Below are 55879 nucleotides of genomic sequence, written 5' to 3' on the forward strand. Positions count from 1 at the left end.
AGCGGTCTTCATACACGGTGATTTCAACCGGGATGATGTTGCCGCGCATGGACTCGGTTGCAGCGTTGTATGCCTTGGTGAACTCAACGATGTTCACGCCGTGTGCACCCAGCGCAGGACCAACCGGCGGAGCCGGGTTTGCCATGCCAGCCTCGATCTGCAGTTTGATCAGGCCAGTGACCTTCTTCTTAGCCATCGAATTACCTCAATTCCTTGGTACAGTGCCGCCTGCCACGATGACGGCAGGAGCACTTCCGGATGCCCCGCTTGACGGAGCCACCGGGGAGAACGAAAAAACGTCGCGGGCCTTACGGCACACGCGACGTTCAACCTTACGCCCCCACTAGGCTCAAACGCAAACGGTTACATGATGCGTTCGATCTGGTCAGCGGTGAGCTCGACTGGTGTTTCGCGGCCGAAGATGGACACGAGCGCCTGGATCTTGCCGGTCTCCTCGTCGATCTCGGAAATGGTGGCGGACACGGACGCCAGGGCACCGGACAGGATGGTGACGGCTTCGCCGACCTTGTAGTCGTGGTCGATCTTCTTCGGCGCTGCTTCCTCCGGCATCGCGACGACAGTCTCGCCTTCGGCGTTCGGCTTGGTGTCCTCGCCGGTAGCTGGCTCAGCCTTCGGCATCAGGAACTTCGCCACGTCGCGGTGCTTGACCGGGGTAGCGTTGCCCTCGTTGCCCACGAAGCTGGTTACGCCCGGGGTTTCACGCACGACGGACCACGCGGCGTCGTTCATGTCCATACGGACCAGGACGTAGCCCGGCAGCAGCTTGCGCTTGACGAGCTTCTTCTTGCCGTCCTTGTTCTCGATAGCCTGCTCGATCGGCACGACCACGTCGTAAATGGAGTCCTCCACCTCGAGCGTCTGGATACGCATGTCGAGGTTGGTCTTCACTTTGTTTTCGTAGCCGGAGTAGGACTGGATGATGTACCACTGGCCCGGCAGCTTCTTCAGCTCACGGACGTACTTGCGCAGGCGCGCGCGGTACTCGGAGTCATCGTCAGCCTCCGAAGCCTCAGTGCCTTCAGCGCCCTCAGTGCCCTCAGCGAGCGGCGACTCGGCCGCGGTGAGGTCGCCCTCCTGCACCGGCTCCTCGACAGCCTCAACGGCCTCGTCTGCCTCTGCAGCGGCCTCTTCTATCTCCGGATCGGTGGCCTCGGTGACGGCGCCGCCTTCGGCGACCATTTCCTCTTCGGCTTGCAGTTCGGTTTCCTGCTCAGTTGCTTCGATGTCGGCGTTTTCCAGGTTTTCCAGCTCGGTGGTCATGGTGTTTCTCCTTGGTGTGGCAAAAACTAATCCCGCCTTACCTCGAGGTTGAGGTGGCGGGACAATCACTTGTTGTTCATGTTAGCGGATGAATACCCATTGCATCAACATGGTGCCGAGGCGGTCGGTCCCCCACACGAGTGCGGTGAGCACGATGAGGAACGCGAATACCACGAGGGTGTAGTTGAGCATCTGGTTTCCGGTTGGCCAGATGACTTTGCGCATTTCCTGGACGACTTCGCCCGGGAACGCGCCTGGGCCGCCGCCGAGGGACTCTTCGCGGTCCTCTTCAGGCTTTGCGGGGGTGTGCTTCGCTTCGTAGGAAGCGGATGAAACAGAGGAGACCCCGCGCAGCTGGCGCTTGCCAGTGGGCTGTGCTGGGTTGTGTTCTTGCGGATTAGTCAAAAGAACTCCTCTAACTACAAGTTTTGGCAGGGGCGACAGGACTCGAACCTGCAACCTACGGTTTTGGAGACCGTTGCGCTACCAATTGCGCCACGCCCCTAGGACACTGTGAACAGTGCTCCTAACCCTACCACGGGAAACGCGTTTCCCGTTTTGAGGTGAGTAGCGATGGCGAGAATTGAACTCGCGACACAGCGATTATGAGTCGCTTGCTCTACCACTGAGCTACACCGCCATGTGCTTGCCGCCACAAGGACTGTACAAACAACAGAGCCCCCTGTCAGAATCGAACTGACGACCTTTTCCTTACCATGGAAACGCTCTGCCGACTGAGCTAAGGGGGCACAGCCTCTATGTTGTGAACTCACCGTTTTGGTGTGTCCGCTCCGTTGAAGCCTTTGAAAGACTAACCCGGTTCTATCATTGAACGCAAATCGCCAGTTAGCAATAGCTTTTCGACGCCTTCTTCGTGCACGCTATAACGCAACACCTGAAGATGAAAAAGGCCCGCCCCTCACTGAACGTGAGGGGCGGGCCTTCGGTGCCAGGTAGAAGATTCGAACTTCTGAAGGCGTACGCCGGCGGATTTACAGTCCGCTTCCTTTGGCCACTCGGACAACCTGGCATGCACCGTAAGTGCGTGGACTACTTTACATCAACGTACCATCAAGAACGCAAATCGCGTGGGTAACAGCACTATCCGACGCGTTCGATGGCGTAGGCGGAGACTTGGCGCAGTGCTTGGTTTGCGGGGCCGTCCGGAAGGAAGTCGAGTTCGCGCTCGACGATGTCGAGATACTCGTGCACGGTGTCGAGTGAGCGCTGGCGTCCCTGCGTTTGGCGGAGTAGCGCGATGGCGCGCTCGACGTCGGCGTCGTTATCGAGTGGGCCGGTGAGCAGGCCGCGGAGTGCTTCTCCGGCGGGCGAGTCTTCTTCGAGGGCGTAGAGTACGGGAAGGGTGAAAACGCCTTCACGGAGGTCGGTGCCTGGGGTTTTCCCGGACTGGGCGCTGTCGGAGAAGATGTCGATGATGTCGTCGACGATCTGGAAGATCATGCCGATGGCGTTGCCCATCCGAGAGCAGCTTTCGACGATGTCGCGCGACGCCCCGGCGTGCAGCGAGCCGAGGTGGGCCGCGGAGGCGATGAGGACGGCGGTTTTGCCGTCGATAACTTTGAGGTAGTGCTCGACTGGGTCTTCGCCCTGGGCGCCGACGGTTTCGCGCATTTGGCCGGTGACGAGGCCTTGGAAGGTGTCGGCGAAGTGTGCGACGGTGGCGGTGTCGATTTCGCTCATCAGCCGGGAGGCGTGGGCGAAGAGGATGTCGCCGGCCAGGATGGCGACGGTGTTGCTCCACCGCATGTTCGCGGAGTCGACGCCGCGTCGTTTCTCTGCTTCGTCCATGACGTCGTCGTGGTAGAGGGTGGCCAGGTGCACCATTTCGGTGATGGTGGCCCCTTTGATGACGTTGGTTGCGCCCGGGTTGGGCCCGAATTCGCTGCAGAGCAGCGCCACGAGCGGGCGGAAGCGTTTGCCGCCGGCGGCTGCTAGGTGCATCACTTTGTCGGTGATGAACGCTTCGCCTTGCTGAAGGCGCTCCCTGAGCAGAGTTTCGACCTCGCCCATGCCTTGGGTCACACGCTCGGTGAGGGCGTCGTCGCCGAGGTCCATGCGAAATCCATGGCGTGGTGACGGTGTTATGCCGTTGGTCATCGATGATGTCCTTGCAGGTTAAAGTACTCATTGCGCCATGCTCGGGGCATGTGCTGCGCGCGGTTAACATCACTAACCGTAGTCCACACCCTCCATTTTTCGCAGTAATGGGGTGTGCCTGCGCTATCTGGCACAATGTGGACTCGTGACTGAGTTTGTTGATTGCGTAGTTGTGGGTGCGGGCCCGTCGGGGGCTACGGCGGCCATCGCCGCCCAGCGAGCTGGGTTTTCTACCTTGCTTCTCGACGCCGCTTCGCCCGGCCGCGACAAAACCTGCGGCGACGGCCTGACCCCGCGGGCGGTGCATACGCTGCGCCGCCTGGGCTTGGAGCACGTACTGCCCGCCTACCGCAACAAGGGCCTGCGGCTGCACGGGTACGGGGGTGACGTGACTGCCCCGTGGCCGGATGGGATGTATGGCACGGAGGGTTCCGCGAGCCCTCGTGCGACGTTTGATGCGGCGTTGGTCGCGGAGGCCGAGGCGGCGGGGGCCACGGTGTGGCAGGACTGCCCCGCCACGGACGTCACGTTCGGCGCGGACGGATTGATCGAGGCGGTGCACACCACGCGAGGTGAGGTGCGCACCCGCTGGGTGATTGTGGCCGATGGAGTGCGTTCGACCTTCGGAAAGCTGTTGGGTCGCACGTGGCACAAAGGGGAGGTGTTCGGGATCGCGGCGCGCTCCTACTGCACCTCCCCGATGTCCGGGGAGCCGTGGATGCACTCCCACGTTGAGCTTCGCGACGACACCGGCACCATCCAACCCGGCTACGGCTGGATCTTCCCGCTTGGCGACGGCACCGTGAACCTCGGCTGCGGCGCCCTGTCCACGGATGCCCGCCCGGCGCGGGTGAACACGAAGAAGCTGCTGCACCAGTACGCGGACCAGCAGCGTGACACATGGGCTCTGGGGGAACCGCAGCAGGTCACCAGTGCGCTGCTGCCGATGGGCGGGGCCGTCTCGAACGTGGCGGGGCCGAACTGGGTACTCATCGGAGATGCGGCGGCGTGCGTGAACCCGCTGAACGGCGAGGGCATCGATTACGGCATGGAGACCGCCGTCATGGCGGTGGAGCTGCTGCAGGATGGCAAGGATTGCACGCTGGCATGGCCGCTGATCCTCCGGGAGGCGTACGGCCGGGCGTTCGCGCTGGCGCGCACCGCGGCCCGCCTGCTGACCTACCCGCAGTTCTTGCCGGTGGCGGGCCCGCTGGCGCTGCGTGGCGTGGCGGGGCGGCACCTGATGCCGGCTGCTGCGCGACTGATGGGCAACCTGGTCACCGAGGAGGACACGGACCTGATTTCGCGTGCGTGGCGCGCCGCTGGGCGCGTGGTGCCGGTCAACGCGCCGCTATGGGACGCTACTCTGTAGGTTTGACGGCGCTGTGCAGCGCCACGATGCCCAGCGAGAGGTCCTGCCAGCCGGCGCCTGCCCACCCGTTGTGGTTGATGGCGGCGGCCAGCTCTTCTTGGTGCGGCCACGCCCGGATGGATTCGGCGAGGTACTCGTAGGCTTCTGCGTTGGAGGAGAACACCTTCGCCAGCAGCGGCAGCGCGACCGGGAGGTATTGCTTGTAGAAGGTGCGGAAGCCGGGGACGATGGGCGTCGAAAATTCGTTGACGAGTAGGCGACCGCCGGGTTTGGTCACGCGCGCCATTTCGCGCAGGCCGGCCTCGAAATCGTAGACGTTGCGTAGGCCGTAAGAGATGGTGACGGCGTCGAAGGTGTTGTCGGCAAACGGCAGGTGCATCGCGTCACCGACGACCTTGGGGACGTCGCGGTCGCGGCCGGCTGCGAGCATGCCCTGGGAGAAGTCGCAGGCGACGACCCACGCGCCGGACTTCGCCAGCTCCACGGTAGACACGGCGGTGCCTGCCGCGAGGTCGAGCACTTTCTCCCCCGGCTTCAGATTGAGGCGCTCGCGGGCGCGCCTACGCCAATACTTGTCCAGCCCGAAGGACAACACGGTGTTGGTGATGTCGTACTTCTCGCCGACGCCGTCAAACATGCCCGCTACGTCGAAGGGCTTCTTCTCCAGATCTGCCTTGGCCATAACGCTCTACTGTAGCGCGCGCTGTGCCTGTTCGTAATACTCGACAAGTTGTCGGCACAGCGCCTCCCACGTTCTGCCGGAAACCGACTCACGCGCCGCGACCCGCAGGTCCGGCCACCGGGCCTCGTCGAGGCACCACGCGACGGCGTGGGGGAGTTCGGTGGTGAACGTGGGGACGTCGAGAAGGAGGCCGTTGGTGCTATCGGTGATGAGGTCGATGGGGCCGCCGGCGCGGGGCGCGATGGTGGGCACCCCGCTGGCCTGGGCTTCTTGGATGGTTTGGCAGAAGGTTTCAAACTCGCCGGGGTGCACGAAGACGTCGAAGCTGGCGTAGGCGCGGGCGAGCTCCTCGCCGGTGAGCGGGCCACAAAACACCGCGCCCGGCAATACGGCGCGCAGCTCGTCGGCCTCGGGACCACCGCCGACGATCACCACCTGCAGGTCCGCGCGGCCGCAGAGTGGGGCGAGGCGGTGCACGCTCTTCTCGGCGGCGAGGCGGCCGACGAACCCGACGATGCGTTTGCGCCCGCTCGGGTCCCAAGTGCGGCGCAGCTCCTCGCTGCGGTGGCGGGGGTGGTAGAGGGTGGCGTCGACACCTCGGCCCCACGTGTGGACGCGCTCGATGCCGTGCCTGCGCAGCTGCTCCACCGCTGCCGACGACGGCGCGAGCGTGAGCTGGCAGGCGTTGTGGAGGCGCCGCGTCCAGTCCCACGAAAGCTTCGCCAGCGCCGGGAGGTGGTACTTCGTGGCGAACCCGGCCACATCGGTTTGGTAGAGCGCTACCGCGGGTACCTTCAGCTGGCGCGCGGCGAACGCGCCGGCCGCCCCGAGCACGAACGGGCTGGCCAGGTGCACCACATCCGGCTGAAAGGAAGTGAGCGCGGCACGCACGGCACTGGTGGGAACCCCGATGGGCAGCGAGTTGACCATCGGCACGCGCACGGTAGGCACGCGCACCACGCGGAAGCCCCGGTAGTCGGGGATTTCCTCCTGGTGTTCGCGCGCCCCGGGGGCGATCACGAGGGCGTCGTGGCCGTACTCGCGAAGGTGGTCGAGCACGCGCAGCACGGAATTGGTCACCCCGTTGACGTTCGGCAGGAAGGACTCGGCAACGATGGCCACGCGCATCCGCTACGCCACCCCCTCGCTGTCCTCGCGCACGAAGCGCCCCACGCCCTTCCACGCAGCGGCGGCCACCAGCGTCGCCACTACGGCGACGGACAGCGCAGGGATCAGCGACAGCGTCCAACCGCGGCCCTCAACCTTGACCAGGTCGGGGTCGGTGCGCGAGTACGTCACCCACACCTGCTGACCCTCGCTGAGCCCGGTTGGGTACAGCAGACCGGTCGCCGGCGAGTGGGTGCGCCCGCGGTCGTCCTGATATTCCACGGCGGTGCGGATCTTGCTCACGCCGGTCACGGTGGCGAGGCCTCGTCCGGGGTCGCGGGCGATGCGCCAGTCGTTGATGGCTGGCCCTGCGACCATCGCGAGCACGCCGATCATCGCGCAGGTGTACAGCGCCAGCACGAGCTGCTGGGCGCGGCGTTTCCAGCGGATCACTTCTGCAGCCGCTGCGCGAGTGCTCGCCGGGTGGACCGTGTGGTGCACGCTTCCACCACGGTGATGGGGTTGGGCTGCGTCTCCAGTTCAAGCAGCACCTCGTGCAGTTCGGCGAGGGTTTCGGCGCGGCGGTAGTCGACACCGTAGGCTTCCGCCAGCTTTTCGACGTCCACTCCGTGCCTCGTACCAAACGCCCTCTCGAAGTCGTCCCGGACGGACTGCGCCCCGACCTCCAACGTTTCGAAGATGCCGCCGCCGTCGTCGTTGGCCACCACGATGGTCAGGTTGCCTGGGTGCGGCTCCCCCGGCCCGATGAGGAGCCCGCCGGCGTCGTGGAGGAACGTCAAGTCTCCCATGAGTGCGACGGTGCGCGGGGCGCGGATCTCGTCCGGGTGCAGACGCTGCGTCGCAAGCGCGACGCCGACTGCCTGGGACACCGTGCCGTCGATGCCCGCGGCGCCGCGCGGGGAGAAGGTCGGCACGCCGTCAAAAGGCATACCGACGAAGGAGGCGTCGCGAACCGGGTTGGAGGCCCCCAACACCAGCGTGTCCCCGACCCCGAGGGTGTCGCACACGGCGGCGGCGACGTGCATGCCGGTGAACCCGTAGTCGGCGTCGGCGAGAGCGTCGCGCACCGTGTTCGCGCCGACACCGCCCGCAGCCTCGCAGATAGTGATCCACTGCTGGCGCGGCTGGCCGGTCGCGTTGACTCGCGAACCGCGCAGCTGCGGGTTGCCCGTGAACGTTTCCGTGCGCGAAATGCCGATCACGGTGATGTCCGGGTCGGCGAGCAACGCCATCACGTCGCGGTGCAGGGTCGGGTGTCCCACCACGATGACCTGCTCCGGCTTCGTCGACGCTGCGAAATCGCCGCCGTCGTGGCTAATCGAGACCTCGCTCTGCGCGAAGAATCGCGCGGCCAGCGGGTGCACCTGGTGGAACGGCGTCGGCGCGGTGGGCTCGGCGATGGTGGGCACGTGCTCCAGTCCGGGAACGTCCCAGGCCTCGTCGCCTGCGATGACCAGCGTGTCCTTCGTCAAGTCGACGTCGACGGCGCCGTGGTCGCACCACGCGGGCTTCGTGGCCAGGCGACCCGGACCAACCCGGCGCGACTTCCCCACCGGCTCTGGCAGGGCGTCGGGCACCAGCGGGGTGTCCAGGGCCACGTTGACGTGCACCTGGGCTGCGCCGAAGTCCAGCGCGCGCGCCTCCTCGACGCTAGTGACCTGCTGGGTCTTGGCGTAGTGGCCGAAGATGCCCTGCTGCCAAATCGTCTGGGAGGCCCCAGTGCCGACCATCCACTCGGGCCGGTCGGCGCTGATAACGGCCAACGGCACGTGCGCCATGTGCGCCTCCACCATGGCCGGAAGCGTGTTGGCAACCGCGGTGCCGGACGTCATCACTACGCCAACGTGGCGGCGCTGCACGCGCGCCAGGCCGAGGGCGGTGAAGGAGGCGGAGCGTTCGTCGATACGCATGTGGACGGTGATGTCCCTGCGTGCGAGCAGCGCGTACGCCAGCGGCGAGTTGCGCGAACCTGGGCACATCACCACGTCCGTGACGTGCTGCGACAGCGTCTCGGCGACCTGGTGGGCAATATCCATCGAGTTCATGGCCACCTACCTTACTGTCCTTGCAGGGCGCTCTCTGCACCGGAGACGATGTCGTCGAAAAGGCCGCGCAGCTCGGTCGGCACCTCGACGGCTGGCTCGGTCGGTGCCACGGTCTCCCCGCTCTCCCCGCGCCCCCGGTCCGGCAGCAACTTCGGCCGCTTCGTCGTGGTCTCCGTGACCGTCTCCGTGGACACGGCAGTCTCGGTCACCGTGGAGGTCACCGGCGGCTTGTCCGCCTCGGCTGCGGCGCTGCGCCACAGGAAGAACAGCACCGTGCCGGCGCACAGTGCGATAGCAAGGGCAATCCCCAGCCCGATTGCGAGCCCGTTGGAGCGCTGCGGCTCCGGCTCGTAATAGGGCTGGGGGTCGTCGTAATAGGCTTCCGGCTCGTAGTACTGCGTTTGGTGCTCCGGGTCCGGGAAGTATTGCTTTGGACGTTGCTGGTTATCCATGCTGCTAGCGTACCGCTAGAGCACCAAACCAAACACCGGCACCGCCAGGAAGTAGGTCACCACGGTGATCAGGCCGAGGGAGATGATGTTCAGCCACAGGCCACCCTTGAGCATCTCGCCCATGGTGACGTAGCCCGAGGAGTACGCGATCGCGTTCGGCGGCGTTGCCACCGGGAGCATGAACGCACAGGTTGCGGACAGCGCCACCGGGATGGCCAGCAGCAGGATATTCATCTCGGTCGCCTCGGTCAGGCCGATACCAACCGCGACACCGCCCATGATCGGGAGGAAGGTGGCGGCGGTCGCCGTGTTCGAGGTCAGCTCGGTCAGGCCCAGCACCAGTGCAGCGACAGCCATGATGAGCAGGATCGTCGGCAGCACGGCGAGGCCCTTTGCGGCTTCACCGATCCAGAGGGACAGGCCGGTGGAGGTGAACATCGCGGACAGGGACAGGCCACCACCGAACAGCAGCAGGACGTCCCACGGCATCTCGTTCGCGGTCTCCCAGTCCATCAGGCGCTTGCCCTGCTTCGTGCCCGGCACGATGAACATCAGCAGGCCGGCAATGATGCCGACGATGGCGTCGTTGTACGGGAACTCCCAACCGAACTGCTTGATGCCAAGCGGAATGAAGATCCAGGCGAGTGCTGCGACCAGGAAGATGATGCCGACGGCCACCTGCGGGAAGGTCCATGCGCCCAGCTTGCGGTACTCGGCGTCGATAAGCTCCTTGCCACCAGGGATCCGGTCGATCTCAGGCTTGAACACGTTAATCAGGACAAACCAGGCGATCACGGTCAGCAGGATCGCCATCGGCATACCGACGAGCATCCACTGACCGAACCCGATCGTGATGTCGTGTGCTTCCTTCATGTAGCCGGCCAGCAGCGCGTTCGGTGGTGTACCAATCAGGGTGCCGAGCGAACCGGTGGAGGCGGAGTACGCGATTGCCAGCATGAGCGAGGTAGCGAACTTCTTCTGGTTCTGCATGCCACCCACGGAGTCAGCGGTCAGGGTCAGCACGGAAACACCAATCGGGAGCATGACCACCGCGGTCGCGGTGTTGGACACCCACATGGACATAAAGCCGGTTGCCAGCATGAAGCCCAAGATGATGCGCTTCGGGCTGGTACCCACAATGCGCACGACCACCAGCGCGAGCCTGCGGTGCAGGTTCCAGCGCTGCAGGCCAAGGGCCATCAGGAAGCCGCCCATAAAGAGGAAAATCGTGGACGACGCGTACGGCCCGGAGACCGCGCTGAACTTTGCCACGCCCATCACCGGGAAGATCGCTATCGGTAGCAAGGCGGTTGCCGCCAGCGGGATCGCCTCCGTCATCCACCACGCCGCCATGAGCACGGTGGTAGCGGCGACGACGCGCATTACGTCAGCGTCGTAGGTCGTTTCAGGGTCGGCGCCCGAGGACTGCTGCACTGTTTCGGCAGCGCTGCCCGGGAAGATGTAGTACACCAGCAGCGCAAGCAGCACACCTGCGATCAAACCGATGAGTTGGCGACGCCACTCACCCGGTTCGGGCGACTTGGCAAGCTCGCCGTCGGAGAGCGCGGACGATTCGTGCATCACGGGAGTCGACATTTTCGATCCTTTCGAACAGGATTCACACAACAGCTAAAAAGGTGATCTTTCACACCCTCGCGTGGGAGACGTTACGCCCTCACACATCAAATGTCGCAAGAATGCACAGATTAATCAAACATTTCCACCCCCGCCCGGGCACGTTTTTACCCCCGCATGGTGTCCATGCAGTCCCGAACGCGCTGAAACCACCAGTCGCGACGTTCCGCGGGAGCCCGCAACTCGTGCAGACGCGCCGGATCGGGGGTAACAGGGGTGGCTTCGAGGCAGCCATCGATAAGTGGGCGGGGCTTCGCGACGTCCTCTACGAACAGCCGCTGCGTAGCCAATCCCGCCGCGCGCGAGTCCGCGCACCGCGCCGCCACCAGCCCCGCGTACATCCCCACCGCGGTGTCCAGGGCGCTCGCCACCGTCACATCCATCCCCAAGTTCTGCTTCAGCGCCAGCAGGCGGCGCACTCCCCCGAGCGGCGCAACCTTCAACACGGCAACATCCGCCGCACCCAGCTCGGCGACACGCAGCGGGTCAGCGGCCCGGCGTATCGATTCGTCCGCCGCGATCGGCGTACGCACCCTCGCCCGCACCTCCGCGAGCTCCTCCGCGCTCCCGCAGGGCTGCTCGATGTACTCCAGCTCCCCCAGCGCCTCGGCGGCGCGCACCGCCTCTTCGACGCTCCACCCCCGGTTCGCGTCCACGCGCAGGGTGGCGTCGGGGCGCAGCTCGCGCACCCGCTCGACGCGCGCAACATCGTCGGCGAGCGTTTGACCAGCCTCGGCCACCTTAATCTTGAACGTCCCGATCCCCGGGAAACGCTCCAACACCTCCTCCACCTGGGCGGCGTCCACCGCGGGCACCGTGCCGTTCACCGGCACCGGGCCGGAGGCCTCGGGCAGGCCCTCGAACGCGGCCTCCAGGCCGGAGCGCAGCCACTGCGCGGACTCCGCAGGGCCGTACTCCACAAAGGGAGAAAACTCGCCCCAGCCGGAGGGGCCGTCGATAAGCAGGGCCTCGCGGGTGGTGATCCCACGGAACTTCACTGCCATGGGCAGGGCTACAACGTTGGAGCGCTCAAGGATCTCGTCAACGGAAGGCAATAAAGAAGGCATATGGCCAGGCTAGCGCCGACCGAGCACCAACGCGACAGGGCCCGACGTGCACGCCCCGCGAGACGGGCAGCCGCCGCAGCCGCCCGCGCATGAATCGTTGAGGGCGCGGCGCTGCACTTCGCCGGTGGCCTCGAGGTGGGCCATGACGGCGTCGATAGTCATGGGTGACAGGTTGGTGCGGCGCGCGATTTCCTCGCGGCTCACGCAGCCCTCGCGCAGTGCGCCGAGCACCGCCGACATCGGTCCGCCGCTCATCAGAAGAACACCTTCAACAGCTGGAACGCGCCGACGGCCAGGCCCCACGCCATCACCATCTGCAGTGCGACGCCGAACAGCGTCCACTTCAGGCCGATCTCCCGACGCTGCGCAGCAAGCGTGGCCACGCACGGGGTGTACGCCAGCAGGAAGAGCATGTACGCCCACACTGCTGCCACGGCATGCCCGCCCGAGGCCTGGTTGAAGTCTTCACGGATCGCCTGGCTCAGTGGCGAGTTGCCATCGCCCTCCTCAGGCTCCTCCAGTGCGTAGGTCTGCGCCCAGCTCGAAATGACGGCCTCCTTGGCCACGAAGCCGGTGATGAGCGGGCCAGCCAGGGACCAGGAGTTGAAGCCAGCCGGCGCGAAGACCGGCGCGATCGCGTCAGAGACGGTGCCGTACACCGACTCCTGCGGGGCCACCTCGCCGAACTCTGCTTCGGAAGTCACCGGGGTGGACTGCAGCGCCCACACCACGACGACAGTTGCGACGATGATCTTGCCGGCAGTCTCCAGGAAGCCGCGCAGGCGAGCCCACATCACCGACAGCGCCAGGCGCGCGCCCGGCAGCTGGTACACCGGCAGGTCAATGACCAGCGGCTCGGTGCCCATCATGGACCACAGCGCCTTACGAAGCGCCAAGCCCGTCAGCACGACAAGCAGGATAGAAATGACATACATCGCGAAGACGACGGTGCCCGCGTGGTCCGGGAAGAACGTCGCAGCCAGCATGACGTACACCGTCAACCGCGCACTGCAGGACGTGAACGGCACCAAGAGGGCCGTCATCAGGCGGTGGCGCGGATCCCCCATCACGCGCGTCGCCGAAATCGCCGGCACGTTACAGCCGAAGCCAACAATGAGCGGGATGAACGCCTTGCCCGGCAGGCCCATCGCGCGCATCACACGGTCCGCGACGACGGCCGCGCGCGCCATATAACCAGAGTCCTCCAGCACGGCAAGGCACAGGAACATCAGCGCCATCAGCGGAGCGAACGTGAGCACCATGCCCACGCCGTTAATCAGACCATCGACGACCAGGCCGCGCAACCAGCCGATATCCGGCAGCACCGCAAGCGCCGCATCAGAAACCGGGCCGCCAAAGAAGCCCTCCAGCCCATCCTGCAGCGGCTTGGCCACAGTGGTGGTGATCTCAAAGACCATCCACATCGCCACCAGGAACATCAGCGGGCCGATCACCGGGTGCAACGCGAAGCGATCCAGGCGCTCGGTGAAGGTTTGCTGGTGGCCGGTGTCGGTCGCAGCAACTTCGACGGCGGCGTCGACCCAGGCGAAGCGGGCGTCGGCAAGCTCGAAGTCGTCAGTGGTAGCCACTGGGCGCAGGGTGACCGCTGGTTCGGCGAGCTGGGCGTCGATAACTTCGCGCAGACCGCGCACATCCCTCTTACGCGGATCGACCGCGACCACGGGCAACCCAAGCGCGTTCTGCAGCGCCGCCGCATCCACCGCAATGCCCTCCGCGCGGGCCACATCCATCTTGGTCAACGCAACCACGATGCGGTACGGCGTCTCCGCGAGCTGCGCCACCATATACAAACCACGCGCAAGGTTCGCCGCATCAACGACGACCACCACCGCATCCGGACGCTCCGCCGGGCAACGCTCCAGCAGCAGCTCGCGAGTGAGCTCCTCGTCAGGGCTCTGCGGATCCAGCGAGTAGGCGCCAGGAAAATCAATCACGTTATAGGAACCCGCCCACACGCCGCGAGAAATCTCCACGGAGGTGCCAGGCCAGTTGCCCATCTTCACGTTCGCGCCAGTCAGCGCATTAAACAAGGTGGACTTGCCGGCGTTCGGAGCTCCGATCAGCGCGATGGTGGGCTCGCCCTTGACGGCGGTATCTGCGTGCGGCCCGCAACACGACGGAACCTGGGTGAAATCGGCCATGGCTATGCCACGCTCACCTTGATGCCACGCAGCGCGTCAGCGCTGAGGGCGTAGCGGGAGGTTGCCACCTTGATCACGCGGCCACCACCAGCCGTGGACTGCATAATGCTGACGCGCTGGCCTGGGCGAAGACCAAGCTCCTGCAGGCGACGCGCGACGGTAGGGGTAGTGTCAAGCGCCGCGATAACGGCGCTGTCGCCGACGGGGATGCGGGCAAGGGTGCCCTCGGCAGTTTTCGTTATCAGACTCATACGTTTGATTTAACTCCGAGCCCATTAGGTAAGCAATGCCTTATACAGCGGTTGCCTCCCTGTGGGGGTGCCCCGAGCTGCCGTCGGCACCGTAGACTACGAAGCCATGAGCTATTCCACTGCGCAACCATTCGACCCAACCCAGTGGCGCGAGGTCGAAGGTTTTGACTTTACCGACATCACCTACCACCGACACGTAGGGACCACACGCGCCGACGGCATCGTCCGCATCGCATTCGACCGCCCCGAAGTACGCAACGCGTTCCGCCCCCACACCGTCGACGAACTCTACCGGGCACTCGACCACGCCAGGCGCGACCCTTCTGTCGGCGTGGTGCTGCTAACCGGCAACGGGCCTTCTGAGAAGGACGGCGGCTGGGCGTTCTGCTCCGGCGGCGACCAGCGCATCCGTGGTCGCTCCGGCTACCAGTACGCGGGCGGCGACACCGCCGACACCGTCGACGAGGCACGCGTCAAGGCCGAGGGCGGCCGCCTGCACATCCTGGAGGTCCAGCGCCTCATCCGCACCATGCCCAAGGTGGTCATCGCGGTGGTGAGCGGCTGGGCAGCCGGCGGCGGCCACTCACTCCACGTCGTGTGCGACCTGACCATCGCCTCGAAGGAGGAGGCCAGGTTCAAACAAACCGACGCCGACGTCGGATCTTTCGACGCCGGCTACGGCTCCGCCTACCTGGCCAAGATGGTGGGTCAAAAGTTCGCCCGCGAGATCTTCTTCCTCGGCCGCACCTACTCTGCCGAGGAGATGCAGCGCATGGGCGCCGTCAACATCGTCGCCCCGCACGCTTCCTTGGAAGAGGAGGCCATCCAGGTCGCCCGCGAAATCAACGGCAAGTCCCCCACCGCACAGCGCATGCTCAAATTCGCCTTCAACCTTGTCGACGACGGCCTCATGGGCCAACAAGTCTTCGCCGGTGAAGCCACCCGCCTCGCCTACATGACGGACGAGGCCGTCGAAGGCCGCGACTCCTTCCTGGAAAAACGCGAGCCCCGCTGGGACGAGTTCCCGTTCTACTACTAGGCGTTGTGGGGCGTTCGCGCCCTGCGCGCCCTTTTGAAATAGTTCCCGCCGCCGGGACTATTTTGGGTTTGGGGCCGGTTCCGGTCGACCACCGGCTACATTTCCCCAGTTCACGACGGGTGTTCACGAAAATAGTTCCGGCGATCACGAATAGGTTGGGAACTTTCTTCGGGTTTCTAGTTTTCTGTAGCGTGGTGCCATGAAGCGCTATCTGCCTCTCATCACCGCCACTCTCCTGCTGGCTTCCTGCGGCACGGCGCCTGTGCCGGAAGCGCCCGTGCCGGAAACAACACTGGGCACGCCCGCGACTGAAGCACCGGCGCCCTCCACCCGTGATCTGTACGCCGACGCCATCGCGGACCCGGCGCGATTCTTCGCAGATCTCGAAGGCTTGGACGGCACGTTCACCTACGACGTCTTAGATATCAACGGCGATCTTGAGCCGGAACTGCTGCTGCGCGCTGATGCTGACGGCCCCTCCCCCGTTCGTGTGTTGCGGGCCCAGGACGGCACGCTGAACTGGACGAAGGACTACCTCATCGACTCGGACGACCCTTACCCGACGGTGTTCACCAACGGCACCCAGCCGGGCTTGGACCAGTACGAAACCGAAGGCCCTCTCCTGCACGTGACGCACTTCGAGCTGCGGGGTCAGCGTTTGGAGAAGGTGTGGGGTCCGGAGGAGACGGTCGTCGGCAATCCGCTCAGCGAGTTCACCCGTATCACCTGGCACCCGACGACGGCCGCGGCGGCGCTGGGCACAATCAAACCTCCAGAACTCAAAGGTCCAATGGAGGGCACGATGGGTCAGGTATCCGAGGTCGAGCACCTACAGGGGCAGCAGTTCCGTGTCTGGTTCGCGCCAACCGCGGACGGTATCGCGGTGACCTACCCTGAGCTCGGCTGTGCAGGGCAGCTCACGAGAACCGAGGATGGCTTCCGGGAGACGATCACCGAGGGCACCTGCGATAACGGCGGCACGTGGCACTTACTTATCGACGACAACCACGCCCACGCCTTCTACAACTCCCCCGATGGTCGCTACACGGCGGACGGACGCCTCACCCCGGCGGGTTAGCGTCGTACTGGGCGCATCCCGCGCAGCGTCCGCATCAGCAGCACTACAACCACCGCCAGCAGCACCAGCCCCACCGCAGCCGCAACCCACACTCGTGCACCGGTGGCCGTAGCTGGCCATGCGGGGACGGCGAGGATCCATAACGCAGATTGCGCGAGGACATCCCCGCCGATCGTGGCGGAGACGATTGTGACCAGGATCGTCGTGGCCAGCGTCCACGCCACGCCGAAGCGGACGGTGATGGCAAGTGCGGTGAGCGTCAATACGCTGCCTGCGAGGAACGCGAGGAGTCCGAAGCGTGCGTCGCCAACCACGGCCGCTCCGAACGCGCACACGAGGGCGACGACTCCAACGCACCACGTGGCCAATGCGGCGCGGACGTGTGGGTGTTCGACCTGCATGAGCGCCCAGGCGGGACGCAGTTTCGGCCACACCAGTGTGGGAAGCACGCCCGCCCCTATCGGCAGGATGATGTAGGTGAACATCGCCTCACGCACATCCACCGGATATGCCAGCGAGAACAGCAGCACCAGGGCGGTGAGCAGGAGCAAGACGCGTATCGGCGACACCCTCGCCGCCATCGCAACCCCCTTCACCGCAGCCACGTATCCGGTGGCTTCGGTGCGTGGCGTCGCCGGAGAAGTGGCCAGCGGTGCGGTGACGTGGTGGACTCGGCGGCGGCGCAATATAGGTCGGGTGCGCGGTGGTACGAGGGCGGCCACTACAAAGCCAATTGCTGCGAGCACCAGCGTGAGGATGAGGGCAAGCACAGGAGACTCCCCCGCCATCGGATCCGTGGCGTCGAGGGGCAGCAGGTTGAAGTGCAGGCCCATGGTCGGCAGCACCAACCGAATTGGCCAGGCGCCGGGGTTGGCCCACCACCAGTCGCGTTCGGCGAAGTAGCCAAGCTCGATGGTGAAGAAAAAGCCGAGGATGATGGTCGGCAGCATCCCGATGCGTCGCGTAGACGCGGCGGCGAGGCCTGCCGGACCGAGCATGCCCAGCCACACAAACAAGCCGACGAGTGCGATCGCGGCTGTGTTGTCTAGGTTGAACATGAGGCCGGCGGCAACCGGTACGACAAAGTCAAGGGCAACGAACACGGCCAGCGCCAGCCACACCACGGCGATGCGGGCGGCTCGCGTTCGCACCCGTGAGACCGGCCGCCACCAAGTGCCACCGCCTCGGGCGTCACGCTCGCGGGTCTCGGCCAAGCCTGCGAACAGTGCGGCGGCAGGCGCAGCCATGCCGGTGACCAACAGGCCTTGCGGGTAGAGCAGGTTCGTGGCGGTTTCCACATTTCCGGCCAGGGCGAACAACGTCAGCAGCACACCGACCAGCAAACCTGCCCCAGCGAGCCACCACAGTATGGAGCCGCGAGCACGGATCCATTCGGCGTGTAGGAGGTTCATCGTTCACCACCGGAGGTGAGCCGAAAGAACGACTCTTCTAGGTTTGGACCCAGTTCCGCGAGCTCGCCTGCGAAGCGGACGCCGCCGCCTGCGATCACGGTGGCGTCGTCGGCCATGTGGAGTACTTCGCCGAGTTGGTGGGAACTGACCAGGACGGTGCGCCCAGCTCGCGCGTATTCGCGAAGGTAGTCGCGTAGGTGGGCGATGCCTTCGGGGTCGAGGCCGTTTTGTGGTTCGTCGAGAATAAGCACCTCTGGCTCGCCGAGCAGCGCCTGAGCGAGAGCGAGGCGGCCTTTCATGCCGGTGGAGAAACTGCCGGCTTTCTTCTTGCCCGCGGTTTGGAGGCCAACCAGTTCGAGGACCCGGTCGGCTTCGCTGTCCGGCAGGCCCAGCAGCGTGGTGTGGACGCGGAGGTTGTTGCGGGCGCTGAGGTGGCTGTAAAAGGCGGGGTCGTTGATGGAGGCGCCGACATGGCGCAGTGCCGAGCGGTCAAACGGCTGCCCCATCAGTGTTACCTCGCCGACATCGGGTTCGATCAGGCCGAGCAGCACCGACATCAGCGTCGATTTACCCGCGCCGTTGGGGCCGAGCAGTGCGTGGACTCGGCCCGGGGTGGTGGTCAACGACACGTCGCGAAGTACGTGGTGGTCCCCGAAGGACACGGCCACGCCGCGGCAAGCAAGTTGCGTATCAGTCATGGCATTCATGGTCGTCGCCGAACAAGGCGACCACATCGGCCGGCGGAACCACACTGCCTCCTCCTCTAGGAGGAGATCCCGGCGCGCTGGGCGATCAAGGCAAGCGCCACCCTGTCGCGCGCGCCGAGTTTGGCAAGCAGGTTGGAGACGTGCGTTTTCACCGTGGTCTCTGCAATAAACAGTGTGGCGGCGATTTCAGCGTTCGTGGCGCCGCGGCCAATTTCTGCGAGCACGTCGTGTTCGCGTTGCGTCAGCGCCTCCAGCGCGGCGGCGGATTCTTGGGTGCCCGCACCGTCGCGGACCCATTCCATCACGCGGCCTGTGACCCCGGGGGCCAGAACCGATTCGCCGCGGGCGACAGCGCGCACGGCGTTGGCCAGGACGTCGGGTTCGGCGTCTTTGAGAAGAAAGCCGTGCACGCCGGCGTCGATAGCCGCATGGATCAAGGTGTCGTCGTCGAAGGTGGTCAGCATGATCACGCGTGGGCCCATTTCCATGATGGTGCGGGCGGCGGTGATGCCGTCGAGTACTGGCATGCGGATGTCCAGCACCGCCACGTCGATGCGGTGGGCGCGGGTTTGCTCCACGGCCTCGGCGCCGTCGGCGGCGGTGGCGACGACGGTGATGTCGTCCTGGGCGTCCAAGATGGTGCGGAGGGCGCTGAGGAGGAGCGGTTGGTCGTCGGCAAGGAGCAGGCGGATCATGCTGCCAACTCCGCCCACACGGTAAATGTCTCCCCTGACTGCCATGTCTTCAGCGTGCCACCGGCGCTCGCCGCGCGTTCGCGCAGCCCCTCCAGCCCAACACCAGTGCCTGGTTGGGGTCGAATCTGGCCGGTAGAAACGACTTCTACCACTACGGTCTCGCCCGGTGCGATCCGAACCATCACAGCGGGATCGACTTGGTGGCGTGCCGCGTTCGCCAGCGCCTCCGCCACGATGCGATAAATAGCAAGCGAGGTCACCGGGGAGACATCCACTGCTGGTGCTTCCAGCGACACTTCCAGACCGGCGTCGCGGTAGCGCTGCACCAACGACGGCAGGTCAGGGATCCCCGCCGCCGGCGAAAACGCATGATCGCTCTCACGCAGGCCGCGCACAAGCAGGCGAATCTCCGACAACGACTGCCCGGCGGCCTCGTTGATCTGCTGCAGCGCCTCCCGCTCCTGTCCGGCCGCCAACCCTGCATTGGCCTGCGCTTTGATCAGGGTCAGCGAGTGGCCGAGAAGGTCGTGAATATCGCGGGCAATGGCGCGGCGTTCCTCCTCGCGCGCCGCTGCGAGACGTTGCTCTTTCGCGTGTGCTTCTCGACGACGCACCTCATCCTCAGCTGCCACATTCGCCCCAAGGAGATACCCCACCGCACTCGCACCCCAGTGCAGCGCAAGCGTGATCCCGAGATCGACCCCGTGCCGGTAGAACAACACAAAGTTGTCGTCCCACGTCCACATGAACGGCGACAGCAGTGCCCACCCGCACGCGGCAGCGAGAACAACTAGCGCGAAGCGCTTCCCTGTAAACAGCCCGGCAATAAAGGTCGCCACCGGGACCGCCAACACCCACGGCGAAAAGCCAAGGTTGACCGGCGCGGCCAGCCACATCACAGACCAGGCAACATTCAGCGCGATAAGCGCAATCGAGGAGAACTTGGGTTTGCTCGTGAGCACCACGCACACCGCGACGAAGCCCCACGACAGCACGGCCTGGCCCCAACTGGCCGCATGCGTGGGTTGGGTAAACGCACTCGCGGTGTACACCGCCGCCAAGATGGCAACAGCGACCGCGAGCACAAGGTCACCCGGTTTGTAGCGCATGGCCGTAAGCCTATCGGCAACACCGAACACGCGCCTCCTCCCAGGGGAGGAGATCTACTTGTTCAGCCCGGGAATCTTCGGAAGCTCCGGCACATTGATGCCGGCGTTCTTGAGCAGCGCGAACAACCCGCCCAGCGCTGCCAGTACCGCAGCGATGATGCCGATGATCTGGCCGAGCTTGGCGTCAAAGTTCTGCGGCTGCTCCGGCTTCGGCGTGGGCTGCTCCGGGGTCGGCGCTTCGGGTGTGGAAGGATCCGCTGGTTGGCCCGGCAGGGTGTTCTTCAGTACCGGCGGTGCTGGCAGGTCCGCGTTTTGGGTGCTGAAGATAAGCGGTGGGTTGTCGCTGCACTGTTGCGCCTGCTTAAGCAGGTAGTAGTACCGGGATTCGAGCGAGTCGGCAGCCTTGGCAAAGTAAGTGTCGGACATGTTCGAGGCAAACGCGGCGCGCTTCCAGTCCTGGACGTGGTTCAGGAACCGAGCAGTGTTGTCGCCGGTACGGCCAAACACGTAGTTCGCCCCGAGGCTGGTCACCTCCGGCACGGAGCCGTCGATACCGATGTACCAGCGCGCCGATCCCTGCAGCGCCTTGCCCGCTGGTGAAAGCGGAATCTGGGCGCCCTGCTTCATGTCCAGGTAGAAGTCGGCGTCGGTGGAAACCAGGCCTAGCTTGGCCAGTTTTTCCTTAGTGGCGGCGCGGGCGGCGTCGTAGTCGGGACGCTCGCCGGGCTCCTGCCCTTCCAGGCGGAGTTGCTGGTAGGAGATGATGGCTGGTTGGTCGAGGTGGGCGTCGCCAAGTGGTTTGAGCCCCTCGAAGGTTGCCTCGAATGCTTCAGCGACGGCCGTGGCGTACATGCCGTGCGTGAGCGTTTTTGCGATGCGTTCGGCCTGCCAGGCAGGGCCGCGCTCGGCGTCGTTGAGGACGACGCGGCACTGGCCGCTGTCAGTGCGGGCGAGGTGGGCGGCGTGGGCCGGGGTCGTGGCGAGGGCGGTGAAGGCGGTCGCCGCAGCGACGGCCGATGCGATGATCTTCTTCATGCCCATGTAATCGGCACAGACGGTGGCGGGCGTTACGCGCGTAGCTCGTATCTAGGGCACACTTCTGCTCTCTTAACCGACTAAGTCTGCCGCTCGCTGGTGGGAGACCCCAAGCACCTCTCCCATCTCGCGAAGAGTGAAGCCTTCCGCCTTCATCTTCTGGGCGAGTTCAGTCTTGGCAGCCGCAGCTCTTTCGGTTGCTTCTCGCGCCTTGCTACCAAGCTCTTCTGCGCGCTTCCGAAGCGCCTCAACCTCGCCCGGCAGAATCGGGACCACCTCAACTTCAAAATCGGATGGAGCGAGTCCCGACTGGAACGCAAGAGCCTCAATCACCTCGCCTTTTGCCCTATCGAGACGACGAGTCTGAGAAACAACTCCGAGCTCTTCACACTCTAAGACCCATGCTCCGCTCGCACCGCGCTCCGCAGTGACAGTAAACGACCTCATCTCCACCACCCTTTTCCTAACTCTGCCTGAAACTGGTCAAAAAACTTACGTGCCGCCAAATCATCGATTTCCCGATGCCTACCAAGCGTTCTCGTCGTATTTCCGACTCGATATGCATCGTGTTTAGTAAGCGCGATCGCTTCAAATTCAAGCCCCTGACGCCGCGCTTCATTACGCAACTTCTTTATTACCGCATACCTCTTCACATTTCAATCCCCCATTGCATATTTTTGTCAAGCACCAATTGACAGACCATTGCTCTTACTTGTAGTTAGACGCCACAACTCCCCCGCCGGTTCCATCGAACATCCGTCCGACTCCGCCCCGGTGTGTCGGAAGCGTGCCTTATATTTATTGACGCCCCCAACACGGATGAACAAAGGAGCAGGAATGGGCCGGAATGGGTTTGCGGTCGTCGATTTGGAGACGACAGGGCTGAGCAACCAGGACCGCATTGTGGAGGTCGGCGTGGTGCTGCTGCGCCCCGATTTCACGGTAGAGCGCACGTGGGAGACCCTGATCCAGCCGGAGCGCGACATTCCGAATAGTTACATCCATAAGATCACGGCGACTGATGTGGTGGATGCACCATTATTTTGCGACGTCGCTCCGTACCTGGGCTCGCTGCTCAACGGCCGCACGCTGGTGGCGCACAATGCGTCGTTTGAGCACCGCTTCCTGACCAACGAGTTCGCGCGCGCCGGTGCGGAGAACGGCTTGTGCGAGTGGCTGGACACGATGCGATTGACGAAGCAGTACATGGGCGTGGGCAAGTTGAGTGAGGCGTTGGTCATCGCGAAGATCCGGAACCGGTTCGCGCACTCTGCACTGGCGGACGCCGAGGCGACCGCGGAGCTCCTCCGTTACTTGTGCGTGGGCAACAGAGTGGACGTCGAGAAGTATCCGGCGGCGACGTTCACCACCGCCGCCGCCGAGGCCCCGTGCCTGCCCCGCGGTGGCGCACCGTCCTGGGCTGGGCAACTTTCGCGCACCTTGCCCGCGGCCACCACCAAGCGCGAAGCCGACTACCGCACCGAGCTGACCTGCGCACTTGTAGACCGCGTCATCTCCCGCACCGAAATGCGCCGCCTCGAATCCACCGCCATCGCCGCGGGCCTCAGCGCCGACGACGTCGACGCCATCAACGAGGAGTTCACCCGCCAGCTCGCCGTCGAAGCCTGGGCCGACGGCGTCATCACCGATGAGGAACGCGCCACGCTGCTCGACATCGCCGAGGCGCTCAACGTCGATGCGCAGCTCGTGCGCTCGCTTCTCGACGAGCCCACCTCCGGCCCCACCCCCGCCACCTTCAGCCTGCGCCCGGGCGACCGCGTCGCGTTCACCGGAGCCCTCGACATCCCACGCGACGTATGGACCGACCGCGCCACCGCCGCCGGCCTCGACGTCGGCGGCGTGACCCGCACGTGCGCCGTCCTTGTCGCGGCGAACCAGGATTCGATGAGCGGGAAAGCCAAGCGAGCGCGCGAGAACAGCGTTCCGATCATCAGCGAAACCCACTTCGCCCAACTGCTGAAGGCCATGGAGGATTCGACCGAGGACGCGCCGGTTGCTGCTCCTGATGCTGCTCCGTCTGTTAGTGCTCCTCATGCTCCGGAGCAGTTCTCCTGGTTGACCCCCGGCCAGTCGCACGCTGTTGGCTCGTCAAGGTCGCGCATCGCCGCCGCGTGGATCGACCAGCACCCGGACCGCCCACTGCACGAAATCGCCGACAACCTCGAACCCCACCACATCCCCGAAGCGACCGGGCGCGGCATCGACCGCTACCTCGCCATGTGGAGCCTCGAACACCCAGAGATGCTCAACGCCAGCGCCGACGACCTACTTGATCTGCACGGCGTCGGCCCGAAACGGCGCAGCCAGCTCGTGGAGATGGTGGTGGACCTCGCCGTCGACGGCGTCGAGGAGCCGGTGGAGGCGGAGGCGGTTCCGGAGGCGGAGGTTGTGCCGGCGGTAGCCCCGGAGGCCTCCGATCCAACCCCGGACGAACTGCTCGCCGCAGCGTACTCATCTGCTTACGTACCTAGTGTTCCTCCCTTGTCGGCCCCGGCCCAACCAAGCTCACCGGGACCGCTTCCCGTACTGAAAGAAAAGACCAACGTTGGCGCGACGATTCTCAAATGGTCAGGAATCGTGGGCGGATCTTCATTCGTGCTTGTGGTGCTACTCGCCGTAATCCTTGGTATGGCAGCTGAACACCCAGTTGCCGATTTCCTCATATCGATTAGTGCGCTATCCCTGATCGTCGCAATATTCGCGTCCCCGCTCGCGCTGATCAGGTGGCTATTAAACAAGCGCCGCTAATCAGAATGCTGCGGGACTACAGCTCTTCGTCGTCTTCTGGTCGGGACTCTCCACCGTGTTTCCCCATATTGCCAACATGGAGTGGGTCATTCGCATTACCGGGTGGAGCTACGACGCATTGGCGGATCCCATCGACGTGCTCGCGCAGACTCTTTGAAATTTGGGCCCACATCGGATCTAAGAGAAAATCAATCCCCGATCGTCTGGCATGCTTGGCTGCAGGAACGAAGTCACTATCACCGGAGATCATCACAATCTGATTGACAGTTCCTCGTTCCGCGAGCGTAGCAATGTCAAGACCAATCCTCATATCGACGCCCTTTTGCGCAATATCAAGGTCAAAGTCCTTCTCACCAAGGTCGGAAACGGATACTTTGCCTGCGCAAATCTTTTTGGTCTTTTCTGCGTTCAAAGTGTATCCCCGTTGGGTCTCAAGCTCTTCCCCTCTCCTGAGAGCGACCTTGCGTTTATGAGTCAACGCTTCAAAAAACTCATTGGTCCAAGCGTACTGCTCCGACTTAGCCAGGTTGATCTGCTTCTGCGTCAAAGGATGAAACAGCACTTTAGAAGAGGGTGGGCAATCGTAATAGAAAATACGGTACAAGCTGCTTCTTGATTCCGAAATATGTCGACGCGCATATTTCGCAATTTCTTCGGCTCTATCTTCCGGTGTCTTCTCCCCGAATAATTTGCGAGCACGACGACGATAAAATCCCCCATCAACCAGAACGGCCGTAACGATTGGGCGTTGCCGGTATAACAGGTCACGAGACGAGTTTTTGACCATGAGGTGATCATAACTAAAGCCACAGTCATCGGCACTCTCCTGATTCATGGAGGGTCAACGGCTATGGCTTCTTGCCAGCATAAGTCAGTTTCCCGCCTACTTCAACCCATGGCCGCTGGATACCGCAGTGTGAGACAACGCATCCAACACCGGGACCGGCCAGAACATTCGTCCGACTAATCACCACACTATGTCGTAGCCCGGAAATTGATGAAAAGGTCGTGTTTGAACACCCGACTGACTGTACCCAGCTGAGCCCGAATATTCGGTATGCACTGAACAATGGGAGCAAGAGCTTAGGCTTCGAACCCTACACGCAGCCCAATACGGCCGCCCGTCCACAGCCCACATATCGATGTAACACGTAGCAAAGAGATGGGACTCACATTATCCGCGAATTGCAAAAGCGGGTATGAAATCGTTGCAAAAGCGGGTACAAAACCGTTGCAAAAACGGGTATAGTGCCCATATGCAGTACTTTTCACGCTTTGCAGATCAGGTGTTGGAGGACTCTCTCCAGTTCATGGGAGGCGTCCTCCTTGAGGGACCGCGCGCATGCGGGAAAACCTCTACCACCCTCCAAAAGGCTGCAAGTTCTGTACGTCTCGACCGATCCCCCGAGCTGATTACGCTGGCCGAATTGAACCCCGCAGCCTTACTCAACGGTCCAACCCCTCGTCTCATTGATGAGTGGCAACTCGCACCTTCCCTGTGGAACACTATCCGCCACGAGATCGACGACCGCCAAGGACGCGGAGAGTTCATCCTTTCGGGCTCAGCGACACCAGCCGATGACACCACACGCCACTCGGGGGCGGGGCGCTTTGCCAGGCTACGGATGCGTCCAATGTCGCTCGCGGAGAGTGGGGCGTCGACAAGCCAGGTACGCCTCGCAGAGCTACAACCGGGCGTTAGTGTGAGTGGAGCTTCCAAGCTCACATATAAGGACATGGCCGAGCAGGCCGTTCGTGGCGGATGGCCAGGACTGCTCGGCGCGAGCACTCAGCAGGCGGTCATGTTTAACCGCTCATACCTGGACAACGTTTTCGACGTGGAAGTGCCAGAAAACGTTGGTACACGTCACAACCAGCTAAACATTCGTCGGACCTTGGAATCCATCGCTCGGAATATTTCTGGCGAAGCAACGTTGAAAACACTCGCTGCAGACGTGTCTTTGGGTGCCACAACAGTCGACCCGAAAACGGTCTCCACGTACCTCCAGGCGCTTACCCGGATATTCATCCTCGACGAGTTGCAACCTTGGAGTGTCGCTCTCCGGTCGAAATCACGACTGCGCACCGCGCCGAAGCTCCATCTCGCTGACCCCAGCCTTGCCTGCGCCGCCTTGGGCATCGGCGTTAACCGCCTCGCGAATGACCCAGAGTTCTTCGGCCAGATCTTCAAGTCCATGGTCATTCGAGATCTGCGCGCAGCATCCGCCCTCCAGCACGGGCGCGTCTACCACTACCGTGACAACACGGACCTTGAAGTTGACGCCATCATCGAATACCCCGAAGACGGCAAGTGGGGTGCCTGCGAAGTCAAACTCGGGGCGTCACAAATCCCACAAGCCGAAGCGAACCTCATCAAACTCCGTGACGAACGTGTCGACACTAACAAGGTCGGGTCGCCAGCATACCTAACCATCGTCACCGCAACGGAATATGCTTACACGCTTCCTAGCGGAGTGCACGTGATTCCTTTGGGGGTCCTGACCGCTTAGCGGCAACAGAGGCTAGCCAAACCATTCTCTCGGAGTTGCAAAACGGGTAGGCCACCCGTGAACTGCAGGTTTACCGCACCACCAGGAACACATCCCCCTGCTCTCGCGCCCCATCGTGCCCTTCGAAATAGTTCCCGGCGCGCCGGGAAGTACTTTGCACCTCGGGCTCATCCCGGTCGACCAACGGTTTCGTTTCCCCAGATCGTCCAGTCTCGGTGGGGAATTTGGCACCTCGTCGCGGGGCTTGAGTGACAAAGGGCGCACGCGTTAACGCATAGCCCTTTTTCTGCCTGTACATTTGGATGGCTAGATATTTTCGGGTTGCGTCTTTTGTCACTGAAGGGGTGCGCGGGAGCGGAGTGCGCACCAAATTCCCGTTCTTGGGGAGGCGGCGGCGCGTTTCCCCAGGTCGCGACGGCCGTCTACAAAGAAAGTTCCCACGCCCGCCGCGTCTTCGCACCAAATTCCAGGTTTTTGGCGAGCGGATTTGAAAACTCCCAGGTCACGGACATGGCGCGAAGGAATTTGGTGCACCAGGCCCGCCCTCACGCCCCAAAGCGCTCAAAGCGCGGGATTCAAAGCGCGCCAGCACATCACTCGCCTAGAGCTGTGAGAACCGCTCCAGGTCGTCTGGGGCACCCGCCATCACTATAAGGTTTGATTGGGAGAGTTCCTGGCCTTGGACAAATGGGCGCCATGTTCCTCCCCCGGAGCGTACGGACACTACTTGCACGTGGTGTTTTTCCCAGAGCCGCTCGCCGTCAAGGGGCCCGTCGAGTAGTGGGCGCGGGGGGACCATTTTGATCACGCCGTAGTTTTCGGCGAGTTCGGCGAAGTCTTGGAAGCGTCCGCCGAGGAGGTGGGCGACGCGGCGACCGGTGTCGTGTTCGGGGCGTATGACGTGGTGGATGCCGAGGCGTTGCAGGATTCGGGCGTGGGATTCGGAGTCGGCTTTTGCCCAGATGTCGGGGACACCGAGGTCGACAAGGTTGGAGGCGGTCAGGATTGAGGCTTCCAGTGCGGTGCCGACGGCGATGACGGCGCGTTCGACTTCGTGTACGCCGAGTTGGCGGAGGGCTTCGGGGTCGGTGGCGTCGGCGACGACGGCGTCAGTAAGTTGTGGGGCGTATTCGCGGACGAGGCGTTCGTCGGCGTCGATGCCGAGGACTTCCACGCCGTTGCGGGTGAGCTCGTGGGCGAGCGATCCCCCGAATCGGCCAAGCCCGATGATGACGACGGGTGGGATGTCGATGCGTTGTTTGCCCCGTAGGAGGGGGCTGAGGAATTTAGCCAATGAACGGCCTTTCTACTGGGTAGTCGTATCTGCGCGCAATGTTACGGGTTGCAAGCGCCGCGACGAGGGTGAATGGGCCGATGCGCCCGAGGTACATCAGCAAGCAAAGGACAAGTTGGGAGGGGGCACTTAACGACGCAGTGATACCCGTGGACAGGCCTGTCGTTGCGAAGGCGGAGACGACTTCGAAGGCGACTTGGTCGGCGGTGAATTCGGGGTCGAATACGCGCAGCGCCACGATCCCGAGCGTGACGGAGCCGATGCCGGCGGCGGCGACTGTCATCGCTTGGCGTACTACGGATTTGGGCACGGTGCGGTGCCCGACGGTGGTGGCGTCGCGTCCGTGGAACTCTGCGGACATGGCGGCGAGCAGCACGATTGCTGTGGTGACTTTAATGCCGCCTGCGGTGCCTGCGGAGCCTCCTCCGATGAACATGTAGATGTCGGTGACCATCAGGGTGACGGGGCTGGCGTCGGCGTAGTCGATGGAGTTGAATCCGGCGGTGCGTGGGGTGACGCCGCTGAAGAAGGCGTTGAGCAGTTTCGTGCCAAGTGGCATGTCTGCAAGGAAGCCGCGCCACTCCAGTACGGCGATGAGCAGCATCGCTGTGGCGATGAGGAAAGCGGTGCCTTTCAGAGTCATGCGGGTGGTCACGGAGTACCGGCGCGTGCTGACTGGTGTGCCACGAAGTACGCCGCGTGCTCGTTCCTTGCTACGCCGGACAAGTTCGGAGAGCACCGGGTAGCCGAGTCCGCCGATGATGAGGGCACCTGCGAGTGGGAGCAGGATCCAGGCGTCGGCGTTGTAGGAGATGAGGCTGTCGGAGCGCAGCCCGAAGCCGGCGTTGTTGAACGCGGAGATGGCGTGGAAGATGCCTTCGCCGACAGCGCGCAGCGGCGGCATGCCGTAGGTGGTGACGAAACGGCATGCGAGGATGACGGCGACGATGAGTTCGAAGGCGAGCGTGAGCAGCAGCGTCATGATGAGGGTGGCGCGCACTCCACCTTCGAGGATTGGGCGGCCTTCGGCGGCCGTCGAATAGCGGGCGCGTAGTGTGACGCGCCCGGTGAGCAGCATGCCTGTCAGCGACGTGATGCTCATGATGCCTAACCCTCCGATTTGGATGAGGGCGATGACGATGATCCGGCCCCAGATGCTCCAGTGGCTGCCGGTGTCTACGGTGACCAGCCCGGTCAGGGAGGTTGCGGACGTGGCGGTGAAGAGCGCGTCCATCAGTGGCGTTGTGGTGCCGTCGGCGGAGGCGAACGGCATGCAGAGCAGGGCGGTGCCCGCAAAGATCAAGATGAGGAATCCGAGCGCTGTGAGTTGCGCTGGTCGGAACCACCTTGGAGGGGGTGTATTGCTCACCGGCAACAGCATAGTGGGCCAACGGTGATTGGAAAAGGCAATACGCTCGCCCGGCGAGCCGCAACGCTACTACCCCAGCAGCTCCCGCAGGAGGGCGCGCACGCGGGCGTCGATATCGTCGCGTACGAGGCGCATCCGTTCCATGCCTTCGATGCCACGGGTGGACGGCTCGTCGGTGTGCCAGCGTTCCAGGGTGCCGGCGGCGTCGGCTGGCATGTTGAGCTGGGCGGCGTCGCCAATTATTACCACTCGGTCGACTGTGCGCAGCAGTTCTGGGTCGATGGGTTTTGGTGTGCCGCGCGACATGTCGGCACCGAGTTCTGCAATTGCGGCGACGGATTCTTGGTTCAGCTTCGTGCCCGGTTTCGTGCCAGCGGAGAAGACGCTGACCTGGTCGCCTGCGTAGTGTCGCGCAAGCGCCGCCGCCATTTGTGATTTACCGCCGTTGCTGACGCAGACGAACAAGACACTGGGGTTCATGAACGGCTCCTTGCAGCTGGCAGGGTGGGATCGCCTGGGAAGAGTCTCTGCCCGATGCCGCGCATGAGGTAGACAAGTCCGACGAGGACGGGGATTTCGATGAGCGGGCCGATCGTACCTGCCAGCGCTTGAGCCGAGGTGGCGCCAAACGTGCCGATCGCCACCGCGATGGCCAACTCGAAGTTGTTGCCCGCGGCGGTAAAGGACACGGAGGCGGATTGGGCGTAGCCCATCCCCGACGCCTTCGACACCACCAGGGCGATCAGGAACATGCCCACGAAGTACCCCAGCAGTGGCAGGGCGACTCGAGCAACGGTCCACGGTTGGGATGTAATCTGATCGCCTTGCAGGGAGAACAGCAGCACGATCGTGTACAGCAGCCCCACGAGCGCAAGCGGGGAAACCGCTGGCAGGAAAGTCTCTTCGTACCACGCACGGCCCTTCACTCGCTCACCGATGATGCGGGAGAGCACTCCGGCAAGTAGCGGGATACCGAGAAACACCAGTACCGCGGTGACGATGGAGAAGAAGGAGAACTCCACAGAGGTGGTCTCCAGGCCCAGCCAGCTCGGCAGGATCTGCAGGTAGAACCATCCGAGCACGCCGAACATGAGCACCTGGAATACTGAGTTGATGGCGACCAGGACGGCCGTGGCTTCCCGGTCGGCGCAGGACAAGTCGGACCACACCAGCACCATGGCGATGCAGCGCGCCAGTCCGACGATGATGAGGCCTGTGCGTAGCTCTGGCTGGTCCGGCAGAAACAGCCAGGCCAGGGCGAACATGAACGCGGGGCCGACGATCCAGTTCAAGATGATGGAGACGGTCATGAGCCGTTTGTCGGTGGCGATCTCGCGGGTCTTGTCGTAGCGGACTTTGGCCAGCGGCGGGTACATCATCACCAAAAGGCCCAGCGCGATCGGCAGCGAAATACCGCCGACTTCAAAACGCTCAAGCGTGCTGCGGAGTCCTGGAACGGCGCGGCCCAGCAGCAGACCGAATGCCATCGCCAAGATGATCCACACTGGTAGGAATCTGTCGAGGAACGACATTCGAGCGGGGGTCGGCTCTGGGTTGGTCATCTAATCACCTCACATATCGATAACTATCAATATGTGAAAATAGAGGGCCGCATAGACCGCTGTCAATATGAGAAGGTAGAAGTCATGCACGAACAATCCCCCGCCCCAGACTGCTGCTCACTCGGCTCCGGCCCACTCCCCCCAGAAGACGCCGAGCGCTACGCGGCCCTGTTCAAAGTGCTGGCAGATCCCGCCCGGCTGCGCCTCCTCTCCCGCCTCGCCGCAGAAGGGTGCGAGCCGATGAGCGTGACTGCGCTTACCGAGTACTCCGGGCTCAGCCAACCGACGGTCTCCTACCACCTCAAGAAGCTTGCCGACGCCGGACTGCTCAAGAAGTCCCGAACAGGCCGAACCGTCACGCACGAAATCTGCCCGGCTCCCTTCGCGGAACTGCGCACCGTCCTCCAGATGGACTAGGCGCCAGTTTCACGGGCGCGTAGCCACTACACTCATTCGACATGCTTGACGTTCTGACTGGTTTCGCCATCATCTTCACCGTGATCGCGGCGGGCTGGTGGCTTGCCCAAAAGAAGGTGATCGGCCCCGGTGATCAGCGGTTACAGCTCAACCGCATCGCGTTTCATGTGGCAACGCCGGCGTTGATTTTTTCATCGGTGGCGGTCTCGGACACGGATGCGTTCTTCTCCCCGGTGATCCTGGTGATCGCAATCGCGACAGTGACCACGATGTTGATCTTCTGGGCGATCAGTGCGGTGTGGTTCAAGCAGGATGCTGCGGAGACGATGGCAGGGGCGGCGTCGTCGAGTTATTACAACTCGGTCAATATCGGGTTGCCCATTGCCACGTACGTGCTGGGGGATCCGACGTACGTGATTCCGCCGCTGGTGTTGCAGATGTCGGTGCTCTCCCCCATCGTGATCGCTGGCCTGGACCGTGGGGCGTCGGGGGTGCTGAAGTCAGTGATTGCGGGGTTGAAGGCGCCGGTGGTGGTTGCGGCGTTTGCGGGGTTTGCGGTGTCGGCGTCGTCGTGGACGGTGCCGGAGCCGGTGCTCGCCCCGCTGCAGATTCTGGGTGGCGCGTCCATCCCGATGATCCTCATGAGCTTCGGCGCCTCGCTCACCGGGGAGAAGGTGCTGCAGAGCCAGCGCTTAGCGACGACCACCGCTACCATCCTCAAGCTGATCGGCATGCCGACCGTGGCGTGGGTAGTGGCGTCGCTTCTGGGCCTGACCGGCTCCGATATGTACGCGGCACTCATTCTGTGTGCGCTGCCGACGGCGCAGAACGTGTACAACTACGCGGCGACGTACCGCTCGGGCGAGGTGATCTGCCGGGACACCGTCTTCCTCACCACGTTCCTTTCGTTACCTGCGATGTTATTGATCGCGGGGGTGTTCTAGCCTTGACAAACATGGTGCGGTGGATCACACTCGTACAATGGCTAAGACACGGACTACATTTTTTGCCGCAGCACTGATGGCTGCGGCGCTGCTTGTTGGGTGCTCCTCAACAGGCGGCGCACCCCGCTCCGAGAACGCTGAAGGGACCGCTGGTGGCGTCGATACGCCGAGGTACGTGGTGGCCATGGTCACCCACGGTGCGCCGGGCGATACCTACTGGGACCTCGTGCGCAAGGGCGCGGAGGACGCGGCGAAGAAGGACAACATCGAGCTGCGCTACTCCTCCGACCCGCAGGCGCCGAACCAAGCAAACCTGGTGCGCTCCGCGGTGGACGCTGGCGTCGACGGCATCGCCGTGACCATGCCGAACGCCGAGGCGATCGGCCCTGCGGCGCGCAACGCTGTCGACCGTGGCATCCCCGTCGTCGGCCTGAACGCCGGCATGGGCAAGTACCAGGACTACGGGATGACGGGCTTCTTCGGCCAGGACGAGTCGGTGGCGGGCAACGCCGCCGGCGAGCGTCTCAAGGAGGAAGGCAAGTCGAACGTCCTGTGCGTCATCCACGAGCAGGGCAACTCCTCCCAGGAAGCGCGTTGCGACGGTGTGCGCAAGGGCCTCGACGGCAACGTCGAACTGCTCTACGTCAACGGCCAGGATCTGACGTCCGTGCAGTCCACTATCACCTCGAAGCTGTCGCAGGACAAGAGCTTCGACACCGTCTTCGCCCTCCAGGCCCCGGTGGCGATGCGCGCGACGGAGTCCGTGAAGCAGTCCGGGTCCAAGGCGCAGGTCGCCACGTTTGACACCAACGCCGAGCTTGTCGACGCCATCGCCGACGGCCGCGTCGCCTTCGCCGTCGACCAGCAGCCGTACCTGCAGGGCTACCTGGCCGTCGACTCGCTGTGGATCGCGAAGCGCAACGGCGGCGCCCTCGGCGGCGGCCGCCCGGTCTACACCGGCCCGAGCTTCGTGGATAAAGACAACGTGGACAAGGTCGCCGAGGCAGCGAAGGCGGGCATGCGATGAGCGCGGCGGTGAGCGAAGGGGCGTCGGCAAGCGATGACCGGCTACGAACGCACACTGGCTTTTCCAAGCTCATCCGACGCCCCGAGTTCGCTTCGATGCTGGGCTTCATCGCGATCTTTGCGTTCTTCCTGACCGTCGCCCCCGCGTTCCGTTCCTTTGAGGCGCTCGCGACCACCCTGTACGCGTCCTCGACGCTGGGCATCGTGGCGCTCGCGGTGGGGCTGCTAATGATCGGTGGCGAGTTCGACCTTTCCTCCGGCGTCGCCGTGACCACGGCCGCGCTGGCCGCGACGATGCTGAACTACAACCTGCACCTCAACTCGTGGGTTGGCGCGTTCATGGCGCTCGGGATCTCGCTGGCGATCGGCGCGCTGAACGGCTACCTGGTCACACGCACCGGCATCGATAGCTTCCTGATTACCTTGGCCGCGTTCCTGATGCTGCAAGGTCTCAACTTGGCGGTGACCAAGCTGGTGACCGGCCAGGTAGCAACCCCGATCATCTCCGACATGGAGGGCTTCCCGTCGGCGCACGTGGTGTTCGCGGGCACGTTTGACGTCGGCAATGTGACTTTGAACGTGACGGTGCTGTGGTGGCTGCTGCTCGTCGCGATTGCCTCGTTTGTGCTGTTTCGCACGAAGTTCGGCAACTGGATCACCGCTGTTGGCGGGGATAAGGACGCCGCCCGCGCCATCGGTGTGCCTGTACGCCGGGTGAAGATTCTGCTGTTCATGGGCGTGGGCTTCGCCGCCTGGTTCGTGGGCATGCACACCCTGTTCGCCTTCGACTCCATCCAGGCAGGCCAGGGCGTGGGCAACGAGTTCCTCTACATCATTGCCGCCGTCATCGGCGGCTGCGCCATGACGGGCGGTCGCGGCACCGCGGTTGGCACCGCGATCGGCGCGCTGATCTTCGGCCTGACCAACCAGGGCATCGTCTACGCCGGCTGGAACCCCGACTGGTTCAAGTTCTTCCTCGGCGCAACGCTGCTCGTGGCTGTGCTGACGAACACCTCCTTCGCAAAGTACACAAAGGGGCGCTAAATGGCTGTCATCGAACTGAAGAACATCACCAAGTCCTACGGCAGTTTCGACGCGCTGCGCGGGGTCAACCTGGCGGTGCGCGAAGGGGAGGTCACGTGCGTGCTCGGCGACAACGGCGCCGGCAAGTCCACGCTGATCAAGATCCTCGCAGGCCTGCACCAGCCCACCTCCGGGGAGCTACTTATCGACGACCAGCCAGCCACCTTCACATCTCCCCGAGACTCGATCGATACCGGCATCGCCACCGTGTACCAGACACTCGCGATCGTTGATGAAATGAGCGTGTGGCGCAACTTCTTCCTCGGCCAGGAACTCACCGGCCGCTTCGGTGTGCTCCGCGACGCCGAGATGAAACGCATCTGCGCCGAGCAGCTGCGCGAGATGGGCATCGACATTCCTGACGTCGAGGTCGACGCCGGGAACCTCTCCGGCGGCCAGCGCCAAGTCGTGGCTATCGCGCGCGCCGTGTACTTCGGCGCCCGCGTGCTCATCCTCGACGAGCCGACCGCAGCGCTGGGCGTGAAGCAGTCCGGGGTGGTCTTACGCTTCGTCGCGGCTGCCCGCGACCGCGGCATCGCCGTCGTCCTGGTCACCCACAACCCGCACCACGCGTTCTTGGTCGGTGACCACTTCACCATTTTGAAGCTGGGCCGCCAGGAGCTCGACGCCCCACGGGCCGAGGTCACCTTGGAGGAGTTGACGCACCAGATGGCTGGCGGCGGGGAGCTCGAGGCGCTGAGCCACGAGCTGGGCCGGTAGCGGTAACGACTTTTTCTGACACGGATCGCTTCGCCCCCGACATCGGCAACGTCACGTGGCGCGACGCCATCGGGGTGCTTGCGGGCCAGCGCACCCTGCTGCCAGACATGGCAGAGGAGGTGTTCGCCCGTAGCCGGGCATGGCTCGTGGACGTGTTTATTTGTGGGTTGCTGGCGCAGGCCGAAGGATCGTCGCCAAGCAACCTCCCCCTCCGCCACCCACTACCGCGACACCGTGTTTTTGACCATCTTCCTGGCGCTGCCGGCCATGCTGCTGATCGCCGAGGTGTTCTAGCTGTACTGACCTCAAACGTTGGTCAATCGTGAAAACCCAGTGCAACCAGCCGCCGAGCTCGCCGCGGTAGCAAAGCGGTGGAGAGGTGTGAGGATGATGTTCGTGTGTCTTAGGTCTCTCATGCCTCGGCCAGCGTCTTCTGCGGCATCTTGAGTTGACCCAGGGCTAGGAGCAGTGCTGCCATGGCCAGTGGCACCAGGCCGGCGGTGATGAACAGAGTCCTGGAGTCGATGAAGCGGCTGAAGAGTCCGGTGAGAGCGATGGACAAAGGCATGAAGGCGATGGAAATGAAGAAGTCGAGGCTGGCGACCCTGCCGAGCATCTCCAAGGGGACGTGCTCTTGGAGCACTGTTCCCCAGATGACCATCCCGATCCCGATCAGCGCCCCGTAGAACGCGAGTCCTGCACCGATGGCCCATGGATTGCTGGTGAGCGCCGGAATGGACAAGAACAGACATCCGAGCGCCCAAACGCCGACCATTGCGGGCAGGAAGCGTTCCGGTGTGCGCCACGACCCCGCCAGCAGGGAGCCCACCAACCCGCCCGCGCCGAGGGCAGCCAGGACGGCCCCGTAGAGAGCAGGTCCATTGTCATGCGAGGAGCGCATAAGAGCGGGTAGGAGGACTTCGAGTGGTCCGGTCACGACCAGTCCCATAACGGCCGCGAACAGGACACTGGAGCGGACCCAGCGTGTGCGGGAAACGTAGCGGAAGCCATCGAGCAGGTCGGTGATCGGTGAGTCGGCCGCAGCGTCAGCATCGGCCTCCGTTTCGGCACGGGTGGGGGTGGGAAGCCGCAGGGCCGCGAGCAGGCCAAGTCCGATTGCTGCTGCGATGAGGTACCCGCCAGCGGCGGGCATGCTTGCGCCGATGACCGCTCCGACGACGGCGGGCGCAAGTGCCTGTCCGACCAAGGGACGGGTGGCGCCTTCGAGGCCGTTGACGGCCATGAGGTCGTCGCTATCCACCAGGACTGGCACCAGTGCCGTGTAGGCGGGGAAGAAGAAGGCGGTTGAAGCGCCAATGATGAATGCGGAGACCGCGAGCATCCAGAAGGTGACAAAGTCGAGGATTGCTGCTGTGGACGTCGCGGTCGCGATGGCGAGGTTCAGGGCGAACACACCCACGATGACGGACTTGTTGGGGATCCGGTCGGCAATTACGCCAGCTGGGAGGGATCCCACAAGCAGGCCGATGCCGCTCCAGGCCACGACACCCGACAGGGTGGCGGGCGTGGCGCCCAGGTCGAGGGTCTGCATGGTCAGGTAGAGGGCCCAGGCGCCCTGGGCGAAGATGGTCAGCACCATCGCTACGAACAACTGGCGGTACGTGGGGATGGTCAAGGGGTGAAGCGGGTTCATAGCATCTCCTTCAAGTCAAGGTTCAGATGGGGCCAGTCGGTAAAGTCGCGGAGCATCTGCCGGTCATGGGTGGCGACGATCACCGCGCAGGAGGCCTGTTGAAGCTCGGTGGTGATGTCGTCGACGAGGTTCGATGACAGATGATTGGTGGGTTCGTCCAGGAGCAGCAGGTCTGGGTCCTGGGCCAGACACATGGCCAGGTGAAGTCGGCGTTGCTGTCCTTGCGACAGGCGCCCCACGGGCGTGTTGGTTGCAGAGGCCTCGAGCAGCCCGAGCGAGCCGAGAGTAGGCGCCTGAGATCGGCGGCCCAGCTTTGTTAGGTACGCCTCGTAGACCTCGTGTGCGGAGCTGGAGTGATCCCAGTCGGAGACCTCTTGAGACAGCAGAGCGATGCGCGCTGTCGGGTTCACTCGCACATGTCCCGTGGTGGGGGCCAGACGCTGTGCAAGAACTGCCAACAAGGTGGACTTTCCCGCGCCGTTTGGTCCGGTGACCACCAACCGGTCACCGCCGTCCACGTCAACCGACACCGGAGTGTCCAACCGGTCCTTCACAGTAACTTCGGTGGCGTTCATGATGCTCTGTCCGGCACGAGTTGTCGAGGCGGGCCACGCTAGACGCAGTGGCGGTGCCGGCACGTCGATCTCATGACGTTCCAGGTCTTCTATACGTCGGTTGAAGGCTTGAACCACTCCAGCAGCGCGTGTGGCGCGTTGGTGCTTGCCTGTGCCCTTGTCAGGTCTCCATCCCCCCTGAGACAGGCGGGAGCGTGCCTCGGCTGCAGCGCGTGTCAGTTCCTTGTGCCGGGCGACCTGGGCGGCGTGGTCCTGTTCCCACACGAGGCGTTCTCGTCGGCGACCTTCAATCCAGCCTTGGTAGCCACCCGAGTAGGTTCGCGGCACGGCATCTCGGGTCGGGTCGAGATCCAGGAAGGTGGTCGCCACATCACACAGCAGGGCGCGGTCGTGACTGACCAGAGCCAGACCACCGGGGTGATCACGCAGTCGTTCGGTTAGGAAGGACAGTCCTGCAGCGTCGAGGTGGTTCGTGGGCTCGTCCAGCAGGAGCAGGTCAGGGGTCGATCCAAGTGCGACGGCAAGCCGGACCCGGTACCGTTGCCCGACCGACAAGGTCGACAGTTTGCGGGCGCGGTCGCTGCAAGCGTCAAAGCCTGCAAGTGCGATGTCCACGCGCCTTTCTGCATCCCAGGCATCCAATAGCGTGGCGGTCTCGAGCGCTGCGGAATAGGCATCGGCCGCGTCGTTTCCTGCGGCGAGTGCTGCGCTCGCCACGTCGAGTGCCTCAAGTGCAGCCCTGGAGGGAGCTGTCGCTTCGGCGATGAGATCGCCGACGGTGCGGTTGCCCTCAGTGGGCATGTCCTGCTTGACCAGGACGAGGGAACCCATCTGGGTCACTACTCCCGAGTCAGGGGTCAGGAGCCCCGCCAAGATATGGAGCAAGGTGGTCTTACCACGGCCGTTGTCGCCGACGATCGCCAGGCGTGAGCCGGCGGAGACGGTGACATCCAGCCCGTTCAGGAGGTGCCTGTCTCCCAAGGTGATGTGGATTGATTCGGCACGGATGTGTGCGACTGGCCCGCGGGGCGTTCCATTCCACACACATGACCGCAAGGTTGGTGTAATTGGCATTTCGTACTCTCAGCTCGTCATGGAGCCGGGCAGCACTAAATGACCGCCCGGCAGATGGCCAGGACGGCAGACGAGAGGTCAGAAGGGGTCCCGCCGCCGTCAGCGGGCGGAACGCAGCTTCATGGAAGCGATGCCTGAATACATGAGGCAGAGCTTACCCAGCGTGGCGGATCCCGACAAATTAATTACAACCTCCGGTCAATACGTCTAGTCCGCTTGACGCACCCGAATGCGGTGGTTCACACTTTGGCAATGAAGAAGTCCAGGAAGGCGGTCGTTTCGGTGTTATGCCTTGTTGTGGCGGTGTTGGGCGAATGCTCGCCGACAGGCGGAGGCGCCATCGCTGGCGGCGGGGAGCTCGAGGCGCTGAGCCACGAACTGGGCCGGTAGCTGCGCGGGCAGCTGCGCGGTTTCAAGTATATCTGAAACTCTTGCCTGTTTTGGAGATAGTTTCCGGTATACTCGAAACTCATGAGAGTCCTGCACCCGAGGCAGCAGTACCTGGATAACCTGCTGGCAGTCACCGATAACGATTTCGTACGCATCATCACCGGCGTGCGCCGCTGCGGGAAGTCGACCCTCCTGGAGTTGTACCGCCGCCACCTGCGCGAGCACGGCACCCCAGACGACGCCATCATGGTGATCAACTTCGAGGACCAGGCCAACGCCACCCTGCGGGACCCGGCCGCCTTCCACGACGCCGTGACACACCGGCTCGCACAAGGACTGCGCTACCTGCACGTCGATGAGGTGCAGGAACTGGAGGACTGGGCGCGCGTGATCAACTCACTGCGACTCAACGAACAGCTAGAAATCTGCGTGACCGGCTCCAACGCTTCCTTGTTTGTTGGCGAGTCACTGACCTATCTAGCGGGGCGCTACATCGAGATCCCGATGCTGCCGCTCTCCCTGGCGGAGTTCATGGAGTTCCGCTACCCGGCGGACGCGCGCCCGGGACTTGACCGCGCGTTCCAGGAGTGGGTCACCATCGGTGGCTTCCCTGCCACGGTGCAGCTCTCGGACCCGGTCGTGATTCGCCAGGCGAACTCCTCACTCTTCGATTCCATCTTCACCCGCGACATTTCCCTGCGAGGCCAGATCCGCGACACCGACGTTTTCCTGCGCGTGGCCCGCTTCCTCTTCGACAACGCCGGCAACCCAGTGTCCACGAACCGCATCGTGGGCCACCTCAAGCACGAGGGCCTCAAGGCGTCGAGTGAAACCGTGGACCGCTACCTCGGCCTCATGTCGGACGCGCACCTTATTTATCAGTGCAGGGATTACGACACGAAGGGCAAACGGTGGCTGAGTACAAACGGCAAGTTCTACTTCGTCGACCCGGGCCTGCGCACCGCGCTGCTGGGCTCTCGCCCTTTCAACTTCGGCCACGACTTGGAAAACATGGTTTACCTTGAGCTTCGCCGCCGTGGATACCAGGTTGCCACCGGTAAGGTTCCCGGTGGGGAGATCGATTTCATCGCTAACGACGGCCAGCGCACCCTCTACATTCAGGTGGCGCTCACGGTGGCCGAACCTGCGACGCTCGCGCGCGAGCTCGCGCCGTTCGACGCCCTGCCCGCCGGGTCCCGCTGCATCCTCTTATCGACGGACCGCTTCGCCCCCGACACCGGCAACGTCGCGTGGCGCGACGCCATCGAGGTCCTCGCGGGCGGGGCGCTAGACTAACGCTTCGTGACGAAGCTCCTGGAACTCCTCCCCGTTGACCCCGCCAAGCCGCTCGCGATCCTGCCCGCCATCGAGGAGGCGCTGACCGGCCAGCGTGCACTACTTCCCGTGCCGACGAACGACCCGGCGCGCGCCAACCTGCTGCGCAACACGCAGGGCGTGGGCGAGCCGATCGCCGACGACGTCGCCCTCGTGGTGGCGACTTCCGGATCCACGGGCACCCCGAAGGGAGCGCTGCTGACCCCGACGAACCTGATAGCCAGCGCGGACGCAACCCACCAGGCGCTCGGCGGGCCGGGCCAGTGGCTGCTGGCGATGCCCGCCGCGTTCATCGCGGGCATCCAGGTGTTGGTGCGCAGCATGGTCGCGGGTGTAGAGCCCGCCTTTGTGGACCTGACTCACGGGTTCCACGTGGATGAGTTCGCGGCCCGCACCGCGGAGATCGCGGCGACTGGGGACCGCTGCTACACGGCGCTGACCCCGCTGCAGCTGGACAAGGCGATGTCCACGCTCACCGGCATCGACGCGCTGCGCAGCTTCGACGCGGTGCTCGTCGGCGGAGCGGCCACCAACCCGGCGCTGCTGGATTCGGCGGCGAAGCTGCGCATCAACGTTGTCACCACCTACGGTTCCTCGGAGACCTCCGGCGGCTGCGTCTACGACGGGGAGCCCATCGCCGGCGCCAACGTGCGCATCCGCGACGGCCGCATCTGGCTCGGCGGCCCCATGGTCGCGCGCGGCTACCGCAACCAGCCGGAGCACCCCGACTTCGCCGAGCCGGGGTGGTTCCGCACCTCAGACGCAGGCCAGCTTGCCGACGGCCACCTGACGGTCGAAGGGCGCGTCGATAATGTGATTGATTCGGGTGGGCTGAAGCTGCAGCCGGAGGTGCTGGAGCGCTTCCTGCTGGGTGTGCCCGGCGTGACGGATGCGTGCGTGGTGGGCGTGCCGGACGAGCGTTTCGGGCAGCGTATTTGCGCTGCGTTTGCGGGTGAGGCGCAGGTGCCGGACGTGATGGATGCCCTGCAGGACCTGCCACGGTGGCAGGTACCGAAAGAGCTCAAGCGCGTGGCGGCGCTGCCGCTGTTGGGGCCGGGCAAGGTGGACCGGGCCGCGGTGCGCGACCTGTTCTAGCCTGCGTTGACGACTGCGCTGATGTCCTCTGCGCTGTAGCTTGCGGCGAGCTGGGCGTCGTTGCCCCCGCGAAGGTTTTTGCGCACCAGCGCCACTGACTGCGAGCCCGGCACCAGCGGAAACTCCTTTGGCTTGTCGAAGACCTGCCGCACAAAGTGCCCCGAGCGCACCGCGCACATGTTGAGCCAGACGTCGTCGGCGCTGGGGGCGGCGCGCAGGAAGGCGTCGCCCTGGGCGGCCACGTAGTCCACCATCGCGGGCGGGTACGCCACCCCGGATACGCCGGTGGCGAAGTGTCGCGGGCTCGGCGCGGTGGTGCGCACGCTGCGCCACTGCATATACGGCGCGAACCCCTCGCCCACCAGCGCGATCTCGTGGGCACGGTAAGCTGTCACCGCCAACGGGTCCACCACCAGCTTCTCGACGAACCACCTCGGGTACAACACGTCATCATCCACCGTGATCACGCTCGTCCCCGTACCCGCGAGCTGCCGGAACGTACCGTAGTACTTGGTGTGCGGGCCGTAGTGTCCGTCGGAACGCCGCACCTGCAGGCCGCACTGCACCAGCTCCTGCAGCGGCTCGGGCCAGGGTGCATCGAAGTCCTCCGCGTCCAGCCACAGGATGGTGGGCACGCGGCGAGTCCCCACCAACAGCGATGCGAGGGTGTGGTGGACCGTCGATAAGCGGGTGCCGTGCGAGGTCAGGCTGATCACGGTATGCCCCGCGGCGGGAAACTCCAGACGCCCGGAGCGCACCGCCAACCGTAACGAGGGCAAACGCGCCACCGCGCCTATCGACGCCACCGCCTGCCGCGCCGCATAATCGACCCACATGGCGCACCACTTTAGCCGACAGGCCCGACACGGGGCATGATGGAAACCATGAACGCACAACCCAACCTGCACGCGTGGTGGGAAGCCTCCCGCCCCCACACCTGGCCAAACGCCTTCGCGCCCGTCATCGCCGGCACCGGCGTCGCGGCCTTTACCGCGCACGCCAACCTCGGCCGGGCACTGTTGGCACTGCTCGTGGCGTGGGCCCTCATCATCGGCGTGAACTTCGCCAACGACTACTCCGACGGCATCCGCGGCACCGACGACGACCGCTCCGGCCCCACACGCATCACCGCCAGCGGACTCGCCGACCCCAAGAACGTAAAGCTCGCCGCCTTCATCGCGTTCGGAGTTGCTGGGCTGTTCGGCATCATCCTGTCCGTGTTGGCCGGGGCGTGGTGGCTGATCCTGGTCGGCGCCGCCTGCATCGCCGCCGCATGGTTCTACACCGGCGGTAACAACCCCTACGGCTACATCGGACTCGGCGAAGTCAGTGTCTTCATCTTCTTCGGCCTCGTCGCCGTGATGGGCACCGAGTTCGTCCAGACCGGCTTCCTGTCCTGGGAGGGCCTGCTCGTCGCCGTGGCGATCGGCGCAATCTCCGCATCCGTGAACCTAGTCAACAACATCCGCGACATCCCCACCGACGCCGCCTCCGGCAAGCAGACCATCGCGGTTCGCCTCGGCGACAGCCGCGCCCGCACCCTGTTCACGGTCCTGACCTGCGTCCCGTTCGTAGTCAGCGTACTGCTGGCTCTGGTGTACGCGCCTGCCCTGGTCGGCCTGGTGGCGCTGCCACTGGCGATCGCCGCCATCATGAAGGTTCGCAGCGGTGCGACCGGTGCAGCCCTCATCCCGGTGCTCGGGCTCAACGGCAAGGCCATGCTGGCCTGGGCCGTGCTCACGACGGTTGCGCTGGCGTTCGGCGGGATGGTCGTGCCGTACGCGTAGGGCCTGGGAGCTCTGGGGCTCTGCGCACCAGATTCCTTTGCGCAGCCTGCGTGACCTGGTCTTTTCCAAACCGACGCGGGCAAATCAAGGGATTTGGTGCACACCGCCACCGCGCCAGTGACAAAAGACGCATGGCCCCTTTCGCGACCTGGGGTTTTACCGGGGTCGACCGGCAGAATTGCGTCCATTGTCACTCGCCGCTCGCCCAGGACACCAAATTCCCTCACGCGGCCTGCACGACCTGGTCTTTTCCAAGTCGCGCGAGCAACGCAAATCAAGGAATTTGGTGCTTACGCCAATCTATGCACCAAATCCCTGTCTCTCCCCTTGATGCCGGTCATAGTTGTGCTTCACAAGATCCCCCAGTCTTTCATCGTGTTTCAAAGAATACGCTACAGTGAGGTGCGAAAAGGCCCATCAGCATTTCCTGAGGGGTCAAAGAGTGAAGGAGCGTTCCGTAGTTTTCACTACAGGGGTGCTCCCTCTTTAATTGCTTCCACACCAGCAACGTGAGACCGGGTCTTAAGGGACATTTTGTGTGTAAATACGGCTTCGCCGTCGTCAACCAGGTAGCTTTGTGGGCAACATGACCGGTTCCGCTGCCCGCCTCGGTGGGAGTCCAGGGCCGGTCTTCGATTTTCGGTGAACAGGCGTACTGCCTCCACAGGTTGCGCAGGCGCTGCCGTTCTAGGCAACCAATACTCTCCCCACGGGGTGTCGCTGGGGCATAATATTGCCCATGTCGACATTCACTGATGCCATCGAAGAACTCCGCAAGCTGCCGTCGAAGTCAGAGCAGGGTCTGGCGTTTGAAAAGTTGATGGTCAACTATTTCAAGACAGACCCGACGCTGTCCAGTGAATACTCTGAGGTGTACCGCTGGGTGGACTGGCCGTTCAACGGCGGCAAGGCGGACGTGGGGATTGACCTCGTCGCGAAGCGGATGGATGACGGCGAGTGGACGGCAATTCAGTGCAAGTTTTACCTGCCTACGACGCATATCCAGAAGGGGCAGCTGGATTCGTTTTTTGAGGCATCGGGGCGCTCGTTCCACACTGATCGCGGGGTGGAGCAGTTTGCGAACCGTCTGATTATTTCAACGACGGACCGTTGGTCGTCGAATGCTGAGGCGATGTTGGAGAACCAGTTGATCGCCACGAACCGGATCGGCACGTCGGCGATTGCGGAGTCCCCGATTAACTGGGATATCGCCTACCCAGGCAGTGAGATGTCGGTGAACCTCACCTTGCGGGAGACGTTTGAGCCACGCCCACATCAGGCGACGGCGATTGAAAAGTCGCTGGAGGGGTTCAAGGCGCACGATCGCGGCAAGCTGATTATGGCCTGCGGTACGGGCAAGACGTTTACGGCGCTGCGCTTGGCTGAGCGTTTTGCGGAGGAGCACTATGGCAAGGCGCGAGTGTTGTTTTTGGTGCCGTCGATTAGTTTGTTGTCGCAGTCGTTGAAAGAGTGGACTGCGCAGGCACGGATGGATCTTCGCAGTTACGCGGTGTGCTCCGATAGCAAGGTGGCGCGCAAGGCGGAGGATATCGCCTCATATGACCTTGAGGTGCCGGTGTCCACGAACGGCGCGGACATCGCAGAGCGGTTGTCGAAGCGCAAGCGCGCGGCTGGGTTGAGCGTCGTGTTTTCGACGTACCAGTCGCTGCCCGCGATCCACGACGCGCAAGAAGCTGGCCTCGAGGAGTTCGATCTTGTCATTTGCGACGAGGCCCACCGCACCACAGGGGCCACGCTCGCTGGGGAGGACCCGTCAAACTTCTCCCGCATCCACGACAGTGACTACATCAAGGCGAAGAAGCGCCTGTACATGACTGCCACTCCCCGACTTTTCGACGAGACCGTGAAAGGCAAGGCCGTCGAGCATTCGGCGGAGCTCTACTCCATGGATGACGAGGCCGTGTATGGCCCTGAGTTTCACCGGTTGGGGTTCGGAGAGGCCGTCGATAAGGGGTTGTTGACGGACTACAAGGTGCTCATCATGACTGTGGATGAGTCGCTGGGTGCCGATGCGATGGGCAAGTTCAATGCCGCTGGTGGCAAGGACATTAACTTAACGACGGGCTCCGCGATGATCGGCGTTTGGAATGCGTTGGCGAAGCGCTCGGGAGGTTTGCAGGGCAAGAAGGGCGGCTTCGATGAGGGCGCGGAGCCGATGCACCGCACGGTGGCGTTCGCGAAGGATATTAAGACGTCGAAGGCGATTACGGAGGCGTTCCCCCTGCTGGTGAAGTCGCATCGCGAGCTGCTGCAGGAAAAGGCGGTGATGAACGACATTCAGACGTTGAATATTGATCTTGATGTGCAGGCGCAGCACGTCGACGGCGCGATGAACGCCCTGGAGCGCAACACGAAGCTGACGTGGCTTGAATCCGACATGCCGACGAATGAATGCCGCGTGCTCACAAACGCCAGGTGCCTTTCGGAGGGTGTCGACGTCCCCGCCCTCGATTCGGTGGTGTTTTTCAACCCGCGCAATTCGATGGTGGACGTGGTGCAGTCCGTTGGTCGCGTGATGCGGAAGGCGGAAGGCAAGGACTACGGCTACATCATTTTGCCGGTGGCGGTGGCGCCGGATACATCGCCGTCGGAGGCGCTGAACGACAACCAGCGTTTCAAAGTTGTGTGGCAGATCCTCAACGCGTTGCGTGCACACGACGACCGCTTTAACGCCAAGGTGAACTCGATTGCGCTCAACGAGAACGTGCAGGATGATTTGCCGATTTCCGTCCAGCCAGTTGTTGATCCTGCGCAGGAGGCGAAGAAGAAACTCGCGAACAGTGAGCGGACCGAGGCCCACGAATCCGACCAGGTGACAGCCCAGCAGATCGCGTTGTTCTCGCTTGAGCAGTGGCAGGAAGCGATCTACACCAAGCTGGTGGACAAGGTGGGTACCCGCACCTACTGGGAGGATTGGGCCGACGACGTCGCGGACATCTCCAAGGCGCAGGTCACCCGCATCCGCGCGCTGCTTGACCAGGCGGATGCGACACTGCGTGGTGAGTTCGACACCTTCGTCGAGGGCCTGCGCGGTAACCTCAACGACTCGATCTCTGAGGACGAGGCGATCAGCATGTTGTCGCAGCACCTGATTACCGCCCCAGTGTTTGATGCCCTGTTTAGCGAGCACGATTTCGCCGCCCACAACCCGGTCTCCCAGGTCATGCAGCGCATGGTTGATGCCCTCGACAATAGTGACCTGGATGCCGAGACTGACTCGTTGGAGAAGTTCTACGCCTCGGTGCGTGTGCGCGCATCTGAGGTCACGAGTGCATCCGGGAAGCAGCAGGTGATTAAGGAACTCTACGAGCGCTTCTTCAAAAAGGGATTCAAGCGCGACGCCGACAAGCTGGGCATTGTGTATACCCCGGTGGAGATCGTGGACTTTATCCTGCGCGCCGCCGACGATGTGTCGAAGAAGCACTTCGGCCGCGGTTTAACCGACGAGAGCGTGCATATCCTGGATCCGTTTACGGGCACCGGCACGTTTATGGTGCGCCTGTTGCAGTCCGGGTTGATTGATCCGAAGGATCTAGCCCGCAAGTACGCCAACGAGTTGCACGCCACCGAGATCATGCTGCTGGCTTACTACGTCGCGGCCGCCAACATCGAGACGACGTTTAACGCGTTGCTGGCCGAGGCAGCCAAACGCTCGGAAAGCGCACCCCCCCCCCCGCTACGTTTCCTTCGAGGGCATCGCGCTTGCCGATACGTTCCAGATCCACGAGGAAGGAGACATCCTCGACCTCACGGTATTCAGAAACAACAACGAGCGCATCGTTCGGCAGAAGGAAGCCCCGATCAACGTCATCGTGGGCAATCCGCCGTACTCATCGGGTCAGAAAAAAGCGAATGACAACAACGCGAACCTGAAGTACCCGACGCTGGATGCGCGTATCGCGGAGACGTACGCGGCGAAGTCAACGGCGACGAATAAGAACTCGCTATACGACTCATATTTGCGCGCATTCCGGTGGGCGACGGACCGAATCGGGGATCATGGCGTCGTGGCGTTTATCGCAAATAACGGCTGGGTAGACGGCAACACCGGAGATGGTGTCCGCCTGTCGATGGCCGAGGATTTCACCGACCTCTATGTTTTCAATCTGCGCGGCAACTCTTTGGGTGGTGGCGAACAAGCCAAGCGTGAGGGCGACAATGTCTTTGATATCCGGGTTGGCGTTGCGGTGCTGATCGGTGTGAAGGATCCTTCCAAGACCGGCTTCCACCTGCATTACGCGCAGACTCCTGACTATCAGAAGCGTAAAGAGAAGCTGGCGTTTGCCGAGAATGCGTCAATTGACCGGATTAAGTGGCGTTCAATCACGCCGAATCAGCACGGTGACTGGCTAAATCAGCGTAGTGCCGAGTTTGGGACATGGCCCGTGATCGGCGAGAAGAAGAGCGACGAAACAACATTCTTCACAACGTATTCCTCAGGACTAAAGACAGGTCGCGACTCGTGGTCTTATTCGTCTTCTACCCCACAACTCGTAGAAAACATCGAGACGCACGTTGCGAACTACGATCAGGCGCAAGTTGTGTTGCGAAGCGAAGGGTTCGAGCAAAACAAGCGGGGTGTTGATGCGTTGTTTGCACAGCACCCGGAGCTGATCGACAGCACGAAGGGTTCATGGAATGTAAATCTCAAGCAAGAACTCTCTCGAGGAACAGAAATCACGCTTGATACGGACCGTGCCTACACCTCGATGTACCGTCCCTTCTTTAAGCAACGGAGCTACTTCGCGAAGGAACTGATCGATAGGCAGTACCAGTTGCCGTCGATATTCCCGACGCAGCACCACCACAACATTGGGTTTGCCCAGATGACCGTGGGCGCAGTGAAGCCTTACAGTATTTTTGCAGCTGATATGCTCCTTGACCTTAATCTGTTTGGTTCAGAAGGGACACAGTTCTTCCCCCGCTTCACCTGGGAGCCCGTGGACGCTGGGGATGGTGGGTTGTTTGGCGAAGGGGCGTCGATAAGCGAAGGCGAAACCTCGATCTATGGGCAGATTGGTGAGGTCGTTGCGGGGTATGTGCGCAAGGACAACATCACCGACGCGATCAAGGCTGTCTACCGTGACGCGCTGGGTGCCGATGTCACTGGTGACGACATCTTCCACTTCGTCTACGGCAAGCTGCACGACCCGAACTATCGGGAGGCGTACGCGACGGACTTGAAAAAGATGCTGCCGCACATTGAGACACCGGGAACGCGGGAAGAGTTCGACAAGTTTGCGCGCGCCGGCAAGGAACTCATGGACCTGCACGTCGGATACGAGGACGTGGAGCCATACCCGCTGGACATCACGGTCAAGGGCGACGAGTCCGACCCGGATACCTGGCGTGTGTTGAAGATGAAGTGGGCACGCAAGAAGGACCCCGAGACCGGGAAGAACATCAACGACGTGACCAAGTTGATTTACAACAAGCGCGTGACCATCACCGGTATCCCGGCTGAGGCTGATGAGTACATGCTGGGGTCACGCTCTGCGCTGGCGTGGCTGATTGATCGCTACCAGGTGAAGAAGGACAAGGCGTCCGGGATTGTCAACGACCCGAACGATTGGGCCGATGAGGTTGGCAACCCGCGCTACATCGTGGATCTGATTGGCAAGGTCACGCGGGTTGCGGTGGAGACGGTGCGGATCGTGGAGGGGCTGCGAGAATAACGCCGTTTGCTTCATTGACAGTTGAGGCTCGAGAGCGTGGCTTCATCACGGATGATCGAAAAGCGGTGCGGTGGCCCCTCAGTCGTCAGGTTGACCTTGAACACCTCACCGAAGATCCGGGCCGTAGCGGACGTGTCATCCACCTCGACCTCAACTCATCAACCGCACCCTCAAGTCTGCATGCGTCTTTAGCGTCTTTAGACGCTTTCCTGGCGTCATCACCAATCTTCAAACCGAAAGAGGAGTCAGCCATGAGAGGCGTATCCCCCACTTGAGCCATGTAGCTTTTAGGCTACACTTGGGCGTGTGGAGATCATTTCCAGCAGCTTGTTTGACGCCTGGTTAGGTGAGCTAAAAGACAAACATGCTCAGCGACGCATTTTGTATGCAATAGCCCGATGCGAAGCACACGGAAGAATGATTGGAGACATCAAACCCGTTGGCGAGAAGGTTAGCGAGATGAGATTTCATTTCGGGCCCGGCTATCGGGTGTACTACACCCGACTAGGCGCAATAACGGTTTTCCTGCTGGCCGGAGGAGATAAATCCAGCCAGGATAAAGATATTCGAACCGCTCAAAAGCTCGCACAACAGGTAAGGGAGGAACAGTCGTGAAGGAAGTAACATTTTCAGCGTTCGATGCAAGCAAATATCTCGATAGCCAAGAAGCAGTGAACGATTACCTGGCTATCGCACTCGAAGACGGCGATACGAAAACCGTACAGGTGGTTTTGCGTGACATTGCAAGGGCACACGGCATGAGCCAGCTCGCTAAAGAGACTCAACTCAACCGTGAATCCCTCTACAAGTCACTATCAAAAGACGGTAACCCGTCCTTTGCGGCTATCACGAAAATCATGAAAGCCCTGGGACTCAAAATAACTCTCGCTACACAAAATGCCTAGATACCTACTGGAATCACATCACCAATAAACCAAACGTGCCTCTGCTCAGCCCGTCCGGCCTCTATCCGCCGATCAGTGGTGGATCGCGGATTTCACGTATGTGCACACCAGCTGCGGTTTCAGCTACGTGGCTTCTGTCACCGACGTATTCACCCGTGAGATCCTGGCGTATGTCGTGGACACCCGAGCCACGAAATCTTTGGCCATCCGTGCGCTGCGACAGGCACTGGCACTACGCCAGCGCCAGGACCCGTACTTTGAGTCGGCCGGGGTGCCCCATCACTCGGGCGGGCTCACAGTACACTCCCACACATCTCCGCCGTCTGCTTGCCGTCCATCAGATAGACGGGTCCATCGGCACTGTCGGCGACGCCTACGACAACGGTCTGATGGAGTCAACGATCGGGCTGTACAAGTCTGAACTCATTGATTTCGAGGCAGAGACGTGGACGAACTGGGGGGGGGAGGTGGAACGCGCCACAGCCGGATGGGTCCACTGGTACAATCACGAGCGGTTGCATTCCTCGCTCGGGCATATCCCGCCGATCAAGCACTACACCAACTACCAACGAGAAAACCACGCAGGCCTTCACGCCGCGTAACACGCCACTCTCAAAAAGTCAGGCCGATTCACAACACCAGCAGAAGGATGCTCTTTGACGAGTTTGAACGCGGCGTACTAGGCGAACTTCCCACATCACCGTGGCAGCATACCGAATGGAAACGCGCGAACATCGCCCCCAACTTCCACATCACCGTCAACACTGCACGTTACTTAAGTGCCTTACCAGCTTGTCGGCCGGACTGTCGATGTACGTATCACTGGCAATGAAGTAACCGTCTTTGATGCCGGGCAGCGTGTTGCAACCCACCGGCTTGCCCAAGCCCGGGGGATCTATGTCACCGATGTGGATCATATTCCGGCCAACATGGCTGATACCACAGGATTGTGGACCAGTGAGTACTTCTACCGTGAAGCAGCCAAGATCGGGCCAGCAACCCGGACAGTCATCGAAGAACTCATCAGCGCAAAGGCAATCCCTGCCCAGGCGTATCAGTCGTGGCGAAACGTACTGAATATGGGCAAACACGCCAATAAGGTGATCTTGGAACAAGCCTGTGCACGCCTGATCGCACCTGATGGCGCAAGGCGGGCCGTGTCGTATACCGCGGTGAAAAACATGATGGCCGCGGTACGCAAAGACCAATCAACCCGCCCGACAGGCCATGACCTGCCAGCCACGACACCGCCTGAAACACCACCGGTGGAACACGCACGCGATACCCGCGGCGCATATCTGGGTAGGTCTGCCCAGTTCAGTATGGAAAACCTCACGAAGAAAGGACCTCTACAGTCATGACACAGCCACAACCAGCATCAGCATCAGCGCGCTTTCTTGATGAATCGATCCTGCCTGTCTTCACCGATCTACGTATGACGGCGTTTGGCCGAACCGTGATTGATATTGCAGCAGATCCCATCTTCGACTCGTGGAGCTTTTCTGACAAGGTGCTCTACGCGCTCGATAAAGAAGTCGCGGCCAAGCGTGAACGACGAGTCAACAAATTACTCAAGGCATCCCGATCGCCAAATCTCGATGCGTGTATCGAAGACATCACCTACGCACCCGGCCGCAACCTCAACAAAGAGCAAATCACCAGACTCGCTCACTGCCAATGGTGTCAAAAAGCGCAAAGCATTGTCATCCTCGGCAAATCATCCGTCGGCAAAACCTACCTGGCCCAAGCACTACTTACCGCTGCGTGCAGAAACGACTACTCTGCTCGTTTCTTCCGCACAGACACCCTGGCTAACCAGCTGATGGTGCTACGCCATGATGACACAGCACGCATGGAGTTTCTTCAAGATCTCCACCTGGCTGATGTACTCGTGCTTGATGACTTCTTAACAACGCCGATTGATGCTGCCACAGCACACCAGCTGCTCAACATTCTTGTTGAGCGTGAACACCGGGGTTCAACCATTGTCACCTCCCAGTGCACGCCCGATGAGTGGTACAAGTCCATCCCGGATGCTGTCATCGCCGAGTCGATACTGAATCGGCTTGTCGTTGGTGCTGAGATCATCACGCTTCAAGGTCCGAACATGCGCTTAGAAGCCAATACGCAGTAGCGGCTCATAGTCAACGCCCGGGTGTTACCCGATACTCACCCGGGCGTTACTGGATACTCACCACGGTGTTACTAAATCCGTGGTCCTAACAGCTATCGCGTCCCCATTCGTGGCCATGTCTCAGTCGTTTAGCAAGCAGGCGAATACGCTCTGGTACGAGATTTTCGATGTCGTCAAAGCCAACTCGCTGGTCGACTACTCGAGGCCGACTCCTGCGGATAACGTGATGGAACGGCTACTTCAGGCACGCTCATAGTTATTGGCGTAGTGCGGGTGCGGTGTGGGCGTAGATGACGACCACTGCAATCAAGGCGATACAGACGGCGAAGGGTGCCAGCGGGTTCCACCCGTAAAGGGCGGTCGAAGCCAGCGGGGCAATCGCGTACGCCAACCCATTATTAGCGTTGATGATGCCAGCCACTGCGCCTTGCTCATCTGCACTCATCTTCAAGGTTGGGCCAGTGTTGTACCCGGGCATCGCCAGTCCCATACCTACCCCCAGCACGATACACCCGACAACCAGTAAAGCGTGCGAGGAGGTAGGCCAAATGAGCACAGTTGCAACTAGTGTAATGGCCAGACCAGTACGTAAAAGCTTCGCTGCTCCCCACCCTGTCTTTGGAGCAATCACCGCTTGGGCAATGATCATGGTCACGCCCATGATGGTCAGGTAAATCGCGGAAATACCTGCGGTCGCAGTTGCCGACAGGGCGAAGCGGTCTTGGACAGTGAATCCAAAAATCGTAGCAACAGAAGAAAACACAAGAAACATCACCAGACCAGTTGCTAGCCAGGGAGCTACACGCGGATCAGTGAAGCGAATCCGTTGAGGCTTTGCAAAAAGTTGCCCTCGGCTTTGAGGTGCGAAACTCACCAAGAGAACAACCAGACCAATCACCATCACAACGGGCATGACCACCAAGGGCAAGAGCAGGCCACCAGCAGCGGCTAACACACCTCCAGTAACACCTCCAACAATGGAGGCCATCCCTTGAGCCGCTCCGATCATGCCCAGTGCTTTTACCCGCCCGTTCTCGCTGGCAGCATGCGTGACCAGGTGGGCTTGCGCGGTCGGGGCGATCGCTGAAATCCCTCCACCATAGAGCAAACCACGAGTGATCACAACACCAAAAACTAGTCCGACACCGCCAACTACCTGGTTCATCCCCAGGTAGGAGACAATACCGAAGGCGCTCAAAGCGATGATCGCGATCACAAGCCCGGCAGCGAGTACACGTTTAGCGCCGACACGTTGGGAAGCTCGCCCCCAATAAGCACTCAAGCTCGCTAGTACAATCGCTGCCAAAGAGATAGTGGCGCCAATATGCCATTCCCGCAATCCCATCTGTCGTGACAGTGGCGCGATGATCGGATTGAGAATCATTTGCCCCATAAAGGCGAGAAAAACGATTCCCACTACCAGGTTTGCTTGCGCTCCTGGATCAATAGAGCTCTGTGTCGGCTTATTACTACGAGGGTCGGGCATCACTACACTCCATTACTAGAACACTGTTTCACTTAGGGATATTGTAGAATGGTGTTCTAGTAAGGGTCAAGGAATAAGTTAGGGTCACCTTATGAACACTGCGCTAACGGGGCGAAGGGCTGGGCTATCACGCGAGCTGATTGTCAAACAAGCTGTACAGTTAAGCGCGATCAGTGGCGTTGAGGGATGGTCAGTACGGGACATTGCCCGTGAACTGGGCGTGGTTCCCTCAGTGATTTATCATTATTTTCCAAACAAGGAAGCCATTTGTGATGCTGTTGTAGACCGGGTATGTGTCGGGATTGAAGTTCCCGACCCGGACCTTGAATGGAAAGCCTGGTTTCGAGCTATGGCTCACAATCTACGCCCCGCATTGTTAGCATATCCGGGGATTACCGACAGGTTCGCGCGGGGCAAGTTCACCGAACAGTTTTTGCCGATGATCGATGGAGCCTGGGCCAAACTACAAGAAGCTGGGTTTGGTGACAATTCGCCTGTGGCCTACACAATTATCGCGAACTCGATCATCCACACGATCGGAGCGAGAAACCTGCGCGCATCCAATCAAATCCAGCCTCGCCACAACCTGCACGAAATGCTTGTCAGGCTTGAGCCTATGATGGCTCAATCTGTTGGACTGACCAGTATTGTCAACTCTTACCTGGAGCCTCTCTCACACCCTGATGAAGAAGAAGCGATGTCCGAGGAATACTACGACCTCGTCATCGATGTGATTCTAGACGGCATCGAACACACCCTGCTGCCTTAACTCTGACCCACTTCTCAATCATCGTCTTAGTGAGCGCCCGCACAGCTGTGTACTTCAACACAGCGGATGTAGCCCAGTTGATAAGCCGGGTCAGTTCACGTTCACCCCCGCGTTCTCATGGTCACGGAGACGGTTAAGTAGTTCTTCCTGATACGGATTATTCATGGTGTGCCCTTCATCCAGGTATGGGTAAAGGGGGGCCAGGGCACACACCCTGACCCCTTCGCTGTCTGCTACGGGCTAGCGTCTACTCGGTAGCACCCGCCGTGGTCGGCTCCACCACATCCTGTTCAGCCGTCGCCAGCGCCTCCGGGCGGATCACGGAACCGCCGTACACCTGGAGGCCCGTAATCGCACGGGTGAAACGGAACGGCAGCATGGACGATTCCTCCACCTCCGTGATCTGGTAGCCGAACGGGGTAGCCATCGGGTGGCCCACAATGACCACCTCACGGCCCGCCACCGTCGGCACCGTCGGCGCGGAAATGATGCGGAACCCGAGCAGGCGACCAATCTCACCGTTCAAGAGATTGCTGTTGTTCACTGCCTTGTCCAGGCGCTCGTCGTACAGCAACGCCGATTCCATCTCCGGGCCAACCATCACGAAACGGTCAGTCTTCGGAACCGAAGTGGCGTTGAGTTTCTTACGCAGCGCCACCAGCGTCTTGTACGCGTCCTTCTTCTCAATGTCGAGCGGGAGGGTGCCCACCTTGTTGGAGTTCTTCACTCCGTCCTTCATGAGCTTGCCGATGTAGGTATCGACCTGCTCGGACATGCCTTCCTCTGCCTCGCTGACTGCCTCCGGCTTCACGTCCAGAGCAGACTGGACGGAAGATACCAGCGGAATCTTGAAGTTGAAGTAGTCGCCCTGGTCGGTCTTGAACTTACGCTCTCCGAACTCGACATCTTCAACAATCATGTCTTCGGACTCGTCGTACTTACGGATGGTGGGGACGGCCAAGGTTGGAGACAACAACCTCGTCACCCTTGCCCTTGATTTCACCTTCGAATTCGCGGTTCGTCACGCCTTCCTGCGCGAATGCCCAGGTCTCCTTGAGCGGCTGCATGAGCGCGGACGCGACAACGGGGCCAATTACCGGATCCCAGTTCTTGTGGGACTGTGGAGTTGCCATAGTGTGTTCCTCCTAGTGGAAACTGTTAGCGGCTGATACGGCCTTCCTCCACTGCCTTGTTGATTTCCTCAAACTTGCCCTGTGCGTACAGGCGGTTGAGGTCATCGGCGGTGAGGATTCGGCCATCGTTGTTGTTCGTGGGGCTGGGGTTCCGCTGGTGCGGGGTGCTACCCCACCCGCCTTGAACTGTGGGAATGAGTTGAGCGTGTTGGTGACGAGTTCGCCAGCCTTACTGTCCCACTCGTCGCTGCCCCACTTCGGGAGATCACCTACACCACGGAGATACGGCACAAGCATGTCGGGGGCTGCCCCGTTTTCCTTCGCCAGCTTGCGTAGGGTGTTGTCCTCGCGCATTCGGTCGAGTTCGGCCTGGAGCTTGTCACGCTCGGCTTCTCGTTCCTGCGCGGCGGCCTTGGCCTGCTTGATTTGTTCCTCCGAGTCTTCGTCGGACGGTTCAAAACCGAGTACCTGCGCGAGTTTCTTCAACGTCGCTGCCTGTTCTTCCGCCTGCTTCGCCTTCACTCGGCGGTCGCCGTTCTCGTTCTTCAACTTGCGGTTTTCCGCTTCGTATCGGGCGAGCTGCTTACGTAGCGCGTCAAGGTCTACGGCTTCGTCCGCCTCGTTGGCCTGCGCCTCGCCTAGGTGTTCACCGGCTTGGGTGTAGTTGCCCTGCTCGGTGTCGTGCTGGGCTTGCTGCGCCTTGTCAGCGGCCTGCTGTGCGAGGTCTGCGGGGGTGGTGTTTTCATCCGACATGTGGTTTGTCTCCTCATTGGGGGCTTGGGTGGTGTTCCACGCCTTGGTGGTAACGGGGAGGAGTATCGCGGAGTCAGGGTGGCGGTCAGTGTTGCGTGACGGTCACCCAGGCGGAATCGTCCTCACACACC

The 55879-nt window shown here is 62.3% G+C and carries 55 protein-coding genes, 4 tRNA genes and 3 pseudogenes (2 of these 62 running past the window's edge); 24 read left to right on the forward strand and 38 right to left on the reverse strand.

Translation table 11 applies throughout. From position 1 onward, the window contains the following. From rplK to BJP06_RS03510, 8 genes are all read right to left on the reverse strand, one after another. A protein-coding gene (gene rplK, locus BJP06_RS03475) for a 50S ribosomal protein L11 (RefSeq protein WP_070363143.1) crosses the window boundary here: on the reverse strand, positions 1-196 show its beginning. 233 nt of this gene lie to the left of the window's left edge; only the first 196 of its 429 coding nucleotides appear in the window; the start codon lies at positions 194-196; the stop codon falls past the left edge of the window. 167 nt (positions 197-363) lie between these two features. Next, on the reverse strand, positions 364-1281 hold the full coding sequence (gene nusG / locus BJP06_RS03480; RefSeq protein WP_083433173.1) for a transcription termination/antitermination protein NusG: 918 nt from the start codon (positions 1279-1281) through the stop codon (positions 364-366). 81 nt (positions 1282-1362) lie between these two features. Further along, positions 1363-1686, reverse strand: a complete 324-nt coding sequence (gene secE / locus BJP06_RS03485) for a preprotein translocase subunit SecE (protein ID WP_070477497.1) — start codon at positions 1684-1686, stop codon at positions 1363-1365. Positions 1687-1710: 24 nt separating this feature from the next. Then, positions 1711-1786, reverse strand: a tRNA-Trp gene (locus tag BJP06_RS03490). A gap of 63 nt (positions 1787-1849) precedes the next feature. After that, a tRNA-Met gene (locus BJP06_RS03495) sits at positions 1850-1921 on the reverse strand. A gap of 36 nt (positions 1922-1957) precedes the next feature. Continuing rightward, a tRNA-Thr gene (locus BJP06_RS03500) sits at positions 1958-2030 on the reverse strand. Between the two features lie 198 nt (positions 2031-2228). Next, positions 2229-2311 (reverse strand) — tRNA-Tyr (locus BJP06_RS03505). A gap of 71 nt (positions 2312-2382) precedes the next feature. Beyond that, positions 2383-3399, reverse strand: a complete 1017-nt coding sequence (locus tag BJP06_RS03510; RefSeq protein WP_071572805.1) for a polyprenyl synthetase family protein — start codon at positions 3397-3399, stop codon at positions 2383-2385. Between the two features lie 145 nt (positions 3400-3544). Between BJP06_RS03510 and BJP06_RS03515 the strand changes: the two genes are divergently transcribed. Then, the gene (locus tag BJP06_RS03515) at positions 3545-4771 is read left to right on the forward strand and encodes a geranylgeranyl reductase family protein (RefSeq protein ID WP_071572806.1); all 1227 of its coding nucleotides are present in this window, start codon (positions 3545-3547) and stop codon (positions 4769-4771) included. On the opposite strand, the gene BJP06_RS03520 is transcribed toward BJP06_RS03515, so the two are convergent. The 10 genes from BJP06_RS03520 to BJP06_RS03565 all read right to left on the reverse strand — a co-directional run bounded on the left by BJP06_RS03520 (position 4761) and on the right by BJP06_RS03565 (position 14193). Beyond that, a complete protein-coding gene (locus tag BJP06_RS03520; protein WP_071572807.1) occupies positions 4761-5453 on the reverse strand; it encodes a demethylmenaquinone methyltransferase in 693 nt (230 codons plus the stop codon). The genes BJP06_RS03515 and BJP06_RS03520 overlap by 11 nt on opposite strands. A 6-nt stretch (positions 5454-5459) precedes the next feature. Then, positions 5460-6581, reverse strand: coding sequence for a glycosyltransferase family 1 protein (locus tag BJP06_RS03525; protein WP_083433174.1), 1122 nt, complete (start codon positions 6579-6581; stop codon positions 5460-5462). 3 nt (positions 6582-6584) lie between these two features. After that, positions 6585-7010 carry a DUF3592 domain-containing protein gene (locus BJP06_RS03530; protein WP_369822194.1) on the reverse strand — a complete coding sequence of 142 codons (426 nt, stop codon included), beginning with the start codon at positions 7008-7010 and terminating at the stop codon, positions 6585-6587. Next, a complete protein-coding gene (menD, locus tag BJP06_RS03535) occupies positions 7010-8626 on the reverse strand; it encodes a 2-succinyl-5-enolpyruvyl-6-hydroxy-3-cyclohexene-1-carboxylic-acid synthase (protein WP_071572808.1) in 1617 nt (538 codons plus the stop codon). Before menD ends, BJP06_RS03530 begins: the two co-directional genes overlap by 1 nt. 11 nt (positions 8627-8637) lie before the next feature. Next, positions 8638-9078 carry a hypothetical protein gene (locus tag BJP06_RS03540; RefSeq protein ID WP_071572809.1) on the reverse strand — a complete coding sequence of 147 codons (441 nt, stop codon included), beginning with the start codon at positions 9076-9078 and terminating at the stop codon, positions 8638-8640. A gap of 15 nt (positions 9079-9093) precedes the next feature. After that, positions 9094-10674 (reverse strand): DASS family sodium-coupled anion symporter, encoded by a 1581-nt coding sequence (locus BJP06_RS03545; protein ID WP_071572810.1) that lies wholly within the window; start codon positions 10672-10674, stop codon positions 9094-9096. A gap of 146 nt (positions 10675-10820) precedes the next feature. Then, positions 10821-11780: an o-succinylbenzoate synthase gene (locus tag BJP06_RS03550; protein WP_071572811.1), complete on the reverse strand. Its 960-nt coding sequence runs from the start codon at positions 11778-11780 to the stop codon at positions 10821-10823. 9 nt (positions 11781-11789) lie between these two features. After that, complete coding sequence (locus tag BJP06_RS03555) at positions 11790-12035, reverse strand: FeoC-like transcriptional regulator (protein WP_071572812.1); 246 nt, start codon at positions 12033-12035, stop codon at positions 11790-11792. Further along, positions 12035-13942, reverse strand: a complete 1908-nt coding sequence (gene feoB, locus BJP06_RS03560; RefSeq protein ID WP_071572813.1) for a ferrous iron transport protein B — start codon at positions 13940-13942, stop codon at positions 12035-12037. The genes BJP06_RS03555 and feoB overlap by 1 nt, the downstream gene beginning before the upstream one ends. A 2-nt stretch (positions 13943-13944) precedes the next feature. Next, on the reverse strand, positions 13945-14193 hold the full coding sequence (locus tag BJP06_RS03565) for a FeoA family protein (protein ID WP_083290805.1): 249 nt from the start codon (positions 14191-14193) through the stop codon (positions 13945-13947). A gap of 106 nt (positions 14194-14299) precedes the next feature. On the opposite strand from BJP06_RS03565, the gene BJP06_RS03570 reads away from it, so the two are divergent. Then, a complete protein-coding gene (locus BJP06_RS03570; protein ID WP_071572875.1) occupies positions 14300-15232 on the forward strand; it encodes a 1,4-dihydroxy-2-naphthoyl-CoA synthase in 933 nt (310 codons plus the stop codon). Positions 15233-15431: 199 nt separating this feature from the next. Beyond that, positions 15432-16310: a hypothetical protein gene (locus tag BJP06_RS03575; RefSeq protein WP_071572814.1), complete on the forward strand. Its 879-nt coding sequence runs from the start codon at positions 15432-15434 to the stop codon at positions 16308-16310. On the opposite strand, the gene BJP06_RS03580 is transcribed toward BJP06_RS03575, so the two are convergent. The 6 genes from BJP06_RS03580 to BJP06_RS03605 form a co-directional block, all read right to left on the reverse strand. Continuing rightward, positions 16307-17722, reverse strand: coding sequence for a hypothetical protein (locus BJP06_RS03580; RefSeq protein WP_071572815.1), 1416 nt, complete (start codon positions 17720-17722; stop codon positions 16307-16309). The genes BJP06_RS03575 and BJP06_RS03580 overlap by 4 nt on opposite strands. Next, positions 17719-18420, reverse strand: a complete 702-nt coding sequence (locus BJP06_RS03585; RefSeq protein ID WP_071572816.1) for an ATP-binding cassette domain-containing protein — start codon at positions 18418-18420, stop codon at positions 17719-17721. Before BJP06_RS03585 ends, BJP06_RS03580 begins: the two co-directional genes overlap by 4 nt. A 65-nt stretch (positions 18421-18485) precedes the next feature. Next, complete coding sequence (locus BJP06_RS03590; protein ID WP_071572817.1) at positions 18486-19124, reverse strand: response regulator transcription factor; 639 nt, start codon at positions 19122-19124, stop codon at positions 18486-18488. Beyond that, positions 19121-20233: a sensor histidine kinase gene (locus BJP06_RS03595; protein ID WP_143110524.1), complete on the reverse strand. Its 1113-nt coding sequence runs from the start codon at positions 20231-20233 to the stop codon at positions 19121-19123. The genes BJP06_RS03590 and BJP06_RS03595 overlap by 4 nt, the downstream gene beginning before the upstream one ends. Before the next feature lie 54 nt (positions 20234-20287). Beyond that, entirely contained in the window at positions 20288-21268 is a 981-nt protein-coding gene (locus tag BJP06_RS03600) for a hypothetical protein (protein WP_143110525.1), read from the reverse strand. A 72-nt stretch (positions 21269-21340) separates the two neighbouring features. After that, complete coding sequence (locus tag BJP06_RS03605; RefSeq protein WP_071572876.1) at positions 21341-21715, reverse strand: hypothetical protein; 375 nt, start codon at positions 21713-21715, stop codon at positions 21341-21343. 390 nt (positions 21716-22105) lie between these two features. On the opposite strand from BJP06_RS03605, the gene BJP06_RS12390 reads away from it, so the two are divergent. Then, complete coding sequence (locus BJP06_RS12390) at positions 22106-24037, forward strand: exonuclease domain-containing protein (protein ID WP_071572821.1); 1932 nt, start codon at positions 22106-22108, stop codon at positions 24035-24037. 16 nt (positions 24038-24053) lie between these two features. Here the strand turns inward: BJP06_RS12390 and BJP06_RS03620 are convergent, their stop codons facing one another. Further along, on the reverse strand, positions 24054-24872 hold the full coding sequence (locus BJP06_RS03620; RefSeq protein WP_369822189.1) for an NYN domain-containing protein: 819 nt from the start codon (positions 24870-24872) through the stop codon (positions 24054-24056). Between the two features lie 421 nt (positions 24873-25293). Between BJP06_RS03620 and BJP06_RS03625 the strand changes: the two genes are divergently transcribed. Continuing rightward, positions 25294-26547 carry an ATP-binding protein gene (locus BJP06_RS03625; RefSeq protein WP_071572822.1) on the forward strand — a complete coding sequence of 418 codons (1254 nt, stop codon included), beginning with the start codon at positions 25294-25296 and terminating at the stop codon, positions 26545-26547. Between the two features lie 601 nt (positions 26548-27148). Here BJP06_RS03625 and BJP06_RS03630 read toward each other — a convergent pair. From BJP06_RS03630 to arsB, 4 genes are all read right to left on the reverse strand, one after another. Further along, complete coding sequence (locus BJP06_RS03630; RefSeq protein ID WP_071572823.1) at positions 27149-27841, reverse strand: TrkA family potassium uptake protein; 693 nt, start codon at positions 27839-27841, stop codon at positions 27149-27151. Continuing rightward, positions 27834-29210, reverse strand: a complete 1377-nt coding sequence (locus BJP06_RS03635; RefSeq protein WP_255365777.1) for a TrkH family potassium uptake protein — start codon at positions 29208-29210, stop codon at positions 27834-27836. Before BJP06_RS03635 ends, BJP06_RS03630 begins: the two co-directional genes overlap by 8 nt. A 69-nt stretch (positions 29211-29279) precedes the next feature. Further along, a complete protein-coding gene (locus BJP06_RS03640) occupies positions 29280-29690 on the reverse strand; it encodes a low molecular weight phosphatase family protein (RefSeq protein WP_071572825.1) in 411 nt (136 codons plus the stop codon). Continuing rightward, the gene (arsB, locus tag BJP06_RS03645; RefSeq protein WP_071572826.1) at positions 29687-30772 is read right to left on the reverse strand and encodes an ACR3 family arsenite efflux transporter; all 1086 of its coding nucleotides are present in this window, start codon (positions 30770-30772) and stop codon (positions 29687-29689) included. The genes BJP06_RS03640 and arsB overlap by 4 nt, the downstream gene beginning before the upstream one ends. An 84-nt stretch (positions 30773-30856) precedes the next feature. Between arsB and BJP06_RS03650 the strand changes: the two genes are divergently transcribed. The 6 genes from BJP06_RS03650 to BJP06_RS12235 all read left to right on the forward strand — a co-directional run bounded on the left by BJP06_RS03650 (position 30857) and on the right by BJP06_RS12235 (position 35256). Then, entirely contained in the window at positions 30857-31189 is a 333-nt protein-coding gene (locus tag BJP06_RS03650) for a helix-turn-helix transcriptional regulator (RefSeq protein ID WP_071572827.1), read from the forward strand. A 41-nt stretch (positions 31190-31230) separates the two neighbouring features. After that, positions 31231-32133 (forward strand): AEC family transporter, encoded by a 903-nt coding sequence (locus BJP06_RS03655; protein ID WP_071572828.1) that lies wholly within the window; start codon positions 31231-31233, stop codon positions 32131-32133. Between the two features lie 37 nt (positions 32134-32170). Beyond that, a complete protein-coding gene (locus BJP06_RS03660) occupies positions 32171-33160 on the forward strand; it encodes a substrate-binding domain-containing protein (protein ID WP_071572829.1) in 990 nt (329 codons plus the stop codon). Further along, positions 33157-34203: an ABC transporter permease gene (locus tag BJP06_RS03665; protein WP_071572830.1), complete on the forward strand. Its 1047-nt coding sequence runs from the start codon at positions 33157-33159 to the stop codon at positions 34201-34203. Before BJP06_RS03660 ends, BJP06_RS03665 begins: the two co-directional genes overlap by 4 nt. Further along, positions 34204-34962 (forward strand): ATP-binding cassette domain-containing protein, encoded by a 759-nt coding sequence (locus BJP06_RS03670; RefSeq protein ID WP_071572831.1) that lies wholly within the window; start codon positions 34204-34206, stop codon positions 34960-34962. 162 nt (positions 34963-35124) lie between these two features. Then, positions 35125-35256, forward strand: a complete 132-nt coding sequence (locus BJP06_RS12235; RefSeq protein ID WP_255365778.1) for a hypothetical protein — start codon at positions 35125-35127, stop codon at positions 35254-35256. Positions 35257-35374: 118 nt separating this feature from the next. Here BJP06_RS12235 and BJP06_RS03675 read toward each other — a convergent pair whose 3' ends face one another. After that, positions 35375-36616, reverse strand: coding sequence for an MFS transporter (locus BJP06_RS03675; RefSeq protein WP_070477443.1), 1242 nt, complete (start codon positions 36614-36616; stop codon positions 35375-35377). Then, the gene (locus tag BJP06_RS03680) at positions 36613-38235 is read right to left on the reverse strand and encodes an ABC-F family ATP-binding cassette domain-containing protein (protein ID WP_246814891.1); all 1623 of its coding nucleotides are present in this window, start codon (positions 38233-38235) and stop codon (positions 36613-36615) included. Before BJP06_RS03680 ends, BJP06_RS03675 begins: the two co-directional genes overlap by 4 nt. 282 nt (positions 38236-38517) lie before the next feature. On the opposite strand from BJP06_RS03680, the gene BJP06_RS12020 reads away from it, so the two are divergent. From BJP06_RS12020 to menE, 3 genes are all read left to right on the forward strand, one after another. Continuing rightward, the gene (locus BJP06_RS12020; RefSeq protein WP_168161606.1) at positions 38518-38655 is read left to right on the forward strand and encodes a hypothetical protein; all 138 of its coding nucleotides are present in this window, start codon (positions 38518-38520) and stop codon (positions 38653-38655) included. An 81-nt stretch (positions 38656-38736) separates the two neighbouring features. After that, positions 38737-39951, forward strand: coding sequence for an ATP-binding protein (locus BJP06_RS03685; protein ID WP_071572832.1), 1215 nt, complete (start codon positions 38737-38739; stop codon positions 39949-39951). Positions 39952-39957: 6 nt separating this feature from the next. Then, complete coding sequence (gene menE / locus BJP06_RS03690) at positions 39958-41085, forward strand: o-succinylbenzoate--CoA ligase (protein ID WP_071572833.1); 1128 nt, start codon at positions 39958-39960, stop codon at positions 41083-41085. Here the strand turns inward: menE and BJP06_RS03695 are convergent. Beyond that, positions 41082-41921, reverse strand: a complete 840-nt coding sequence (locus tag BJP06_RS03695; RefSeq protein WP_071572834.1) for a glycosyltransferase — start codon at positions 41919-41921, stop codon at positions 41082-41084. The two genes, menE and BJP06_RS03695, sit on opposite strands and share 4 nt — an antisense overlap. Positions 41922-41969: 48 nt before the next feature. On the opposite strand from BJP06_RS03695, the gene BJP06_RS03700 reads away from it, so the two are divergent. Next, positions 41970-42872, forward strand: coding sequence for a 1,4-dihydroxy-2-naphthoate polyprenyltransferase (locus BJP06_RS03700; protein ID WP_143110526.1), 903 nt, complete (start codon positions 41970-41972; stop codon positions 42870-42872). Between the two features lie 739 nt (positions 42873-43611). Continuing rightward, positions 43612-48568: pseudogene (locus BJP06_RS03705) on the forward strand (DEAD/DEAH box helicase). A gap of 11 nt (positions 48569-48579) precedes the next feature. On the opposite strand, the gene BJP06_RS12240 reads toward BJP06_RS03705, so the two are convergent. Beyond that, a complete protein-coding gene (locus BJP06_RS12240; RefSeq protein ID WP_255364819.1) occupies positions 48580-48711 on the reverse strand; it encodes a hypothetical protein in 132 nt (43 codons plus the stop codon). 163 nt (positions 48712-48874) lie between these two features. Here BJP06_RS12240 and BJP06_RS03710 point away from each other — a divergent pair, with 163 nt between their 5' ends. The 7 genes and pseudogenes from BJP06_RS03710 to BJP06_RS03740 form a co-directional block, all read left to right on the forward strand. Further along, positions 48875-49183, forward strand: coding sequence for a type II toxin-antitoxin system RelE/ParE family toxin (locus tag BJP06_RS03710; RefSeq protein ID WP_070482101.1), 309 nt, complete (start codon positions 48875-48877; stop codon positions 49181-49183). Continuing rightward, on the forward strand, positions 49180-49473 hold the full coding sequence (locus BJP06_RS03715; RefSeq protein ID WP_070362126.1) for an addiction module antidote protein: 294 nt from the start codon (positions 49180-49182) through the stop codon (positions 49471-49473). The genes BJP06_RS03710 and BJP06_RS03715 overlap by 4 nt, the downstream gene beginning before the upstream one ends. 79 nt (positions 49474-49552) lie before the next feature. Beyond that, a pseudogene (locus BJP06_RS12410) lies at positions 49553-49708 on the forward strand (DDE-type integrase/transposase/recombinase); the annotation flags it as partial. 22 nt (positions 49709-49730) lie between these two features. Then, on the forward strand, positions 49731-50075 hold the full coding sequence (locus tag BJP06_RS03725; protein WP_071572836.1) for an integrase core domain-containing protein: 345 nt from the start codon (positions 49731-49733) through the stop codon (positions 50073-50075). Positions 50076-50252: 177 nt separating this feature from the next. Next, positions 50253-50834 (forward strand): hypothetical protein, encoded by a 582-nt coding sequence (locus tag BJP06_RS03730; protein ID WP_071572837.1) that lies wholly within the window; start codon positions 50253-50255, stop codon positions 50832-50834. Further along, positions 50831-51607: an ATP-binding protein gene (locus BJP06_RS03735; RefSeq protein WP_071572838.1), complete on the forward strand. Its 777-nt coding sequence runs from the start codon at positions 50831-50833 to the stop codon at positions 51605-51607. The genes BJP06_RS03730 and BJP06_RS03735 overlap by 4 nt, the downstream gene beginning before the upstream one ends. A 91-nt stretch (positions 51608-51698) precedes the next feature. Then, positions 51699-51863 (forward strand): annotated as a pseudogene (locus BJP06_RS03740) (terminase); the annotation flags it as partial. On the opposite strand, the gene BJP06_RS03745 reads toward BJP06_RS03740, so the two are convergent. After that, positions 51864-53093, reverse strand: coding sequence for an MFS transporter (locus BJP06_RS03745; RefSeq protein WP_070495012.1), 1230 nt, complete (start codon positions 53091-53093; stop codon positions 51864-51866). Between the two features lie 91 nt (positions 53094-53184). Here BJP06_RS03745 and BJP06_RS12185 point away from each other — a divergent pair, with 91 nt between their 5' ends. Next, complete coding sequence (locus BJP06_RS12185; protein WP_071569465.1) at positions 53185-53862, forward strand: TetR/AcrR family transcriptional regulator; 678 nt, start codon at positions 53185-53187, stop codon at positions 53860-53862. A gap of 247 nt (positions 53863-54109) precedes the next feature. Here the strand turns inward: BJP06_RS12185 and BJP06_RS03755 are convergent, their stop codons facing one another. The 4 genes from BJP06_RS03755 to BJP06_RS03770 form a co-directional block, all read right to left on the reverse strand. Beyond that, complete coding sequence (locus BJP06_RS03755; RefSeq protein ID WP_177224253.1) at positions 54110-54838, reverse strand: hypothetical protein; 729 nt, start codon at positions 54836-54838, stop codon at positions 54110-54112. Beyond that, the gene (locus tag BJP06_RS03760; protein ID WP_071566606.1) at positions 54801-54995 is read right to left on the reverse strand and encodes a hypothetical protein; all 195 of its coding nucleotides are present in this window, start codon (positions 54993-54995) and stop codon (positions 54801-54803) included. Before BJP06_RS03760 ends, BJP06_RS03755 begins: the two co-directional genes overlap by 38 nt. Positions 54996-55007: 12 nt before the next feature. Beyond that, complete coding sequence (locus BJP06_RS03765; RefSeq protein WP_071566607.1) at positions 55008-55748, reverse strand: hypothetical protein; 741 nt, start codon at positions 55746-55748, stop codon at positions 55008-55010. A gap of 85 nt (positions 55749-55833) precedes the next feature. Further along, positions 55834-55879, reverse strand: the end of a protein-coding gene (locus tag BJP06_RS03770) for a hypothetical protein (protein ID WP_070465412.1). Its footprint extends 215 nt past the window's final position; only the last 46 of its 261 coding nucleotides appear in the window; the start codon falls outside the window, past its right edge — the gene reads right to left on this strand; the stop codon is at positions 55834-55836.

The sequence above is a fragment of the Corynebacterium sp. NML120713 genome (genome assembly GCF_001875735.1).
GTDB classification, from domain to species: Bacteria; Actinomycetota; Actinomycetes; order Mycobacteriales; family Mycobacteriaceae; genus Corynebacterium; species Corynebacterium pseudogenitalium.

Excerpts from the sequence above, each read along its gene's own strand:
- nusG (WP_083433173.1), bottom strand. The coding sequence starts at position 1,281 with ATGACCACCGAGCTGGAAAACCTGGAAAACGCCGACATCGAAGCAACT.
- BJP06_RS03510 (WP_071572805.1), bottom strand. The coding sequence starts at position 3,399 with ATGACCAACGGCATAACACCGTCACCACGCCATGGATTTCGCATGGAC.
- BJP06_RS03520 (WP_071572807.1), bottom strand. The coding sequence starts at position 5,453 with ATGGCCAAGGCAGATCTGGAGAAGAAGCCCTTCGACGTAGCGGGCATG.
- BJP06_RS03525 (WP_083433174.1), bottom strand. The coding sequence starts at position 6,581 with ATGCGCGTGGCCATCGTTGCCGAGTCCTTCCTGCCGAACGTCAACGGG.
- menD (WP_071572808.1), bottom strand. The coding sequence starts at position 8,626 with ATGAACTCGATGGATATTGCCCACCAGGTCGCCGAGACGCTGTCGCAG.
- BJP06_RS03540 (WP_071572809.1), bottom strand. The coding sequence starts at position 9,078 with ATGGATAACCAGCAACGTCCAAAGCAATACTTCCCGGACCCGGAGCAC.
- BJP06_RS03545 (WP_071572810.1), bottom strand. The coding sequence starts at position 10,674 with ATGTCGACTCCCGTGATGCACGAATCGTCCGCGCTCTCCGACGGCGAG.
- BJP06_RS03550 (WP_071572811.1), bottom strand. The coding sequence starts at position 11,780 with ATGCCTTCTTTATTGCCTTCCGTTGACGAGATCCTTGAGCGCTCCAAC.
- BJP06_RS03555 (WP_071572812.1), bottom strand. The coding sequence starts at position 12,035 with ATGAGCGGCGGACCGATGTCGGCGGTGCTCGGCGCACTGCGCGAGGGC.
- feoB (WP_071572813.1), bottom strand. The coding sequence starts at position 13,942 with ATGGCCGATTTCACCCAGGTTCCGTCGTGTTGCGGGCCGCACGCAGAT.
- BJP06_RS03565 (WP_083290805.1), bottom strand. The coding sequence starts at position 14,193 with ATGAGTCTGATAACGAAAACTGCCGAGGGCACCCTTGCCCGCATCCCC.
- BJP06_RS03570 (WP_071572875.1), top strand. The coding sequence starts at position 14,300 with ATGAGCTATTCCACTGCGCAACCATTCGACCCAACCCAGTGGCGCGAG.
- BJP06_RS03575 (WP_071572814.1), top strand. The coding sequence starts at position 15,432 with ATGAAGCGCTATCTGCCTCTCATCACCGCCACTCTCCTGCTGGCTTCC.
- BJP06_RS03580 (WP_071572815.1), bottom strand. The coding sequence starts at position 17,722 with ATGAACCTCCTACACGCCGAATGGATCCGTGCTCGCGGCTCCATACTG.
- BJP06_RS03585 (WP_071572816.1), bottom strand. The coding sequence starts at position 18,420 with ATGACTGATACGCAACTTGCTTGCCGCGGCGTGGCCGTGTCCTTCGGG.
- BJP06_RS03590 (WP_071572817.1), bottom strand. The coding sequence starts at position 19,124 with ATGATCCGCCTGCTCCTTGCCGACGACCAACCGCTCCTCCTCAGCGCC.
- BJP06_RS03595 (WP_143110524.1), bottom strand. The coding sequence starts at position 20,233 with ATGCGCTACAAACCGGGTGACCTTGTGCTCGCGGTCGCTGTTGCCATC.
- BJP06_RS03600 (WP_143110525.1), bottom strand. The coding sequence starts at position 21,268 with ATGAAGAAGATCATCGCATCGGCCGTCGCTGCGGCGACCGCCTTCACC.
- BJP06_RS03605 (WP_071572876.1), bottom strand. The coding sequence starts at position 21,715 with ATGAGGTCGTTTACTGTCACTGCGGAGCGCGGTGCGAGCGGAGCATGG.
- BJP06_RS12390 (WP_071572821.1), top strand. The coding sequence starts at position 22,106 with ATGGGCCGGAATGGGTTTGCGGTCGTCGATTTGGAGACGACAGGGCTG.
- BJP06_RS03620 (WP_369822189.1), bottom strand. The coding sequence starts at position 24,872 with ATGAATCAGGAGAGTGCCGATGACTGTGGCTTTAGTTATGATCACCTC.
- BJP06_RS03625 (WP_071572822.1), top strand. The coding sequence starts at position 25,294 with ATGCAGTACTTTTCACGCTTTGCAGATCAGGTGTTGGAGGACTCTCTC.
- BJP06_RS03640 (WP_071572825.1), bottom strand. The coding sequence starts at position 29,690 with ATGAACCCCAGTGTCTTGTTCGTCTGCGTCAGCAACGGCGGTAAATCA.
- arsB (WP_071572826.1), bottom strand. The coding sequence starts at position 30,772 with ATGACCAACCCAGAGCCGACCCCCGCTCGAATGTCGTTCCTCGACAGA.
- BJP06_RS03650 (WP_071572827.1), top strand. The coding sequence starts at position 30,857 with ATGCACGAACAATCCCCCGCCCCAGACTGCTGCTCACTCGGCTCCGGC.
- BJP06_RS03655 (WP_071572828.1), top strand. The coding sequence starts at position 31,231 with ATGCTTGACGTTCTGACTGGTTTCGCCATCATCTTCACCGTGATCGCG.
- BJP06_RS03660 (WP_071572829.1), top strand. The coding sequence starts at position 32,171 with ATGGCTAAGACACGGACTACATTTTTTGCCGCAGCACTGATGGCTGCG.
- BJP06_RS03665 (WP_071572830.1), top strand. The coding sequence starts at position 33,157 with ATGAGCGCGGCGGTGAGCGAAGGGGCGTCGGCAAGCGATGACCGGCTA.
- BJP06_RS03670 (WP_071572831.1), top strand. The coding sequence starts at position 34,204 with ATGGCTGTCATCGAACTGAAGAACATCACCAAGTCCTACGGCAGTTTC.
- BJP06_RS03675 (WP_070477443.1), bottom strand. The coding sequence starts at position 36,616 with ATGAACCCGCTTCACCCCTTGACCATCCCCACGTACCGCCAGTTGTTC.
- BJP06_RS12020 (WP_168161606.1), top strand. The coding sequence starts at position 38,518 with ATGAAGAAGTCCAGGAAGGCGGTCGTTTCGGTGTTATGCCTTGTTGTG.
- BJP06_RS03685 (WP_071572832.1), top strand. The coding sequence starts at position 38,737 with ATGAGAGTCCTGCACCCGAGGCAGCAGTACCTGGATAACCTGCTGGCA.
- BJP06_RS03695 (WP_071572834.1), bottom strand. The coding sequence starts at position 41,921 with ATGTGGGTCGATTATGCGGCGCGGCAGGCGGTGGCGTCGATAGGCGCG.
- BJP06_RS03700 (WP_143110526.1), top strand. The coding sequence starts at position 41,970 with ATGAACGCACAACCCAACCTGCACGCGTGGTGGGAAGCCTCCCGCCCC.
- BJP06_RS03735 (WP_071572838.1), top strand. The coding sequence starts at position 50,831 with ATGACACAGCCACAACCAGCATCAGCATCAGCGCGCTTTCTTGATGAA.
- BJP06_RS03745 (WP_070495012.1), bottom strand. The coding sequence starts at position 53,093 with ATGCCCGACCCTCGTAGTAATAAGCCGACACAGAGCTCTATTGATCCA.
- BJP06_RS12185 (WP_071569465.1), top strand. The coding sequence starts at position 53,185 with ATGAACACTGCGCTAACGGGGCGAAGGGCTGGGCTATCACGCGAGCTG.
- BJP06_RS03760 (WP_071566606.1), bottom strand. The coding sequence starts at position 54,995 with ATGGCAACTCCACAGTCCCACAAGAACTGGGATCCGGTAATTGGCCCC.
- BJP06_RS03765 (WP_071566607.1), bottom strand. The coding sequence starts at position 55,748 with ATGTCGGATGAAAACACCACCCCCGCAGACCTCGCACAGCAGGCCGCT.